Source organism: Halalkalibaculum sp. DA3122, assembly GCF_043951865.1.
Classification (GTDB): Bacteria; Bacteroidota; Rhodothermia; order Balneolales; family Balneolaceae; genus JAMQKA01.
In genome coordinates, this window is sequence record NZ_JBINJF010000026.1 from 1 (window position 1) to 57671 (window position 57671).

48 protein-coding genes and 1 tRNA gene (1 of these 49 running past the window's edge) are annotated in these 57671 nt (G+C 48.0%); 22 read left to right on the plus strand and 27 right to left on the minus strand.

The window, feature by feature from the left end:
• Positions 1-264: 264 nt before the first annotated feature.
• From ACG2F4_RS14770 to ACG2F4_RS14785, 4 genes are all read right to left on the minus strand, one after another.
• A complete protein-coding gene (locus tag ACG2F4_RS14770) occupies positions 265-1512 on the minus strand; it encodes an MFS transporter (protein WP_395261654.1) in 1248 nt (415 codons plus the stop codon).
• A 26-nt stretch (positions 1513-1538) separates the two neighbouring features.
• On the minus strand, positions 1539-2324 hold the full coding sequence (locus tag ACG2F4_RS14775) for a nucleoside phosphorylase (RefSeq protein WP_395261655.1): 786 nt from the start codon (positions 2322-2324) through the stop codon (positions 1539-1541).
• On the minus strand, positions 2317-2946 hold the full coding sequence (locus ACG2F4_RS14780; protein ID WP_395261656.1) for a class I SAM-dependent methyltransferase: 630 nt from the start codon (positions 2944-2946) through the stop codon (positions 2317-2319). The genes ACG2F4_RS14775 and ACG2F4_RS14780 overlap by 8 nt, the downstream gene beginning before the upstream one ends.
• Before the next feature lie 125 nt (positions 2947-3071).
• Positions 3072-3743, minus strand: a complete 672-nt coding sequence (locus ACG2F4_RS14785) for an ArsR/SmtB family transcription factor (protein ID WP_395261657.1) — start codon at positions 3741-3743, stop codon at positions 3072-3074.
• A gap of 141 nt (positions 3744-3884) precedes the next feature.
• Between ACG2F4_RS14785 and ACG2F4_RS14790 the strand changes: the two genes are divergently transcribed.
• Together ACG2F4_RS14790 and ACG2F4_RS14795 are read left to right on the plus strand one after the other, a co-directional pair.
• Entirely contained in the window at positions 3885-4223 is a 339-nt protein-coding gene (locus tag ACG2F4_RS14790; protein WP_395261658.1) for a hypothetical protein, read from the plus strand.
• A 496-nt stretch (positions 4224-4719) separates the two neighbouring features.
• Positions 4720-5547, plus strand: coding sequence for a sterol desaturase family protein (locus tag ACG2F4_RS14795; protein WP_395261659.1), 828 nt, complete (start codon positions 4720-4722; stop codon positions 5545-5547).
• Between the two features lie 102 nt (positions 5548-5649).
• On the opposite strand, the gene ACG2F4_RS14800 is transcribed toward ACG2F4_RS14795, so the two are convergent.
• Positions 5650-6552 (minus strand): LysR family transcriptional regulator, encoded by a 903-nt coding sequence (locus ACG2F4_RS14800; RefSeq protein WP_395261660.1) that lies wholly within the window; start codon positions 6550-6552, stop codon positions 5650-5652.
• Positions 6553-6736: 184 nt separating this feature from the next.
• Here ACG2F4_RS14800 and ACG2F4_RS14805 point away from each other — a divergent pair, with 184 nt between their 5' ends.
• The 3 genes from ACG2F4_RS14805 (at position 6737) to ACG2F4_RS14815 (ending at position 11128) form a co-directional block, all read left to right on the plus strand.
• Positions 6737-7039, plus strand: coding sequence for a hypothetical protein (locus tag ACG2F4_RS14805; RefSeq protein ID WP_395261661.1), 303 nt, complete (start codon positions 6737-6739; stop codon positions 7037-7039).
• A gap of 264 nt (positions 7040-7303) precedes the next feature.
• The gene (locus ACG2F4_RS14810; protein ID WP_395261662.1) at positions 7304-8746 is read left to right on the plus strand and encodes a proton-conducting transporter membrane subunit; all 1443 of its coding nucleotides are present in this window, start codon (positions 7304-7306) and stop codon (positions 8744-8746) included.
• Positions 8747-11128 (plus strand): DUF2309 domain-containing protein, encoded by a 2382-nt coding sequence (locus tag ACG2F4_RS14815; protein WP_395261663.1) that lies wholly within the window; start codon positions 8747-8749, stop codon positions 11126-11128.
• A gap of 48 nt (positions 11129-11176) precedes the next feature.
• On the opposite strand, the gene ACG2F4_RS14820 is transcribed toward ACG2F4_RS14815, so the two are convergent.
• Complete coding sequence (locus ACG2F4_RS14820) at positions 11177-11356, minus strand: hypothetical protein (RefSeq protein WP_395261664.1); 180 nt, start codon at positions 11354-11356, stop codon at positions 11177-11179.
• Between the two features lie 192 nt (positions 11357-11548).
• Entirely contained in the window at positions 11549-12625 is a 1077-nt protein-coding gene (locus tag ACG2F4_RS14825; RefSeq protein ID WP_395261665.1) for a calcium/sodium antiporter, read from the minus strand.
• Positions 12626-12837: 212 nt separating this feature from the next.
• Between ACG2F4_RS14825 and ACG2F4_RS14830 the strand changes: the two genes are divergently transcribed.
• Positions 12838-13890, plus strand: coding sequence for a CNNM domain-containing protein (locus ACG2F4_RS14830; RefSeq protein WP_395261666.1), 1053 nt, complete (start codon positions 12838-12840; stop codon positions 13888-13890).
• 245 nt (positions 13891-14135) lie between these two features.
• Here ACG2F4_RS14830 and ACG2F4_RS14835 read toward each other — a convergent pair whose 3' ends face one another.
• Entirely contained in the window at positions 14136-14615 is a 480-nt protein-coding gene (locus ACG2F4_RS14835; RefSeq protein ID WP_395261667.1) for a hypothetical protein, read from the minus strand.
• Positions 14616-16599: 1984 nt separating this feature from the next.
• Between ACG2F4_RS14835 and ACG2F4_RS14840 the strand changes: the two genes are divergently transcribed.
• The 3 genes from ACG2F4_RS14840 to ACG2F4_RS14850 all read left to right on the plus strand — a co-directional run bounded on the left by ACG2F4_RS14840 (position 16600) and on the right by ACG2F4_RS14850 (position 21682).
• Entirely contained in the window at positions 16600-20397 is a 3798-nt protein-coding gene (locus ACG2F4_RS14840) for a PAS domain S-box protein (RefSeq protein WP_395261668.1), read from the plus strand.
• A 637-nt stretch (positions 20398-21034) separates the two neighbouring features.
• A complete protein-coding gene (locus tag ACG2F4_RS14845; RefSeq protein ID WP_395261669.1) occupies positions 21035-21301 on the plus strand; it encodes a hypothetical protein in 267 nt (88 codons plus the stop codon).
• Positions 21302-21310: 9 nt separating this feature from the next.
• Entirely contained in the window at positions 21311-21682 is a 372-nt protein-coding gene (locus ACG2F4_RS14850) for a hypothetical protein (protein WP_395261670.1), read from the plus strand.
• 164 nt (positions 21683-21846) lie between these two features.
• Here ACG2F4_RS14850 and ACG2F4_RS14855 read toward each other — a convergent pair.
• A tRNA-Arg gene (locus tag ACG2F4_RS14855) sits at positions 21847-21920 on the minus strand.
• A gap of 320 nt (positions 21921-22240) precedes the next feature.
• Complete coding sequence (locus ACG2F4_RS14860) at positions 22241-22381, minus strand: hypothetical protein (protein WP_395261671.1); 141 nt, start codon at positions 22379-22381, stop codon at positions 22241-22243.
• A 286-nt stretch (positions 22382-22667) separates the two neighbouring features.
• Between ACG2F4_RS14860 and ACG2F4_RS14865 the strand changes: the two genes are divergently transcribed.
• The 6 genes from ACG2F4_RS14865 (at position 22668) to ACG2F4_RS14890 (ending at position 30189) form a co-directional block, all read left to right on the plus strand.
• Entirely contained in the window at positions 22668-23906 is a 1239-nt protein-coding gene (locus ACG2F4_RS14865; protein ID WP_395261672.1) for a TolC family protein, read from the plus strand.
• 4 nt (positions 23907-23910) lie between these two features.
• Entirely contained in the window at positions 23911-24207 is a 297-nt protein-coding gene (locus ACG2F4_RS14870) for a hypothetical protein (protein WP_395261673.1), read from the plus strand.
• 44 nt (positions 24208-24251) lie between these two features.
• Positions 24252-25907: an efflux RND transporter periplasmic adaptor subunit gene (locus ACG2F4_RS14875; RefSeq protein ID WP_395261674.1), complete on the plus strand. Its 1656-nt coding sequence runs from the start codon at positions 24252-24254 to the stop codon at positions 25905-25907.
• Between the two features lie 38 nt (positions 25908-25945).
• Entirely contained in the window at positions 25946-29044 is a 3099-nt protein-coding gene (locus ACG2F4_RS14880; protein WP_395261675.1) for an efflux RND transporter permease subunit, read from the plus strand.
• 15 nt (positions 29045-29059) lie between these two features.
• Positions 29060-29416, plus strand: a complete 357-nt coding sequence (locus ACG2F4_RS14885) for a DUF3147 family protein (RefSeq protein ID WP_395261676.1) — start codon at positions 29060-29062, stop codon at positions 29414-29416.
• A gap of 110 nt (positions 29417-29526) precedes the next feature.
• Complete coding sequence (locus tag ACG2F4_RS14890) at positions 29527-30189, plus strand: DUF6064 family protein (protein ID WP_395261677.1); 663 nt, start codon at positions 29527-29529, stop codon at positions 30187-30189.
• Between the two features lie 344 nt (positions 30190-30533).
• On the opposite strand, the gene ACG2F4_RS14895 is transcribed toward ACG2F4_RS14890, so the two are convergent.
• From ACG2F4_RS14895 to ACG2F4_RS14905, 3 genes are all read right to left on the minus strand, one after another.
• On the minus strand, positions 30534-30938 hold the full coding sequence (locus ACG2F4_RS14895; RefSeq protein ID WP_395261678.1) for a helix-turn-helix transcriptional regulator: 405 nt from the start codon (positions 30936-30938) through the stop codon (positions 30534-30536).
• 167 nt (positions 30939-31105) lie between these two features.
• Positions 31106-32839 carry a histidine kinase dimerization/phosphoacceptor domain -containing protein gene (locus ACG2F4_RS14900; protein ID WP_395261679.1) on the minus strand — a complete coding sequence of 578 codons (1734 nt, stop codon included), beginning with the start codon at positions 32837-32839 and terminating at the stop codon, positions 31106-31108.
• A gap of 221 nt (positions 32840-33060) precedes the next feature.
• Complete coding sequence (locus ACG2F4_RS14905) at positions 33061-34017, minus strand: ROK family protein (protein ID WP_395261705.1); 957 nt, start codon at positions 34015-34017, stop codon at positions 33061-33063.
• A 294-nt stretch (positions 34018-34311) separates the two neighbouring features.
• Here ACG2F4_RS14905 and ACG2F4_RS14910 point away from each other — a divergent pair, with 294 nt between their 5' ends.
• Complete coding sequence (locus ACG2F4_RS14910; protein WP_395261680.1) at positions 34312-34704, plus strand: hypothetical protein; 393 nt, start codon at positions 34312-34314, stop codon at positions 34702-34704.
• A 3-nt stretch (positions 34705-34707) separates the two neighbouring features.
• Here the strand turns inward: ACG2F4_RS14910 and ACG2F4_RS14915 are convergent, their stop codons facing one another.
• Genes ACG2F4_RS14915 through acsA form a run of 7 tightly spaced genes read right to left on the minus strand, consistent with a single transcriptional unit; the run spans position 34708 to position 42016 of the window.
• Positions 34708-35754, minus strand: a complete 1047-nt coding sequence (locus ACG2F4_RS14915; RefSeq protein ID WP_395261681.1) for a hypothetical protein — start codon at positions 35752-35754, stop codon at positions 34708-34710.
• Positions 35755-35763: 9 nt separating this feature from the next.
• Positions 35764-36768 (minus strand): ribose-phosphate diphosphokinase, encoded by a 1005-nt coding sequence (locus tag ACG2F4_RS14920; protein ID WP_395261682.1) that lies wholly within the window; start codon positions 36766-36768, stop codon positions 35764-35766.
• A gap of 18 nt (positions 36769-36786) precedes the next feature.
• Positions 36787-37035, minus strand: coding sequence for an acyl carrier protein (locus tag ACG2F4_RS14925; protein WP_395261683.1), 249 nt, complete (start codon positions 37033-37035; stop codon positions 36787-36789).
• Complete coding sequence (locus ACG2F4_RS14930) at positions 37032-38252, minus strand: dihydrolipoamide acetyltransferase family protein (protein WP_395261684.1); 1221 nt, start codon at positions 38250-38252, stop codon at positions 37032-37034. Before ACG2F4_RS14930 ends, ACG2F4_RS14925 begins: the two co-directional genes overlap by 4 nt.
• Positions 38245-39243, minus strand: coding sequence for an alpha-ketoacid dehydrogenase subunit beta (locus ACG2F4_RS14935; RefSeq protein ID WP_395261685.1), 999 nt, complete (start codon positions 39241-39243; stop codon positions 38245-38247). The genes ACG2F4_RS14930 and ACG2F4_RS14935 overlap by 8 nt, the downstream gene beginning before the upstream one ends.
• A 13-nt stretch (positions 39244-39256) precedes the next feature.
• Entirely contained in the window at positions 39257-40261 is a 1005-nt protein-coding gene (pdhA, locus tag ACG2F4_RS14940) for a pyruvate dehydrogenase (acetyl-transferring) E1 component subunit alpha (protein WP_395261686.1), read from the minus strand.
• Between the two features lie 21 nt (positions 40262-40282).
• Complete coding sequence (gene acsA / locus ACG2F4_RS14945; protein WP_395261687.1) at positions 40283-42016, minus strand: acetate--CoA ligase; 1734 nt, start codon at positions 42014-42016, stop codon at positions 40283-40285.
• 241 nt (positions 42017-42257) lie between these two features.
• Here acsA and ACG2F4_RS14950 point away from each other — a divergent pair, with 241 nt between their 5' ends.
• From ACG2F4_RS14950 to ACG2F4_RS14970, 5 genes are all read left to right on the plus strand, one after another.
• Positions 42258-42926 carry a dienelactone hydrolase family protein gene (locus ACG2F4_RS14950; protein ID WP_395261688.1) on the plus strand — a complete coding sequence of 223 codons (669 nt, stop codon included), beginning with the start codon at positions 42258-42260 and terminating at the stop codon, positions 42924-42926.
• A 13-nt stretch (positions 42927-42939) separates the two neighbouring features.
• A complete protein-coding gene (locus ACG2F4_RS14955; protein ID WP_395261689.1) occupies positions 42940-43434 on the plus strand; it encodes a BCAM0308 family protein in 495 nt (164 codons plus the stop codon).
• Between the two features lie 88 nt (positions 43435-43522).
• Positions 43523-44095: a hypothetical protein gene (locus ACG2F4_RS14960; RefSeq protein WP_395261690.1), complete on the plus strand. Its 573-nt coding sequence runs from the start codon at positions 43523-43525 to the stop codon at positions 44093-44095.
• Between the two features lie 12 nt (positions 44096-44107).
• Positions 44108-45217: a DUF3419 family protein gene (locus ACG2F4_RS14965; protein WP_395261706.1), complete on the plus strand. Its 1110-nt coding sequence runs from the start codon at positions 44108-44110 to the stop codon at positions 45215-45217.
• A complete protein-coding gene (locus tag ACG2F4_RS14970) occupies positions 45207-46334 on the plus strand; it encodes a hypothetical protein (RefSeq protein WP_395261691.1) in 1128 nt (375 codons plus the stop codon). The genes ACG2F4_RS14965 and ACG2F4_RS14970 overlap by 11 nt, the downstream gene beginning before the upstream one ends.
• Before the next feature lie 37 nt (positions 46335-46371).
• Here the strand turns inward: ACG2F4_RS14970 and ACG2F4_RS14975 are convergent, their stop codons facing one another.
• The 4 genes from ACG2F4_RS14975 to ACG2F4_RS14990 form a co-directional block, all read right to left on the minus strand.
• Positions 46372-47175 (minus strand): universal stress protein, encoded by an 804-nt coding sequence (locus ACG2F4_RS14975; RefSeq protein ID WP_395261692.1) that lies wholly within the window; start codon positions 47173-47175, stop codon positions 46372-46374.
• A complete protein-coding gene (locus tag ACG2F4_RS14980; protein ID WP_395261693.1) occupies positions 47172-49640 on the minus strand; it encodes a Lon protease family protein in 2469 nt (822 codons plus the stop codon). The genes ACG2F4_RS14975 and ACG2F4_RS14980 overlap by 4 nt, the downstream gene beginning before the upstream one ends.
• Positions 49641-49676: 36 nt before the next feature.
• A complete protein-coding gene (gene polX, locus ACG2F4_RS14985) occupies positions 49677-51437 on the minus strand; it encodes a DNA polymerase/3'-5' exonuclease PolX (protein WP_395261694.1) in 1761 nt (586 codons plus the stop codon).
• A gap of 247 nt (positions 51438-51684) precedes the next feature.
• The gene (locus tag ACG2F4_RS14990; protein WP_395261695.1) at positions 51685-52026 is read right to left on the minus strand and encodes a hypothetical protein; all 342 of its coding nucleotides are present in this window, start codon (positions 52024-52026) and stop codon (positions 51685-51687) included.
• A gap of 395 nt (positions 52027-52421) precedes the next feature.
• Between ACG2F4_RS14990 and ACG2F4_RS14995 the strand changes: the two genes are divergently transcribed.
• Positions 52422-53276: a hypothetical protein gene (locus ACG2F4_RS14995; protein WP_395261696.1), complete on the plus strand. Its 855-nt coding sequence runs from the start codon at positions 52422-52424 to the stop codon at positions 53274-53276.
• A gap of 279 nt (positions 53277-53555) precedes the next feature.
• Here the strand turns inward: ACG2F4_RS14995 and ACG2F4_RS15000 are convergent, their stop codons facing one another.
• The 3 genes in view from ACG2F4_RS15000 to ACG2F4_RS15010 are tightly spaced (at most 4 nt apart) and all read right to left on the minus strand, a layout consistent with a single transcriptional unit that may run on beyond the window.
• Positions 53556-54743, minus strand: a complete 1188-nt coding sequence (locus ACG2F4_RS15000) for an efflux RND transporter periplasmic adaptor subunit (RefSeq protein ID WP_395261697.1) — start codon at positions 54741-54743, stop codon at positions 53556-53558.
• 4 nt (positions 54744-54747) lie between these two features.
• Positions 54748-57153, minus strand: coding sequence for an ABC transporter permease (locus ACG2F4_RS15005; RefSeq protein WP_395261698.1), 2406 nt, complete (start codon positions 57151-57153; stop codon positions 54748-54750).
• A protein-coding gene (locus ACG2F4_RS15010) for an ABC transporter ATP-binding protein (RefSeq protein ID WP_395261699.1) crosses the window boundary here: on the minus strand, positions 57116-57671 show its 3' portion. 179 nt of this gene lie beyond the right edge of the window; 556 of the gene's 735 nt are visible here — the last part of the coding sequence; the start codon falls outside the window, past its right edge; it ends in the stop codon at positions 57116-57118. The genes ACG2F4_RS15005 and ACG2F4_RS15010 overlap by 38 nt, the downstream gene beginning before the upstream one ends.

Consider the following 57671-nt stretch of genomic DNA (forward strand, 5'->3'; position numbering starts at 1 on the left):
TGAGAATTAACATCCCTAAGATATTGAATATCAAGCGTTTGCATGGCCTTTCTTAGTTTAAAATTGTTAAAATCCTAACCCCTAAACGCGTTATGATAAATAACATACTGACTTAAAATCAAGTAGGTACAAAATCGGTTTACTTTTAAGAGTAAAAAATGCATTAGGGCGTTTGACGTCTTTTAAGATTTACGGAAGTTAATCCCCCATTAAAAATATTGACCATAGCGTTGGTCAAATATTAAGACCTAACTTTGTTCAAAACTACAATTTCGATTCTTGTGTGTAACGTTTCTCTCTCATTCGCAACTGGATGACCCAGGCCGAGGCAAATGTGAGCGCTCCGATAGCAAACACCGCCGTATAAATCCCGAACCAGTCGGCAAGAACACCTGTAAGCAGGGCACCGATGGCATAACCCAAATCCCGCCACAGCCGAAATATGCCAATGCTTTGCGCCCGCTGCCCCGGGTGGGTGTTATCGGCCACGGCGGCCAGGAAGGTCGGATACACGATGGCGGTACCGAGCCCAAGCGTAAAGGAGAGCAGGATAAACTGAAGGTAGCTGACGGCCCACCCCATCAGCACGAGGGTCACCCCTTGCAGCAGCATACCCCAGAACAGCATCTTCTTTTTTGACAGGTGATCGGCCATTTTACCCGTAGCAAGTTGTCCGACACCCCATACGGCCGGGTAAATGCCGGTAATCACGCCAATAAGCCCCAGCGAAAAATCCAGATCAGCCAGTAGAATCGGCAGCAGGCCCCATACCAGCCCGTCATTCAAGTTGTTGACAAGCCCGGCCTGGGTGACCGACCCCAGGTTGGGGTGCTTCCACGAGGTTTCGGCAAACAGGCGTTTGAGCCTGGGAACAGTCGAGGTTTCGGATTCGGCCCGGACGTGGTGGATGGTGTCTTTGATCAGCAGCCAGCTCCCCAGCAGTCCCAGCCCGGCCAGACCGATACCGATATAAAACGGGTAGGGACGCAGGCCGTATTCGGAGGCAACCCAGCCAGTGGCGAAGGCTACGAGGGCTACCGAGGCGTAACCGGCCGACTCGTTCAAACCCATTGCCAGGCCGCGATTACGCTCGCCTACCAGGTCGATTTTCATGACCACGGTACTCGACCAGGCCAGCCCCTGGTTAATGCCCAGCAGGACGTTGGCGGCAATAATCCAGCTCCAGCTCCCCGCATACATCAGCATAAAGGGGACCGGCAGGGCAAACAGCCAGCCGGTAATCAGCAGCTTTCGGCGGCCGATACGGTCGGCTAGTGCACCGGCATAAAAGTTGGAAAGGGCTTTGACCACACCGAAAACAACAATAAAAGAGAGTATGGCTGTCTTGGCCGCCATACCAAAATCCACTTCGGCAATTTCGGGCAGGATGGTCCGCTCCAGGCCGACCATGCCGCCAACAAACCCGTTGATGATGACGAGCAGCGTGAACTGTTTCCAGTTTTCTTTCAGGCCGAGGCTCACCTTGCTGCTATGTTTACTGCCTGTCTTCATATGTGTCGTTTGCTTTGGGAAACGTATTACCTGTTAATATTCTCGATGACTTTTTCTACCAGGTTTAATGAGGCGATACTCCCGTTTTCGAGACCCTTTTCAAAGTCTCCGGTCTCCCGGGCCATAGTGTTGGTCAGATGGGCAAAGCAAACTACCTGTTGCTGCCGATATTCAGCAAAGGCATAAAGCGCAGCCGCCTCCATTTCTACGGCGTTTACCTGTTGTCGCTCAGCGTATTCAATGGCAGATGCGGTTTCCCGGTAGGGCGCATCCGTTGTCCAGCTTTTCCCAATCCCCACCGACAATTCAGGGTGGGACCGGAGCGGCTTCATATTTTCCAGCAACTCACGGTTTAGCAGCGCCGGTTTCCCAGGCGGCAGGTAATGGCAGCTTGTGCCCTCATCCCGCAGGGCCTCCTCAATCAGGATAAACTGCTTGCCGTCCGGTGGCGGTGTGATCGTCCCGGCCGAGGTGATGCTAACCAGTAGCTCGCACCCGCTGGCGAACATCTGCTCGGCCACCAGCACTGCAAACGAAGCACCGACCGCCTGCCCGATAATGCCAACCGTCCGGCCACCCAGCTCGAATTCATGCATCGTCGTGTGATACCCCGCCCAGCAGCGGTTGACCGAAGCTCTGCCGCTTCTGTTAAGATACGTTACGATATCCCCGTCGGGGTCCAGCAGGCAGATATCCGGGATCTCGCATTCCGGCAACGATTTCTGTCGCCGGGCCTCCCGCAACAGGTTTTCCGGTTTGAAGACCGATTCTTCCTCGTAATCCTGTTTGTCGAAAAGTAGGTTCTTACTCATTGTGTTTGCTTGCTTTGATTACGACAAAACTTCCTTCTCCATATCCCGGTTTGGGTTGCTCCACCTGTTCGGGTTCCGGGCTAAAAAGCGTCTGCCGGAACTCGATGTCGGAAAAGCCCGCCTTCCTGAGGTGGGCTGCTGTCTGGTCGGGGGTGTGAAAGGTGGCCCGGCTGTAGATAATCCCGGATTCCTTTGTATTTCGATAATGCCGGGCAATGGCCCCGTTTTTGTCCAGCATGCCGATCACCAGACGCCCGCCGGGCTTCAGGACGCGATGGGCCTCCCGGCAGGCGGCCTCCAGATTATCCAGGAAACAATCGATGGTGACCATCGTGGCAAAGTCGAACGACTCATCGGCAAAGGGGAGCTCCTCGGCTCGGGCTATCTGCACCTGGATGCCTTTCTTTCGGGCCAGATCCGCCATGTTGGGAGCCGGCTCGATTCCAGTAGTGATCCCCAGCTCGTCGGCAAACCGCCCGGTGCCGGTGCCGATATCCAGCCCCTTGCCCTCCCGGGGGATGAAGGTTTTCAGGGCTTCCAGCTCCGACCGGTAGAGCACGGAGTGCTCCTCAAACCAGGCGTCATATTCTTCAGCAATGTCGTTAAAGGGATTCTTAGTCATGTTCCTATTATTTAGCGTTTCATCTTGTCCTGGGCGCTAATGGGTTGTGCTGATAATGCAATCAATGCGAAAACGAGCGCTATGGTTAGTGATCTCATAATCGTAAAGAGTTGTAATTCACCTTTCTACTCATGGTTCGAATATTCAATCGGAAGCTCTTCAAGCATCCATTCGGGATATCCTTCATCGAGTCGTTTGGCCTGAAATCCCTTCTCCCGGAGCAGCTCGACCGCATCGTCGGCAAACACGCAGAACGGTCCCCGGCAATAGGCCACGATTTCCTGGTCATCCGGCAGCTCATCCAACTTTTCCGAGAGCTCCTCAACCGGGATATTCACCGCCCCGGCAATGTGTCCCTCCTCAAATTCATGCTTCGGGCGCACGTCGATAACCGTAATGTCCCCGCCCCTCATCTTTTCGGCCAACTCCTCGCTCGACAGCGTTTCCAGGGATTGGCGTGACTCCCGGAACTGGCGCAGCACCCGCTCAACTTCGGCTACCCGTTCGATGCCCAGGTCCCGGAGCGCCTTCCACGCCTTATATACGCTTTCCCCGGCCAGCCCGTAGTACACGTGATTGCCCTCGCGCTGTGTGCTGACCAGCTGCGCCTGTTTGAGCACCTGCAGGTGCTGGGAGGCATTCGCCCCGGAGATGGCGGTTTCTTCGGCAATCTCTGCTACCGAAAACCGCCCCTGGGCCAGCAGTTCCAGGATTTCCAGCCGGTGGGAGTTCGACATCGCCTTTACAATGTTGGCCAGTTGCTGATAGACTTTGTTTTTGAAGATCCGTTTTTCCATGTCGCTCTGTTGGTTTTCCTGAATGATGCATCGTCAATATAGTAAGCAATAAACAACTATTCAATAAATCAATTGATTAGTTGTTTAAAATATGTTATCATGCAAATGAGTTGAAATTTTGATCACTAACACGCTATCGATATGAGCAGCCGGCCACCTATCGCTTGTGACTTTTCAGCAATTGATGATAATGAGATTGAAGAACACCGCGAGAACGGCCGGGCGGTCTTCGAGGCGATCAGCGAGATTCGGGAGACCCCGAACGGATATTCGTTTAAGCTTCCAGCCGATACCGATATTATTTCACGGGCTGGTGCTTTCATAGCCCGGGAACGACTGTGCTGCCCGTTCTTCGAATTTACGTTAACAATTCCACCGGATCATAATCCGGTGTGGCTGAAACTCACCGGACGGCAGGGCGTGAAGCCCTATATAAAGGAAACGCTACTGCCCAAGCTGGATGCCTCAGTTGCAGGTTAATCTGAACAGGGCTTCTTTTAACAAGATAATTCTATGCTTGACAATGCTTTAGCGGATAAATTGGGTGAACGAAATACAAGGTTTTATGGGTTTTTGCCAATTATGTGCATATGGTGCGGCGGGCAGGAACCATCGCTACCCTGAAAGACGGTAACAACCGGTAATCCTTGCATCTGGTGTTCATTTTTTGAATGAGCAAAAAATGAACCGGCAACACTCACCATAAAATCCCAGATGTTGTTCTTGAGGGAGCTTCATTCAGGCTTCTGCTTATCAACGTTGGCAGACGTTGCTGGCACCAGTAGCAGGGATTTTCTGGACTTGGGGCTGCCGGTGAGACTGGGTTTTATCCCTCCGGCCTATGGATTTATGAGCCGCCCGGGCAAACGCAGCGAAGGCGCGGGTTAGTTATTGGTTATTTGGTTAAACCAATAACTAATTCCTAACAACTGATAACGAATAACGAATTACTGGTAACCAATAACCAACCAACGCTATGCAATCATTACTCGCAGCGCTGCAACAATCACAAGTGATCGCCATGCTGGCAGGACTGCTCCTGCTGTTTTTGTGGGAGAGCCTGCACCCGTTTTACGAGCATTTTCGTGGATCTTTTAAAGACCGGGGCAAACACGCGGTGCGCAACCTGGTTATGGGGGCACTCAATTCGGCTCTGATAGCCGTCGTTTTTGTGGGACTCTGGTTTGCCGCCTCGGTCTGGGCCGACGACTACCGGTTCGGGATGATGCACTGGCTGCAGGATGGGCTCGGCCTGCCGGGATGGGTTCATGCCGCGGGTGCGGTGCTCCTCTTTGACGCATGGAGTTACGCCTGGCACCGCATGAACCACGAGATACCGTTCTTCTGGCGCTTCCACCGGGTCCACCACTCCGATCCCAACATGGACGTGACCACCGCCAACCGCTTTCACATCGGGGAGATCTTCTTCTCCTCGCTGTTTCGCATTCCCCTGATCGCCCTGTTCGGCATCTACCTGTGGGAGCTGGTACTGTACGAGACGCTGATGTTTGCCGTGGTGCAGTTCCACCACTCCAATATTAATATTCCGGCGAAGGTGGATCGCGCCCTGCGGGCCGTCATCGTTTCTCCCAACATGCACCGCGTACACCACTCCCGCTGGCAGCCGGAGACCGATTCCAACTACAGCTCCCTGTTTTCGTTCTGGGACCGGCTGGCCCGCACCTTCCGGCTGAATCCCAATCCAAAAAACATTCGACTAGGGCTGGATGAGTTTGACCGGGAGGAGGACCAGACCGTGGGAGGCATGTTGAAGACGCCTGGGGATAAAAAGAAAAGGGAGTAGCTGCGCAAGACCTGTCACGTTTTGGGAACCTGCCAGGTCAGCCTAAACGGGAAAAGAGAGTTTACCTGAATTCCCTTGCAGAAGTTATTCAGTTGTATCGATTCATGGAGTATATTGCTGAATGTCCTTTTCCTGCAGGAAAGAGAGAAAGTTTTGGGTTACAGGGGTCAGCTTTTTCTTCTTGTTGTATAACACATGCCACCGTGTCAAAATTGGGAAATCGTCGATACTTAATATGCTAATCTGGTTCAGGGAGAGTTCATTCCCCATACTGAGCCTGGATATCACGGAGATTCCTATCCCTGCCATTATCGCTTGCTTCACCGCCTCGTTGGTACCCAGCTCCATCGCGGGCTTCACATTGATGCCTTTGTCTCTAAGATACTGTTCCATTACCATGCGTGTACCCGAACCGAGTTCCCGGTAGATGAATGTCTGCTTGGCCAGCTCCTCGAGGGCGATGTGTTCCCGATAGGCAAGAGGATGATCGGGGGGAGCGGCCATCACGAGTGGATTGTCAAAGAAGGGTTTCGCCTCAATAGATTCATCTTCAGGAAGCTGGGTGAGGACAGCCAGATCAAACTCATTTTGAGAAAGGTGATGAAGTACCTCATTACGGTTGGTCACCTTCAGCTTGATCTCCACCAGCGGATAACGGCGTTGAAATTCCCCCAGTAAATAGGGAACAAAATACTTGGCTGTGGAAGCTGCGGATATGGAAAGTGTGCCCTTCAGCCCACCCTGAAACTGCGATACAGCCGAATCAAATGATTCCAGTTCCTGGGTAATACTCTTGTAAACTTCGTAAAGCCGTTCTCCCGCATTGGTCAGATAAAGCCTGCGTCCCACTATTTCAATAAGCGGTATGCCCACAGATTCCTGCAGTTGTTTAATCTGTATAGATACGGCTGGTTGCGACATGTGTAACTGCCGGGCTGCTTCCGTCATACTTTTATGACGAGCAACCATCCCAAATATTTGCAGCTGATGCAGAGTGAAATTCATTGCATAAATTATAGTTAATGCTAATTATCAATATTATTAATTTTAATTAATATAAAAAAGAATTTATTGTTGGGTGGTTTGAAAAGCATCATTCCCTTTTAGTGAAGAGATTCGGAATGTAGTTGCCGGATAAAGGGAAGAAAGCAAAATAGTAATCCCAAAAAATCACCCAAACATATCAGACATGAAAACGGAAGTTAATAACCTGACAGGCTATGAACTTGTAAACGGAATGTTCACTGCCGAGGAAGCCCGAGAGGTATTGATGAGTTTAATCAGCAGCAAACTCAGATTTCACAGCAAAAAAAACCTGCATTCATACGAGAGGTCCGGCGTGGAAGATCCCAAATCAGAAGAACGCATTAACGAGCTGCAGCAGCTTCGCAAACAGATACTGGCCGAGCTTGAAAAAGCAAACGAAGAGGGATTGATGGCAGAGCTGCAGGCAAATGTACAACTCAAGTTCCGGGAACCGGTGAGTAAATGAAGTTTCATTCTTCCAGATCCGGTATTTAAACGGAAAATTTTTTGCATTCAGAGCTTGTCATTGACCTGGATATTAGCAGGAAAAATGTGGCAGGATCCTGTTTTCCCGTACCGCGGATGTTCGAAAGACAGAAAGCAAAGAGTACATAAATAAATATTTATATAAACCATATAATATATTAATTATGCTTAATCATAAGTCTTTAATAGCTTCTGCGGTGGAAAAATTCAAAGGCACTTACTTTTTATTAATCATCAATCTCATATGAAATCCACCGCACCCGAAAGCTTAACAGAAAAAAATAGATCTTTTTCCGACGCCTTTATTAAAGTAATATGGACCCTGTTCCTGGTCTTCCTGGTTATTACCGCTATTACACTGTTTCGCCCTGTTGAGTGGCGTATTGAGGGCATCATTGTTTTTGATCAGCTAAGCCTGCTTATGAGCACGGTTTTGACCCTGTTTTGCGGTATCGTACTAAGCTATTCGAGCCGCTATCTTGCGGGCCACGCCAAGCTTTCCCGGTTCTTCATAAACTGCGTGCTGTTTACGATGGCCGGTTTCCTTATGGTGACTGCGGATCATATTCTGCTGTTTACGGCAGGTTGGCTGGGCATGGGGTTGTGCATGGCCGAACTAATTGGCGGATACACTCATGTTCTGGAAGGAGCAGCTTCCCGTAAAAACGCCCGCAAGTACTTTTTACTGAGTACATCCCTGCTGGCCGGGGGATTCGGTTTGCTTGCAGTACAGGCTAACACGTGGAGTATATCTGCCATAATCAATGCAATCGGAGACGAATCGACCAGTCATTTGACGGTATATATCGCTGTACTGCTGTTAATTGTGGCAGCGTTTATACAGTCGGCCTTGTTCCCCTTTCAGCGATGGTTAATGTCGTCGATGACGGCGCCCACCCCGGCTTCGGCCCTTATGCACGCCGGGTTTGTAAACGCCGGGGCCATTTTGCTTACGCGTACCGCTCCCCTGCTGTTCATCACAGATCTGCTCTGGGTGCTGGTACTGGCCGGGGGTATCGGTGCTTTGGTGGGTAAATTCAGCAAGTTTGTACAGGCCAATATCAAGCAGAAACTGGCCTGTTCCACCACTGCACAGATGGGATTCATGTTGCTGCAGTGTGGTCTCGGTTTTTTTTCGGCGGCCATTACCCATCTCATTTTGCACGGATTTTACAAAGCATACCTTTTTCTCTCGTCGGGGAGCAGCGTAAGCCAGGAAACACCCTATGCCACAGAAGAACAGCATTGGAGTGGCTGGCAGCTCCCGGTAACCATTGTGAGCGGGCTCGCAGGCGGCGTGCTATTTGCCTATACAACAGGTAAGGGATTACAGCTGAACAGCGGCTTATTTCTGACGCTCGTCATCGTACTCACGGTGATCCACGGTACGCAGGACCTGCTGAAGCAAACCGGCCTGTCTGCAGGTGCCAAACTCTTGATGCTCCCCATTGTCATAGTACCAGCTCTTTTGGGATACGCCTTAATCTTTAATGGTATTTCAAGCTTGTTGAGCGGAATGCCGATGGCGGAAATCCCGCTGCCCATCGCCTCGGATCAGGTAATCATTGGAATCCTTTACCTCGCTACATTTATCACCATCGAATTAAAGTTGTACAGAAAATCCAGACGACTGTACGTGCACCTGCTAAATATCTCCCAACCCAAATCCAACACCATACTTCAGTAGATGAACGAACAATCCATTACATCCCTCATACAGGAACTCTCGGAGCAACTTGTGCAAAACTGGCCCCTGTATTCCTTTGTGACCTCTAATCCCTTAAGCGGCCTTGAAGACCTGCATTTTGAGGAAGCGATATCCAATATTCGGGACCATATTTCGATTAATGGATATCCCTCCGCTTCGGTTTTTAAGCAGGCCTGGAAACGAAATCAGATTAAGCCCGAATTAATTGAAGAACATCTTCTGCAAAAGGACATCACCCTTACCGCGGGAGAATCGCTGGAAAGAATGAAGGTGCTTGAAGCCCAACATTCAAACGAGCGGATACTCGATGAGATAGACCGTCACTTGATAAAATGGCTTGCGGTGTTTATGGATCAAGGGTCAACGGAATGGAGTATGCCCGATCGTCAACAGGGATTTTACAGGGCGTGGCGTAATATCGCATATCTCGACGTTTCTCTGCCAAACAGGGGACAGATCAGCATGCTGCCTGAAACCCCTGTGGCAACACTCCAGCACCTTCTCAAAGAATACAATACCGATGCCTGGAAGTGCATATTCAAACATCACCTGCTGGCGTTACCGGGGTGGACCGGTTATATAGCGTACCGTTCCGGCAACGAAAATGACTGGCAGAATGTGAGCCCGGTTTCCCTGATCGACTACCTTGCCGTTCGCCTGTCCATTTGCTTTCTGTTTCAGAAGGATATGATGCCGGATGATGAAGTACGCGATGACCAACTGCTAAAAGAAGAGGATAACCTCAAGGCGGCCTGGCTCAAAGCGATGGAACACACCTACCAGGAGCAGCTGTTTGAAAAGGTCAGCTCACAGCATCTCAATGGGCAGTCCCAGCACAACCAATCGCCTGATGCCCAGCTTGTATTTTGCATCGATACCCGCTCCGAACGCATCCGACGTGCGGTGGAACAGGCGGGGCCTTACCAAACCTTCGGGTATGCCGGCTTTTTTGGGATCCCGATGGATTACAAACACCCCGAAAAAAATATCACGAATAAATCTTGTCCGCCGATTTTGGAATCGGCATTTGTGGCTACTGAAACGACGACCACGGAGTCAAAAGAGAAACTTGAAAGATTCAACTTTTATAATAATCTCAAAAAGACACTACAAAGATTTCGATTTACCCTTAAAAATAATGTACCGGCCTCATTTGGATATGTCGAATCTGCAGGATTGTTCTACGGCACGGCCCTGCTGTTTAAGACACTTGCACCGGACCTGGTACATCGATTTTTTGAACGCATTTCGGCGCATACCGGTCACCCGGAATGGTTCAGCGATGTCTCCTTGTCGTACAAATCACCGGAGAACTCCGTTGCCGAGCCGAACCTTTCAACCGCAGAAAAGGCGGAAATTGCCCAGTCTGCATTTAGTGCCATGGGGTGGCAAGAATTTGCTCCGCTGGTAGTCTGGGCAGGCCACGGCAGCGATACTGCAAACAACCCATTTGGCTCCAGCCTGGACTGCGGGGCTTGTGCCGGCAACAAGGGGCGCCACAATGCACGTGTGATGGCCCAAATCTGCAATGACCCCGGCGTACGCAAACTACTGGCAGAAGAGCATGGCATACACATACCCGATGGAACGTGGTTCCTGGCGGCAGAACACAACACCACAACGAATGCTATTGAACTGTTTGATCAGCAAGTGCCTGAGCATGTTCGGGCACAAATTACCGATTTGAAAAAAAACCTGTCCACGGCTCAAGATTACGCAAATATGGAACAGTTTAATATGATTTCGGCAGATCCCCAGGATGTCAAAAGAGAAGCGGGTCGCCGAGCGGCAGACTGGGCGGAAACCAGGCCGGAATGGGGACTGGCCGGCAATGCCTCATTTATCATTGGTCCACGCGAGATGACCTCCAACCTCAATCTTGAAGCCCGCAGCTTCCTACACTCTTATAACTGGAGAAAGGATACGGATGGCGAGCAGCTGGCTGGCATTTTACAAGGCCCCATGGTCGTGACCCAGTGGATCAACAACCACTACTATTTTTCCACGGTGGATAATGACCATTTTGGTGGTGGCAGTAAAGTGACCCAAAATGTGACAGGAAAATATGGCGTGGTACAGGGAAATGGCGGAGATCTCAGGCCTGGATTACCGCAAGAGTCGTTGCAGGTGGATGACTTCCAGCTGCAACATTTTCCGCTCCGCCTAACAGTGCTTGTCCATGCACCCAAAGAATGGGTAGAATCCATTCTTCGTGAGCATCGCAACTCGCTGGGTAACCTGGTAGAGCATGAGTGGATATACCTCACTGTCATCGACCCGAAAGCAGGTAATACCATTTCTTATATCGGGCAAGAAAAGCAGGAGGTGGCCGCGAAAGATGAAGTCACTGTGCCCGGATAATCTGTTCCTGGCAATCTGAATCCTTAGGATAGTGATAGTGAAGAAGCCCTAAAAGAAAAGACCCACTCCGGCCGCAGGCGCGGGAGCCGTTGAGATGCGACCTGTCGCCTCTGTACTGGATCTTGTTTTGGCTTCCTTGTCCCATTCAAGTCCGGGAAGCGGGTGCATTTTTGTCGCCCGCATCTTGCCAGACCCGAAAATATTCCTGCTGGGATTTGGTGCTTTCACCGGTTTATGCGACGTCCTTGGGATTCATAATTCTTTGTTCTTCATTCTCAATTTCCGGCCGGTGATTTTTCATTTTGTTTATACAATAAAGAACACTCCTTGCCTGGAACAAGCGTTCATGATTTCTTCATAGAAGCACTGATTTTTTGTTACCCTCCTCGAACCAGGTTATATATAAAATAATCGGCATTACTACCCTGTGTTATCTTTTCCGCTAACCTCCCGTATAGCTATCACGAGCAGGGTGACCGAAGATATCGGGATTACAAAACAGAGCATGGCAGTACTAAACGTCGGCAAGATCTCGTGTTGGGTCGCAGCCAGCACCAGGTACAAGGTATAGGCCACGTAGTACCCTGCTAATAAAGCTCCCTCCCACCTGTTGATTACTCCACCTGTGAAAAAGACGGGAAGACAGGCAAAAGCAACGGCAATCATGACCGGGATATCAAAACGGAAGATCCCTTCGGACACTTCGATACCGGCAGGTGCAAATATACCTGCAAGGCCCAGCACGCCGACAATGTTGAATATGTTGCTTCCCACAACATTGCCAACGGCTATATCTCGTTCGCCTCGAACAGCTGCAATCAAAGAGGTTACCACTTCGGGCAGTGAGGTACCAGCGGCAACTATGGTCAGGCCGATGACCACTTCGCTGACTCCCAAGTACTGGGCAAACGATATGGCGCCATTGACAAGCCAGCGCGAGCCGATTACCAAAAGGATGAGACCCCCTCCCACATAGAACACATCACGAACCCAGTTTACGTTGGCATTATCTCCGTCAGTACTTCTTTTATCAGTAGCTAAATTCGTCTTGTAGGCTTTTCGGCCCTGGTAAATTAAAAAAGCGATGTACAGGCAAAGTCCTGCCAGCAGCAGTCCGCCGTCTACTTGACCAATATTTCGATCCAAAGCAGCCAGCAGAATCACGACCGACAGGGCAATCATCAGGGGAACATCCAGCCGAATCAATTGCTGCGAAACACGCAAGGGCACGATCATTGCCGAAAGGCCCAGGATAAAGAGCACGTTGAAGATATTACTTCCAACCACATTCCCGAGCGCAATGTCGCCTTGTCCCGACAGCGCGGATTTTATACTGACGGCAAGTTCTGGAGAGCTGGTACCGAATGCCACTACCGTTAAGCCAATTATCAGGGGGGAAATACCCACGACGGCAGCCATTCGGGAGGCCCCGCGCACTAACATTTCTGCACCGATGATTAGGAAAGCCAAACCGGCAAGAAAAAGAATGACAATCATTTAAGATCTATTGTTAATATCTCCAGGTGATCATCCCAAATACTTTTTTGGTCGGCCCGGGAAAAGTTTTGATGACAGTGGTACAAAATACACTCATGGAATGGAAGATGGCAAGACAACTATTTAATCCACGAAAACCAGTTACGATAATATCCATTGACCATAATTGTTAACACCACAAACGGCAATCAGGAAATTACATAACATATTGTATGGAATTATTTTTGCGGTTATCAGGCGGTGTTATCCTTCTGCTATTAAATGCATTTTATGTTGCTGCTGAATTTGCGCTAACCCGTCTGAGGCAATACGACCGTAGCGAGCTGGGTGACAACAGCGGCCTGAAGCGTGCCTGGGAAATGACCAGGACGCTGGAAATATACCTTACTTCTTGTCAAATCGGGATTACCACAACCAGTATTTTGCTGGGTGTTATTGCCGAGCCTGCGGTAACGGAATTAATTGAGCTGCTGATGCCGGCCATAACGATCGGTCCCGTTTCATCACATACAATCTCCATCATACTGTCCGTCTCTATCATAAATCTCGTTCACACCATCTGGGGTGAACAGGCTCCGACCTACCTGGGGGTGGAGCGTGCGAAAACAGTAGCCCGATATTCTGCATATCCTCTCTACTGGTGGACATACGCCATTTACCCGCTGCTGATATTCGGCGACCGCGTTACCAAGGCCACTCTCAAGCTATTTGGCATTGAAATGGAACGAACCTGGATTAAGGAGGAATCCTCTCCTGGTTCGGGTGATATCCGCTCTGAAATGATCAATCTTCTTAAAACAGGGGGTGTTTCCAGCGACCGCAGAGAGGAGGTAATAAACGCCTTAAATATTGATAATTTGACAGTAAAAGACATTATGATTCCGCGGGATGAAATTATAAGCCTGAGTACAGAAAATTCATTTCAGGAAAACCTGGATATTATGCGCGGTCATATGCACGCTCGCTATCCCCTTGTTGGCGAAACTGTTGATGACTTTAAAGGTATTTTATACACCCCGCAGATAGCGGCCAACAGTAAGGAGTTAATCGCAAACGATAAGGAACTCGACGATTTTGACTGGCCAAAGATGATTGTTTCACAGGATATGGCGGTCAGTGAATTGATAGACCATTTCCAGCAAGAGCATCATGAGCTGGCACTGGTAAAAGCAGATAATCAAATTACAGGTCTTGTAACCCTGACCGATGCTATGGAAACGATTATCGGCAGTGCCGAAGATCCACTGGACTTAATGGAGAACTGACGCTTTCAGCAGCTGTTGGAAGCGATAATACTAGAATGGGGTGTTCATTTTTTGGTCGTACAAAATGAACAAGGAAAGAATAATGAAGAAGTCCCAACAGGAAATAAACTGATTCTCATAATAGAGGTATTTCCCTTGGCTTGATCCAAAAGAAACACTTCTTGCTTTGGAGAAAGCTTTTCTGCCTTTTTGAGAAGCCCCAGATGATCAATCTCAGGTAGGTTTTCGGACAGCCTCAAAGCCTTCTATGAACTTACTTGATTCTCATGAACTGTTTCAGCGATGGCAATTCCCGCAAATAGAATGATAAGATCTTTAATTAAATATTGCCCCTCTGGGCTTGGGACAAAAGGGATCTGTACAAAGCATACGTCAGGGTGTATGAAAAAGGCTAAAATTGTCCCTGGTATTCTGATAAATTGCAAAATAATGGAATACTTAACCCATGGCTTAAAAATCAAAGTAATACCAATAGCGACTTCCCACCAGCCTAACATAGGAAGAACGGTTTCTGGTGGAAAAAAATAAATTGTATGGGCCAGAAGCGAAGTTGCTGTCTTTGCTCCAAAAGGTTTGAGAAGTCCAAACCATATAAAGATTAATCCCAAAGAAAGGCGATGTGCATCATGCCCATATTTAAAAGTACTGACTATTTTTTTGCTGATGTTATTAATTCGGTTCATCTGGTATTTTTTTAAAATTTGGGTAAGACTTTGTTTATTCAATAATAATCGCCTGGTTAACAGAGTGCCAGATACGTTTCCAGATTTCGAAAATAAGCAAGCTTTAAACCACTTGATCCGGGAAACCCGTCAGTTGCAGAAAATCCTCAGATGCCTTTTCTCTCAAGTGAATATGCATCCAAAAACAAAAAAATATCACATATCAGTGTGAATCATCGGGTTGAAGAGAAATCCGACCGGAAGGATTCGACCCTCATCTTCAGACCAAAGCCATAAACAGCAGGCAAATATAAAACGAGTGCCCGATTTTAGTATTAACGCAGCCCAAATGCAGAACTGCCTGAAGACATTGAAAACGACTCATACAGCTATTTATCTCCTGATCGTTATCCTGCATCCACTTATATTTTTCAAACTGAATATTCTTTACTCTAACCGGTGCAACCTTGACGATCTCCATAGATCTGCTTAAGACTACTGAATTGATGGAAATCCGGTTATAGAAAGCCATGACAAGCTGCACATCCTTTCGGATAAAAAGGATATGGCTGAAATCAGGCAGCTTCTTAAATAAAAGGAGTATCAAGCGCCATAAGTATGATAGAAATTAGAGTACGCATTCTTTCTCCGAGTTCCTATATTTATAAAGTATGCATGCCTTTATAAAAATATTTCTGCTGGTTTTTGCCATTCATTCTCCCCTTAATGCAATGGGAGAACTCCCTTCGAGATACCTGGATAATCGATCCGAAATACAACCCGGGGAAACGGATCATACCCCGTTTGAGTATCCTTCTGCTCAACCTGATTTCTATGCGATTCATCCACAGGCAGAAGGTTCGGTTCAAATAACAAACAGAGTTCCTCAATCACAATCTTCTACCGAGCGAGAATATAATCTGTTTAGAGGCTCTGCTCCCGAACCGGTAACAGAACAATGGGTAACATGCTGTATCAGGGATGGAAGCTTAATTGAAACAGGGCTCACGCCAGGCAAGCTTCTATATCCCTTCCATTTCTTTTTGTAATTCCACTGGCTGAACATTCAACCATTATTAGGCCAGAATTATACCCATATGCTCATTTTGGGTATGGTATATCAATTACAAAAAATATCACCATGGATATCGATTTAACTTCAGTTATTATCAGTATTATTGCCTTGTTGATTTTTGCAATTCCCATTGCTATTGATCAATGGAAGAAGAAATCAAAGGGTGAAAAATAAGTGGCACCTCTAATAAGTAGTAGCCTCAAAAACAGGGGCTACTACTTTTTCTTTCGTTACATTAAAGGCAACTTTGCAACTTGTTTATCGATCTGATCCGTTATTTTCAGGTAAAATAGTTACAGCTGCGGTATAATAAGTACCTGTTGAGAGGAAATAAGTAGGTATTTGGTGTACATTTTGATACCCATGTGTTTGAACAGTGTTGAGAAAAGAGGTGCTTTCACTCTATAGGTATGGTTTTGAGGCATTAATGGCTGAATAAATGCAGTACCTTCTGTAGCACCAGCTTGTAATTTATCGGAAGATAGGCAGGAGGGGAAATAGAATGTGCCCGCCAAAAATGACGGGCACCATTATTTAAAAGCACGCCCGGGAGTATGTGAACGCTTAACCTTTTGGCCAGGACAAACTGATATATGACCTTATGATTCATAGAGGTTTATTTTAAGAGGTCATGTTACCTCATCTGTACCAACACATAGGAAAGCTGTGAAAGTGTTTCATTAAAAATAGTTGTCTTCTGACCTGTAATTTTACATCTGATCTATCTGTGCGTGAAAGATTAATAAATTACCAATATTCCCTTATCCTCTTATTATTGTGTTGTAGCTCGGAACAATCCACCACCTTTGCCTATATATATGCTAACGAGCTATCCTTTTATTTCAGGCACAATCACCTATATCATTTATTAATTTTTTTTAATATTCTAAACTAGTTAGGGATCTGCGAAAAATTAAGGTGTTCCTCATTTAAAAACATGAAGGGCTGGGGAAAATTATTGAGGTGTCAGATATGGTAACACCACTTTTTACAGAGAATTCCAGCCCTATGTGGATTGTAGCAAACGATTCAATGAGCATTTTAGATGTCAATAGTGCTGCGATTGAAATCTATGGATATGGGAAAGAGGAATTCTTAACAAAAACGATTGGTGACCTCCAACCTAAGGCCAATTTGGTTTCTGAATTTGAGGAACAGGCCTTGCCCTCCAAGCAATTTGAACGCATTGGAACCATTAATCATGTGGACAAGTGGGGGAATACCTATCCGGTAGAACTATTCAGCTGTCCAATGGAGTATGGAGGGGAAAAGGCCCAGCTAATAAAAGCAGTTCCATTAGAGACTGGTCTTGAAAACATTCGCCTGATTGACAAGACGGAACAGGAGCTAAATTATCACTTGGCCAACAGCCCGTTGGCTTATATCATTTGGGATAAAAGGTTTCAGCTCCAAGAATTCTCTCCAAAAATTACCCAGTGGCTTGGATTTACGGAAGATGATCTTCGAGGTGAAACGTCTATAGAGCTGGCTTTTGAACATGTCGTAGATTGTGATTTTAGCAAGGTAAAACAAAAGATTGATGCACTGCTTTCAGGGGCCGAAAAAAGCAATGAAATGCAAGTTGGCGTCACGAGCAAGGACAATGAGACAAAATACCTGCATTTCTATAACTCGGCCCTATCAAATGATGACGGGGAGTTGGTGTCGGTGCTATCTCTTGTTGAAAATGAAACGGCTTACATCGAAAATGAAAAAATCAAGCTGCGCCAACGAGAGCTCATCCAACATACTTCTGATTTTGTAGGATTGGTAGATACAGAGGGTAATATTCAATATATGAACCCGTCAGGACGAAAGCTTCTCGGTCTGGTAAAAGACCAAGATATCATTGGCACCAACCTTGAAAAATTCCATCCTGAAATCACTAATCAGTATCTCCAAGAGGAAGTCTTCCCAAAAGCTGCGGAAGAAGGCGTATGGAGAGGGGAGCTTACCTTTCAAACCGTCGACGGGAAAGATATTCCAACCTCAACGGTAATGACGGCCCATACAGATGCTTCGGGAAATGTCGAGTATTTTTCTACCATTTGCCGTGATATCAGTGAAGAAAAACAAACGATTGCGACGCTTGAAAAAGAGCAGCAAAAGTTGGCGTTGGCAATGCATGCAGGTGATGTGGGTTTCTGGCACTACTATCCTCAGAAAAAGCAGCTGGATATCAGCCACCAGTGGCTACAAAAAAAATTGGGATATAGTAAATCAACATTACAAGATCCGGAAATTTGGTTTGACATTATTCACGAAGATGACCTTTCAAGAATTCTCGAGAAATTTAACTTAATAACAACCGGGGAGGCTGAAATATTTGAAGAAGACCTCAGACTAAAAAAGCAGGACGGAACATATTTATGGATTCGTAGTCGGGCAAAAGTTATTAAACGAAATCGTAATGATAAGGTTGAGGAAATTAGTGGTCTTCACATAGACATTAACAACCAGAAACAAACAGAACTTAACCTGCGAAGAGAACGAGACCTCCAGAACCTTTTAAGTGATATCAGATATAATATAGACCACTTTGAAAAAATTGAAGAGGCCTTAGAAGAAAGTCTTAAAAACATCTGTGACTTTATAAGGTGGCCATTTGCTCATATTTACGTCTTTGATGACGAGAAAGAACAGCTGGAAAGCGCCAGCGTTTGGTATTCCGATACATCTGGTATTAACCCTTTTATAGAAGCATCCCTCAAAACGACCTTTAAACCTGGTGAAGGTCTTGTAGGAAAGGTGCATGCTGAAGACAGCCCTTATTGGGTCAAACAAATTCAAAAATTTCCTGCCTATAAAAGAAAAGATTCTGTAACAGGAATATATAAATCCTGCATGAGCATCCCTGTCAAAGGAGAGCCATCGGCTGTTATCGAGTTTTATCACAAGGATTCAATAGAAAGGGAACAGCAGACTTTGAACCAGTTATCTATTGTTGCCAAACAGCTTGGGCATCTTTTGGAGCGCAGGAAGTCTCAACAGGAAATAGCCGAACGAGAACGTAAGTTTCGATACCTGGCCGAAAATGCTACTGACAAAGTGGCCATTTTTGATGAAGAGGCTAACTGCATTTATGCCTCTCCTTCTACGGAGTTGCTTTTAGGTTATACGCCGGAAGAATATATGAAAAAAGATATCATTGGCTTGGTCCACCCTGATGATCGGCCAGATATCATAAAAAACCTTTCGGAGTTAATGGAAGGTAATGGTAAGAAACGTATTACCTACCGGCTGCAGCACAAGGACGGACATTACATTTGGATGGAAAACAGCATGAAACCCATTTATGATGAAGAAGGGAACCTGTTGGAAATACGGTCGGCTGCCCGAGATGTTTCTGATCGTATTGCGTATGAACAACAACTGGAAAAAGAAAAAGAATTTACCGAAAAAGCCTTAAACAGCCTGCCTGGATTGTTTTATGTACTGGACGAAGCCGGCAACTACGTGCGCTTAAATAAAGGATTTGAAGAAGAGCTGGGCTATTCCAAAGAAGAGGTAAAACAAATGAGCCCGCTGGATTTTCATTATGAGGAAGATCACCACCGGATTTCGGAAGCCATAAAACAAGCATTTACGGAAGGCACAGTAAATGTTGTAGCGAAGGTTAAGAAAAAAGAGAGAGGCGACGCATGGTATTACTTAACGGGAGCCCATTTTCAGCAAGACGGCGAAAACTATATACTCGGTGCGGGGATCAATATCTCTCAACGCATACAAGCAGAGCAACAACTTGAACATCAAAGCGCTTTGCTCTCAAACCTATTCCAAAATGCCCCGGTGGGTATTGCGATGATAGATGGTGAGAATAACGTTCTTGATGTTAATAGAAGCTTTGAAGATATATTTGGGTATTCTGCAGAACAGGCAAAAGGAAAGAATATTGATGATCTAATTACACCAGAAGAGTACCAAATAGAGCAAAAGGAACTTTTTCGTGAACAACGAAAAGGTGGCCAAGACTCCTTCCAATATGAATCTGTCCGACTTAACAGTGAAGGTGGGGAAGTCCCAGTTTTAATTGGCTTGGTCCCTATAGTGGTTAGCGATACCTCTACAATTAGTTACCTCATTTATGTAGACATTACCGAAAGGAAGTCGTACCTGGATAAGGTACGGCAATCGCTTAACGAAAAGCGGATCCTGTTGCAAGAGATTCACCACCGCGTCAAAAACAACTTGGCAGTCGTATCCAGCTATTTGCAGTTACAGAAGTTTAAATCCGATGACGAGCAGTTACAGAAAATACTGTCGGATAGTGAGATGCGAATTCAAACAATGGCCCTTATTCATGAGCAGTTGTATCAAACCGAATCTCTATCAGAAATAAATGTAGAAAACTATATTAGAGAACTTGTAGATTCAATTAAAGATATTCACGACCCAGAAGGCCGGATTGAGTTCATTATAAGTTGTGATGAAATCACCTTAAACATAAATCAGGCGGTTCCTTGCGCCATGATCGTGAATGAGCTCATTAATAATTCCTTTGAACACGCGTTTAAGGAGACCGAACAAGGAGAAATTGAGATTAGTTTAACTGAGAATAATGATAAAATTGAAATGTCCATTAAAGACAATGGTTGTGGGCTTCCAACCGGATTTAATCCCGATAACACCTCTACGTTAGGCTACACCATTATCAATACATTGGTGCAACAACTCGAAGCAGAAATAGATATTGAGAACAACCTGGGTGCAAGTATCTCTATTGCTTTTGATAAAGCAGATGTTAGGGGTTCTAGTAGTGCATTAGTTTGATAGAACTAAAGAGAATTTTATAAAATGAAATTCCGGTATTCAAAATTTAAAAAAAGGCAGTAAACCTGCCTTTTTGATTGAATGGTTATACTGATCTCAAAAGTTTGGTTGTTACTTTCCGAATAAGGCCACTAAATCGAACTAATCCCCCCACCAAACTGATCAATTACAAGCCGTAGCTCATGCAGGAAAAGATCTAACAGTCGCTCCTTTTCCTGCGGTGATAATTTTCTTCCTTCCTCGCTGTTGGGATTGGAGTACGCGGGTACAAACAAGGGTGGTTTTTATTGCATTTCATCAAATGCTTAAAATCAATTTTAGATTAAAGTTCCATATAGTACTACTAGTATCCCCGATTCGAGTAAAATGATATATAGCTTTAGGAAAATAAATGAATTGCGGGATAGTCTTTTTTATTTAAAAATAGATGGATAAAATCCTCTATAATTTAATATGGTTGTAAGAGATCAACGCCATAAAAGTTCTAATCTACCACAGGCTAATAGTTTCCCTGAGAGTCAGGAAGCCTACAAGAGCAATAAAACTTGTATTTAAAGAGTTATATAATGCATATTGTGGGAAATCCCACTATGGTATATATTTATCCCTGATATCTAATGGCAAAAGGTAATTTGTTATGAATACAACCGAAAAGAAAAAGGAGTACGATGCCAAGCTCGACTCCAAAAAACGATTAACTATTCGAGGAGCCCGTACAGAATATTATCATGTCACTGAATTTGAAGATGGCTCTGTTAAGCTAAGTCCCCGAGAGTTGATCCATCCTGATGAGATTTCCAAGCGTACGTTGGAGATGATGGATAAGGCGATGAAGAACCTCAAGGAAGGTAAAGTTTCAGAGCCAGTGGATTTGGAAGAACTCGAAAAGCTACTTGAGGAGTAATCCCATTACATGTTTGAAATATTGATGGGCGTTCCGGAAATGAAAGAATTTTGGGACAATTTAAAGGCCCGAAAAAAGAAGAATGAGTTAAGAGGAGATGAAAAAGAGTTATTTAAAAAGTTTGGTAAAGCCATACAGTTTTTAGCGGCCGATCCCCGGCACCGGGGACTGCAGACCCATGAAATAGAGGATTTGACCCGCCGATATGGCAAAAAAGTGTTTCAGTCATATCTCGGACAAGGAAAGCATGCGTACCGTATGTTCTGGGTATATGGTCCCAATCGAAAGCAAATAACGATTATTGGGCTGGAACCACATCCAGAGGATGCTAAAAGTGGGGCTTATGATCGTATTAAGCTTTCGGATGTGCCAAATCGTTAGTACCGGCTATAATAGATTTACAAGACAGACAATACGTATAGCTGGCATTCCATGTACCATCATTTGTTACATCAGGATGGAGAAAAAATGATCTTCTCTGTGTTTTTCCCGTTAGGATAAAATAAAATGTGCCCGCCAAAAATGACGGGCACTTTGTTTAAAAGTACGCCCGAGAGGACTCGAACCCCTAACCTTTTGGTCCGAAGCCAAACGCTCTATCAAACTGAGTTATGGGCGCTTACAGTATGTGTCAGGTCAGCTGTAAAATTCCTGCAAGTATGTCTGACTGGCCTGTTCCGAAGACACGCTAATATATGACTTATGATGTATATAGGTTGGTTTTGGGATGTCATGTTACATCATATGTAACAACTGCAACAAAAGCTTGGGGAAAAGACTTCATGAATGTGAAAAATTGATACTCTATGATTTTAAAGGTGAAATTTACAGTTTTGATATTGCCTGCCTTTTTACCTACTCTTTAATGTGCTTATAAGTAATAAACATATCGTTACTATTACGGGCCTGCTGCTAGTGGCAGCGACCTGTTTCTGCGTTCTATTCGGGCAGGGAACTCATCTCCATGTTCTCAGTATTCATATTGGCGATCATCTCGACGTTCACGCCCAAGTGCATGCCCATGAAAGTGAAAATCCTGACGATCAGCCATTTAAAAAGGGGACTGATCAAGATGATCACAAGCACCAGGTTAGTACTTCCTCTGATATCATTGGCACGTTGACGAGTCCTACCCAGGTTAATCCTGATATAGCAAACAATCTCGTAGCTTTGTTAGAGGTTGAATTTGTGGCTACCCGGTTAGAGCTTGATGACACTCCGACACTTTTTGATCTGCCACCGCCAAGGCCGGTACCGAACCATTATCACCTCTCCTCTTTTTCCCGTCGCGGCCCTCCTATAGCTTAATTTTCCCTTTTCGGGACTTCCTTTCCTAATCGTATCACATAATTACAATTCAACCATCATGACAAGGTATATCCGGTGGACGCTATTGCTGGTATTATTTCCGGCGTTGGTCCATGCACAACCAACCTCTATTACGCTTGATGAAGCCGTCGAGCTTTTCAAACAGAACAGCCTTCAGCAGGAACTGGCCAGATATGACCAGTTGCGCAAGCAGGGAGAAGCGATCCGGGACAAGGCGTATTCCAATCCCGAGGTCAGCATTAACCGGGAGCAGCTCAATGCTGGTACAGTCGATTACGAGGAAACGACCTACATGCTTTCCCAGCCTATTGAACTGCTTGGGCAGCCCTTTCTGCGCAGTCGTAGTGCTTCCAAATCACAAAAGGCGGCCGAACTGCAATTTGAATACGACCGGCTACAGCTAATCCGGCAGGTAAAATCGCTGTACGTCGAATACTGGCAGCTGTCGGAGAAACTGGGAATCTATAATCGGGCGCTGGACATTATACGCAAAGCCCGTTCGGCAGCTAAGGCGCGACAGGCTGAGGGCACATTTTCCGGCTTACAGGTGCAACGGTTTAACGTGGAGCTCAGCCGGTACCGGAAACAACGCGACCAGGTTCATCTGAACCGTAAGCAAACGGGCAATCGGTTGGCTACCTATTTGTTTTCTGGACAAGAGTTGGATACCCAATTCCAGCTATCAGATAGCCTGACGGTCGATCCTATCAATATGCAAGAGCAGGCACTAATCCAATATGCCCTTGCCAATCGGGCCGACCTGGCAGCTTTGGAACAGATGGTCGATGCTTCCGAGCTGCAGTACAGGGTTGAAAAACGGGATCGCCTGCCCGACCTGAACGTTAACTTCGGGTATAAAAATCAGTCGGATGGTGCCGAGGGCTTTGTCATCGGCGGATCCATCAAGCTCCCCATCTTGAACCAAAACCGGGGCAATGTAACGATTACCCAAGCTCAAACTCGTTCGCGCAAGACCGAACTGAGCTTGAAGCAGCAGGCGGTTCGCAACCAGGTTTCAACGGCTTACGAGCGAGTCGAGCTCGTGTTGGAGCAGTGGACCTCGATGCAAGAGGATGCGCTGGATGTATCAATGCTGGAAGCCGCACGGGCGGCCTATCAACAGGGCCGGTATTCGCTGGTTGAACTCCTCGATGCCACCCAAGCCTACGTCGATGGCCAGACGATGATCTACGAAACCATAGCCGATTATAACAAAGCACTTTTTAATCTGAACGTACAATCCGCAGGACGAATTTCTAACTCTCAAAACAACTAATACCATGAAACGCTTACTTCTTATTCTATCAATCGCAGCAGGATTAACGATAACAGGATGTGGCTCGGATGATTCCGGGCACACCCACGGTGAAGATGGTGACCACACCCATGAAGCTCCTGCTCAACAATCAACTACAAATGACAGTGACGCTGTCCATATTGGAGGTGGTGACCATTCAGCAGACCATGATTCCACTCATACCCATAATGAAGAGGACGATCACAGTCATGGAGAGGATGGGGATCATACCCATGAAGAGGATACCCATTCCCATGGAGATGAAGAACACGGTCATTAATTCCTACCCATCCAATAAACTTGTCACGAACAAAATTTGATGCAATGAAACAACTTATAACGTTAATCATGATGAGTACGTCCCTGGTGATGACGGGGTGCGGAGGTGCCGGTGACGAAGGCCATACGCATGGTGAAGAAGGCGATCATACTCATGAGCAGCCCATACAACAAGCCCAGGAAGATCATGGTCATTCCCATGATGGAGAATCAGATCACGGGCAAGAGGGAGAAGAACCTCAACTTGAGGGTGCCGGTGCAATTACGCAATGGACGGATAAAACCGAACTGTTCATGGAATACCCTGCATTAATTGTCGGGCAGGAAGCTACCTTCGCCGTTCATCTGACCCGATTGTCGGATTTTAAACCCATTTCTAAATCAGAAGTGGAATTCGTTTTTAGCTCAGAACGAGGCAACGAAGGGTCCCTCACCGAAACGGAAGTGCAAACTCCTGGAATTTATGGTCCTGATGTCGTCTTTGATCGAGCAGGACGGTACGATCTTACGATCATCATTCAGGGAATGGTGAATGATACGTTGCAGGTCAAGGGAATCCCGGTGTATAATTCAGCTGATCAGGTGCCTCACGGGCACGCCGAGGAAGATCCTTACCTAATTACCTTCCTAAAAGAACAGCAGTGGGATATCCCTTTTGCTACCCAAAAGGTGCAACAGCGAACGCTTACACAAACCATAGATGCCACCGGGGAAATTATGGCCGCGCAGAATAGCCAGGTTGTCGTTTCCGCTCCATTTTCGGGTATTATTTTGTCCAGTCAAAACGGCAACCTGCCGGTCGTAGGTCAGCAACTGTCAAAAGGAACGTCTATGGCAGTATTGAATCCCGCTATCCAATCGGGCGCCGGTGATAATTACGCCCAGCAGTTTATTAATGCTCAGTCTGAGCTCGAGCTGGCCAAAGCCAACCTGGAGCGGTCCAAGCGTTTGTATGAAAAAGAGGCCATCCCACAGACGGAGCTACAGAAGGCTCGTATCGAGTACCGACAGGCATTGACGCACTATCAGACCATCAATGAGGTAATCCAGGTAGATACCACGACTATCGAAGGGTACGGAGAATCAGCCGAATCCTACCGGTTTGCACTCAAAGCTCCTATAAATGGCACGATAGTCGAATCTTTCGTCACGCCGGGCATTCAGGTTGAAGCCGGACAGCCATTGTACCGCATAGCGGATGCCTCCAGGGTCTGGCTAAAAGCCAACGTTCCGGCTGCTCATCAGAGCCGCATTGCCAACGCCGGAGAGGCCGCCTTTCGGGTGCAGGGCGATGACCGCCTGTATGAAGTTAGTGAGCTGGATGGACGGCTAATCAGCCGGGCCAACAGCATCGATCCACAGACCCGAACCCTGCCGTTGATTTATGAGCTCGATAACACAAAAAATGGGTTGCCATTGGGGATGTTCTCTACGGTACATATTAACACGGATACCAAAGAGAATGTGCTGGCGATTCCCCGATCCGCTTTAATTGAAGAAGAAGGAAACTACAACGTCTATGTACATGTCTCCGGAGAATCCTTCCGGAAGCAGCGGGTCACGACTGGTATTGAACACCGAGGTTGGGTAGAGATCACCTCCGGCCTGCAAGGTGGAGAGCATGTGGTGACCGAAAATGCTTACCAGGTGAAACTGGCTTCGCTTTCGTCCGAGGCACCTTCTCACGGGCATACCCACTAAATACGCTCTGAATTTCAAATTAGTTAAATCGTACTGATATGTTAGATGCAATTATTAAAGGGTCACTGAGGCACCGGCTGGTTGTCGTGGTGACCTCCATCGTGTTATTTGTTGCCGGTGCGTACGTGGTCATCAACATGCCCGTGGATGTGTTTCCCGACCTGACGGCACCTACCGTTACAGTGATGACCGAAGCGCACGGTATGCCCCCCGAGGAAGTCGAACAGCTTGTTACGCTGCCAATCGAAACCGCTACCAATGGTGCCAGCGGCGTGCGACGGGTGCGCTCGGCTACCTCCAAAGGATTCTCCATCGTCTGGGTGGAATTCGAATGGGGTACTGATATCTACCAGGCCCGCCAAATCGTTAACGAAAAACTCTCGATGGTGAGCAGTCAACTGCCCGAAGAAGTACCTCCGCCGGTGATGGCTCCTATCACCTCCATTATGGGAGAAATTATGTTGGTGAGTGTAGAAAGTGACCGGCATTCGGAGCTGGAGATACGCACGGCTGCCGACTGGGAGATCCGGCGGCGCCTGCTGGCGATTCCCGGAGTAGCCCAGGTAGTGCCTATTGGCGGGGGAGTTAAACAATACCAGGTCCGCGTGGATCCCGATCGGTTGAAAGCCTACGATGTAACACTGGACCAGGTGATGGAGGCTACCGAATCCTCCAACGAAAACTTTTCGGGCGGCTTCTTCCAGGAGTACAGTCAACAGTACACCATTCGTGGAATTGGACGGGCTAACTCAATAGAGGATATCAAGCAATCGGTGGTGACTGAACGCAATAACCAGCCTATTACCATTGGCGATGTTGCCAATGTAACTATTGATGCCGCTCAGAAAATCGGCGACGCTTCTGTCAAAGGTGATCAGGCCGTGATTATTTCCATCAAAAAACAGCCGGATACCAATACTCTTGAGCTGACAGAACGGGTCGATGAAACGCTGGCGCAGATTGAGCAAAACCTGCCCGAAGGATTTACGATCAACAGCCACATTTTTCGTCAGGCCGACTTTATCGATCTTGCCATTGACAACGTGATTGAAGCCTTACGAGATGGTGCCATTTTGGTAGTCATTATTCTACTGCTTTTCCTGGCTAATTTCCGGACGACGATGATCTCTCTCACGGCTATACCGCTGGCACTTATTACTTCGGTGTTCGTACTGGAGTTTTTCGATATCACCATCAACACCATGACCCTGGGCGGGATGGCTATTGCCATCGGTGTGATCGTGGATGATGCGATCATCGATGTGGAAAATGTCTTCAGGCGGCTTCGGGAGAACGCCAGGCTACCGGAGTCGGAGCAAAAGTCAGCGATGCAGGTGGTGTTTGAAGGATCCAAGGAAATACGGACCTCCATCATCAACGCCACGCTGATTATCATGATCGTCTTTATTCCGCTCTTCTTTTTGAGTGGTCTGCAAGGACGCATGCTCCAGCCGCTGGGACTTTCCTACATCGTATCCATCGGGGCCTCTCTGGTTATTGCGATGACCGTAACGCCCGTGTTGTGTTACTACCTGCTGCCGGGACAAGCGGCGAAAGGCAAGTTGGAAGAAAGCTGGTTTACCAAGAAGCTTAAATCGGGTTACGACCGGATATTGGATAGCCTCCTAAGCTACAAGAAAAGTGTGCTGACCGGCACGCTGGTTCTGTTCTTGGGAACTTTGGTTATGGTACCGTATCTGGGAAGCTCCTTTTTGCCCGAGTTTAATGAGGGTACGCTGGTGATCAGTGCGGTCACTATTCCGGGCACCGGGCTGGATGAATCTAATGAAATAGGTCAACGGATAGAGAAGATATTGTTGGACCACCCGGTGGTTACCAGTACAGCTCGCAGAACGGGTCGAGCGGAAATGTCCGAACACGCCCAGGGCGTCAACGCCTCGGAGATCAATGCCGATCTGGATATCCCGGAAGGTACGACCAAGGAGCAGGTTTTGGAGGAGCTACGGTCTGATTTAAGCGGCGTTTCTGGAACCAATATCACAATTGGTCAGCCCCTCGGCCACCGGATTGACCACATGCTTTCAGGAACCCGGGCCAATATTGCTGTGAAGATTTTCGGTCCCGACCTGTATCGCCTGCGAACGCTGGCAGAAGAGGTTCGAGGCCAGATGGAGGACGTCCAAGGCGTTGTGGATCTCTCAGTCGAACAGCAACTAAACGTCCCACAAATCCAGATCCGTCCCGACCGCCGGGCACTGGCACGTTATGGCATGAATATCGGTGACCTTTCGGAGAAGGTAGACGTGGCTTTTGCTGGAGAAACCGTTTCCCAGATTATTGAAGGCGACCGGTTGTTTGACCTGGTGGTGCGCTACGATGAGGAACACCGGGGGAGTATCCAGGCTGTAAAGAATGCAGAACTGACGCTTAAGGATGGGACGGTGGTTCCGCTTTCGGAGTTGGCCAGCATCAAGTCGCGCAGTGGTCCCAATACCATCAGTCGCGAAAACGTGCAGCGTAAAATTGTCATTTCGGCCAATGTGGCGGGGCGTGATTTGCGTGGTACGGTGAATGCGATCAGTGATAATATTTCTGAGAACGTCAGCTTTCCACAGGGCTATTTTGTGGAATACGGTGGGCAGTTTGAGAGTCAGGCGCAGGCGACCCGCACCATTTCGCTGCTGAGTATCGTCGCCATCCTGCTTATTTACTTGTTGCTATATCTTGAGTTTAGTTCCTTAAAAACAGCACTGCTGGTGATGGTAAACCTGCCCTTTGCCCTGATCGGCGGTATCTTTATCGTATGGTTCACCAGCGGCATTGTATCCATTGCCTCCCTGGTTGGATTTATTACCTTGTTTGGCATTGCTACCCGAAATGGAATACTGATCGTCTCCCACTACCAGTACCTGCGATGGGAGGAAGACAAGTCCTTTATGGATGCGATCCGACAAGGCGCGATGGAACGGCTCAACCCGATCCTGATAACGGCCCTCACTGCTGGGCTGGCCCTCATTCCGCTGGCACTGGCCGCCGGTGAACCCGGAAATGAAATACAGTCGCCCATGGCACAGGTTATTTTGGGTGGACTCATTAGCTCCACTTTGCTTAATATGATTGTGATTCCGGCCTTGCTGGCACAGTTTGAGAGCAGTGAAGCGAAAATTACAAGCTAAAAAAATACCAAGACTATGAAATTCCTTATTCTAAAATATGCGGTAACGGCCTTTATCATAGTCCTGGTCTCGGAAGTAGCCAAGAGAACCGACCGGTTGGGAGCGCTCTTGGCTTCGCTTCCATTTGTTACCATCATGGTGATGATCTGGCTCTATATCGAAGGTCAGGGATATGAAAAGATAAGCAATCACGCCTTCTATACGTTTTGGTACGTCATTCCCACCCTGCCGATGTTTTTAGCCATGCCGGTGCTGTTAAAAAATGGCATTAACTTTTGGTGGTCGCTCATAATTTGTGTGGGGATTACTATTATCTGCTTTGTTATCACATCCTTGGTAGCAAGTAAGTTTGGCGTAACGTTAATTCCTTAGAATACTGTCGTAATATATTTACCTACAATCATTTATAGGTATCTCTGCTTCTGTTTCGGTGGATCTAATTTCATTATTCTGGAAGAAGACAAACGTAATCTGTAGATCCAATGATGGAATTGCCTTTTTCAAACGAACAATTTCTTGAGGTTTTCAAAACCTACAATACCTCTATTTGGCCAGCACAGATTGTAGCTTATTTATTGGGTGGATTGGCTATATATTTATCTTACCGACCCGCCGCAAGAAATGACAGGACAATAAGTCTAATATTAGCCGGATTTTGGCTTTGGATGGGCGCGATTTATCATCTCACCTTTTTCACCTCCATCAATACCGCTGCCTACGGTTTTGGGGTAATTTTTCTCATCCAGGGTTTGCTGTTTCTTGGCGTGGGGGTCTGGAAAGACTGGTTGAAGTTTCGCTTGAAATTGGATGGATATGGTATAACAGGAGCAGTTCTGATTATCTATGCCATGCTCATTTATCCTATAGTTGGAGCTCAATTGGGCCATGGGTATCCTTATGCTCCAATGTTTGGAGTAGCGCCTTGCCCAGCCACCATTTTTACGTTTGGCATGTTGCTGTGGACTGTAAAAAAAGTACCGTGGTGGATTTTAGTAATTCCTGGACTCTGGTCTGTTATTGGTTTTACAGCAGCAATCAATCTTGGTATTCTGGAAGATATGGGGCTGTTGGTGGCCGGGATTTTGGGAATTCTGTTACTGATGACAAAAACCGACAGGAGAGAGAACACAATCCTTACTAAATAATACTAGCGTGTAGTACTATTTGTATTGTAGCACCAGCATGAGAAATTGATTAGGCGGAAATAAATTTTAAAATGCAAACCACGCCCGGGAGTATTTGAACGCTTAACCTTCTGGCCAGGACAAACTGATATATGACCTTATGACTCATAGAGGTTTATTTTAAGAGGTCATGTTACCTCATCTGTACCAACACATAGGAAAGCTGTGAAAGTGTTTCATTAAAATAGGTGTCTTCTGACCTGTAATTTTACATCTGATCTATCTGTGCGTGAAACTGGCTATGATTTTTGTAATACTTTTTGTGCTACTGTAGGGGAACATTGAAAATAGGGTTCCTGAATTATTCAATTATAAGGAGTGCCTACCCAAATAACTCGACCCAGGATTTCAAATTCCTGTGTTTCATCAGGATTAATTTCTATTGGATCGTATTTTTTATTAATCGTTGTCAGATGTAGCCGGTTATTAGGTAAAGGTTGTAAAATGTTTAATTGCACTAAATTGCCTAATCGTACTGCAAAAATACCATCACCTGTGGGGCTATTTTCATTTTGATTTACAAGCACAATGCTGCCCGGTTTAATTTCAGGATTCATGGAGTCGCAATTTACTTGTAAGGCAAATAAATGATCTGATTGGGTGTGTAGTATCTTGTTTAAGAAAATATTACACATAGGGAGAGTGCGTGAAGGGTTTTCCCAGTTGTCGACCGGTAGTTCTCCTTCAGATTTCAATTCTTTAGATTTCATTTTATAAAAAGGCAAATGGGTGAAATCTATTTGATCTGTTTTTTTACTGGCGTCTTTACTTTGGTCTCACTCTCCTGCAAAAAATTAGATTTAAGAACAAACAAATATATTCCTGATAATTTCCCCTGTTTTTATGCATGAACTCATAATACTCAAACCTTTGGTATTCAGACGTTATAAAATTTACTTCCAACAATACCCTTCTGTTTCTTCAATTCGAAGCTGAGAGTAATACATATCTTATCATCGATGTGGGTTTCAATTTTTGCACTCAATTTCTTCAGAAATGCGGAAATGATCTCCTGGTCTTTTATTTTTTCTGAATATTGACTCAGCTCCTCACTGTAAGGGAAATATATTTCGGTAATTAAATGGCCGTTTTTTGAGTTTGCATTAACAGATATCGTATCGGATTGATCTCCCCGTTTGCCATGGATTTCAAATAACAATTCATTAAGTAACAATCCGTATGTAAGGGCTTGATTAATATTTATCTTTACGCATCCCGTATTTTTGTTTTCTATGGTGAGTTCTGATCTCTCTGCTACGTATTCTGTAATACCCGATAGCAACTCATTGGAAGGTACCAAACCCAGCTCATCGGATTTATATGCCTGTTCTTGAACAATTGCTATAATTTTAATTCTACGAATGGACCGTTGCAGGTATGTACGCGTAAGGGGGTGTTCGATGTTCATCAATTCTAATTCAGAAAAAGCGCTGATCAACGCCAGGTTATTTTTTACCCTGTGATGAACTTCTGAAAAAAGAATCTTTTTTTGCTCAGATACCAGTTTATTCTTATCCGCAAGCGTGTTGCCTATACGGTGTAGTTTATTGTGGTTTCGAACTACTATAATCGACAGGAAAACGATAAGGAAAAAAGAGCCAATACTTACCCAGAGGGTTCTCGTTATTTCAAGTGCAAAATCATCTTCCGGTAAAACCGATACAATATTGATACTTCTGGTTTCAGATATTTGATACGGTTTTAAAATCCCCCACCACTTTTCACCGTCAGCAGTAAAGTTGAATGCCTCATGATTTTCATCTTCTCTTAGAACTTTAAGTAATTCCTGGCTATTTAACTGTTCCGGTGATACCTGCAATTTTGAACTTAATTGGGCCACGGAGAGGTCGGGGCTCAATTTATGTAGTGCTATGACCCTACTGTTATCGGAGGTTAATAAAAAAATGTTTTGATTCCTGGTTAGTTCAAGGTCATCAACAAAGACATTTAAATCACTTAACGTTAAATCAAATGCAATAATTTTAAATTTGGTATCTGGCGTATCGCTTTTAAATAATTGGGAAGCGGTAATCCCAATTTCTGGACCGGTCGTGTATTCATAGGGGTTAGTCCAGAATATTTCTTCTCCACTTTTTTTTGCGCCTTTGTACCACGGTCGTTCTCTTGTATCAATTGCAAGACTATCTTCCCATTCCTCTATTGCAGTAAGTGAATCCCCTAATTCCCATCGTTTCCATTTTTCAATGAAACCCCATTGATCAACAAACACTTTTCTGGTCAGCCATTGATCGTCTACCGTATCCGGTATCACATTAAACTCATAGCCCCGGGAATCGGCAAGCCCCACTGATGAAATGGGCTCATAGTTTTCGATGAGAGAAATGTTGTGAAGTATTGTCTTATCCCTTGGCAAATCCTTCCAAAAACCTGAATCATACTGTTGATCTACAGCATTAATTAAGTTATAAATACGGTCAAAAAAGTTGTCAAGTTCACTTTCTGTCTGGTTGACCGACTTCGTAATAAGCTGGTCTGCAAATCTCTGTTTAGCTAGGGAAATTTCATAAATGACATACCCCATTAATAATACTGAAATTATAATAACGCCATATGCAAAGTATTTTGCGTGTGTAGTCAGTAATGCCTGCAACGTAAATAGCTTTAATATAAAAATCCGTGTAATGCCCTAGGTATAAAAACCTATTTTTATGTTAAAGGCAAGATCTTCAAAGGAGAGAAACCTGTTTAAATATGTAAAGAGAATAACTCCACTGCGATTCTAAACTCAACTTTCACCAAGAAATTTATGTAAGCATAAATGTTAAACTACAATAGGAGAAGATAGCGTCAGATAGTAAGGCTATCATGTTTTCAGATCTCATGAATCACCAATGATGCTGCCCCTATAACTCCGGAATCGCCGTGGAGCTGGGCGGGTACAATGGCCAGGGATTCAATTGCTGCCTTCAGGGCTCGTTCATGTACTCTTTTTTCTACCATCGAAAGTAGGCCGGGAAGGTGCTCGGGCACGCCGCCACCCACGATTATACGCTCTGGATTCAGGATATTTGTCAGTCCCGCCAACCCCGCACCCAGGGCATCCGCCACCCGGTTGACAAGCTGACGGGCCCGTTCATCATTTTTATGATATGCCTCAATAACATGTTTGGCTTTGATGTTTTGGATCTCACCACCGGCCTGCTCCAGGATCAGGCTCCCCGATTCTGGATCCTTCTGGATCGCTTCGGCTGCATCCCGGGCCAGTGCCCAGCTGCCGGCCAGTGCTTCCAGGCAGCCCCTGTTTCCACAATGGCAGGCCGGTCCATGCATATCTACCGTCATATGACCTATTTCACCCGCTGTATTACTGGCCCCTTCCAGCATCTTCCCATTACTGACAATTCCGCCCCCGATACCGGTACCGATAAAAATGCAGACCAGGTGATCGCAATTTTTTCCCGCCCCATACAGCCATTCTCCCCAGGTAATGGCGCGGACATCATTAAGCACGATAACGGGAAGCTGTAACTTATTTTGAAGATCCGATTTGATGGGGGCATTCTCCCAATTTAAGTTGGGGGCATATTTAACGAGACCTTTCCCCTTGTCAATTTGGCCCGCAACTCCAATTCCCACTCCCACAGGTGGCGCCCCCTTGTGGTTGTTGATTAATGTTTCTACTAAAGAGATGATTTGCTTTTTAACGGCGGCATACCCGTGAGGGACATCGGTTTCAATGAGCATCCTTTCATGAATTTGTCCCTTCTCATCTACCAGGGCCGCTTCAATTTTTGTTCCTCCCACGTCAATCCCTATCGCACATTTCATTTTATTCAATTTGATCCTTGTTCTAATGCTTTCCGGAAATATTATCCATATATCTTACGATATAAAACAAATATAAACAGTTACTTAGCTATATTTTCACATCTTCCCTTTTAAACTATTTTATTCAATTTTTTTGCCAATTTAATAGGGGAAAGTATGTGAAAGTCATTACCGATGCATTATTCAAACAATGAGTGTAGGTGAAAATTCCACATCGACAGCAAGCTATTGCTTACATCAATGCTATAGTCGCTGGTTGTATTTTGGAAAACATGCAAAACGACAAACAAACCCATGAAGAAATCACTGCACATTCTCTATGATGAATACCGATCCAAAGAGATCATGCGGTTTTTGGATATTCTTCGCATTCGAAAGTGCAGCTACTATGCGAGCGATTTACTACAGGTAGAAGACGATAAGGCTAAAATAGTTGAAAATTCAGTGCAGCGTACCATCGAGATTTTCAAAACCCTGAACTTGCCGATTGGGGATCATTTCTACAGGATCTACCGCGGCAACCCCGACTATATCTATAAAGATTGGAAGCTGTCCGAATTAGCCTGTATCTATATGATGATGAATGGTGATCCCACAGATCTCAGCAACTTGGCCCGGCAGCAAACCAATCTTATCGATCAAATGCTGCAGTATATGCACCCCTACCAAATAGCTCATAAAGAGTAACTGTTACCATTGGATAAGAACCATATATTCTTCAGCTAGCTTTAAATAATTTTTTGCTCTTTCCCTCCATTTGGGATCTCCCTGGTACTGTTCTTCCCTGAGGTGGCGAACAGACAACAGCGCCCGGATAATTGCTCTATAGCTTTTATAAAAGCTGATTAGTTTTGCTGGAGATGCATCTTCAGCGTGTTTTGCATAATGCCTGATGAAATATTCCCCGACCCAGGGTGCTCCAAACCGGTCACATTCCAATCCCAGGAAGGCCAGGTCATCAAGCACATCCAGCGTTCGCAACTGCTTGCTGAACTCCAGGCAGTCGATGACAGCCGGGGGATCCAGGCAGATATGATCCGGTTTCAAATCGCCATGCCCTTCAATAATTCGTCCTTCAGCAATTCGTTTTTTGAACAGATCAACATGCTCATCAATAAATGCCATCTGTTTATCATACGCTCGATTTATCATCGGGTGATTTATATTAAATTCCGGAGACAGTAGCTCGGCCCGGGACTCTTCCAGCGTTGATTTCATCTGTTCCAGCTGTTCTTTTGGCAATACATGGAGCGGTTGGGCATCCAAATAAAAATTCGTGAGCAGTTCCGCCGCCGGTTGTAGTTGAACTTCGGATATCTTTGTACCGATTTTTATCCTCTGTTCCAGCATTGTTTTTTTTGGAAGCCGCTTCATTTTAACCAGCCAGTCAACGGCCCGTTCTCCTTCTCCCAGCACAAGATTTCCCTCCTTATCTACAGAAAGTGGAGTAACCCCCAAGTAGATATCCTCGGCCAGCCGTTTGTTAAGTCTGATCTCCTCCAGGCAATTGTGATGTCGAGCCGGCGGAGTCAGTAATTTCAAGTGATCGTAGCGAAACGGGATTTTTAGTTTATAAACGAACTGGTCGGTCAGGAACACCCAGGACATATGCGTTTTGACTGCTTTGACATCGGCGGTGGGATGAGGATAGTTTTTCTTCTCTTTCAGGAAGCGGACTTTTTCCTCCAGGGAAATATCATCTGATGCAATACCCGTTTCTCGGTCCGATACAGCCATAATTCAGGATTATTTATCAATGGGATCCATCAGCTCAATGAGCGATCCGCCGTTATATAACCGTAAAATTGCCTCTCCCAGCAGGGGAGCGATATCCAGTACGTTGACTTTTTGTTTGATTAATTCCCCGGGGAGCCTGAACGGGGGAATGGAGTTCGTGATAACGATTTCCTGCAGTGCCTTTTCACGAAGTACTTCCGCAGCTTTTCCCAGGAAGGCGCCGTGAGTGGCCGCGGCATATACCTTCCGAGCATTCATCTCTACGCACGCTTTGGCAGCCCGGGCCAGTGTCGTCCCGCTGCTGATCAGATCATCAATTATAATTACGGTTTTTCCCTCGACCTGTCCTACCACCGTTTCTCCACTCACAACCCCTTTGCTGCGTATTTTTTCGAGGAACACAAGCGGGATGGACCGTCCGGTGGCCCGCTCCATCCGCTGCCGAAACTGCTCGGCGCGCTTCACGCCACCGGCATCCGGAGACATTACGGCTATTTTTTCCTGGCCAAGTGCCCTGGCAAAATATTCGGCAAATAGTTCCTGGGCTTCCAGGTGCTCCGTACGACAACGAAACCCATTCTGATAGGCCTGAAGGTTGTGTACATCCATGGTAAGGATTCTGTAAGTGTTTACCGCCTCAAACAACGCCCCGATGTACCGGGTGGTGACCGGGTCCCGCGGTTTCGTTTTCCGGTCTTTGCGCATGTAACAAAGGTAGGGGGTAATTGACGTCACCTGTCGGGCCCCGGCATCCCACAGGGAGCCGATAAAAAACAACAGTCGGCACAGCTTGTCATTGACGCTCTGCTGGTCATCGGCATATAACGACTGTACCACATACACATCACCGTTTCGCACGTTTTCAAGTGAGCGAATTTTGTGTTCTCCATCCTCGAAATCGCGCTCTTCGTGTTTGCTTAAGGGAATCTTCAACGTTTTGGATATTCCCTCTCCCAGCTCCCGGGATGTATTAAGAGCGAATAACTTGAGGTCACTTTTGCCCGCTTTTGCCATATAGTGAATGATAGCCTATTACTTATTGACCGATTCCGTTAAGAATTGACGGATCCTGTTCAAGCTCCTGAGCGTACTGTATTCTTCTTCCGGGATATCCACCTTTAGCTCCTCGCTGAGCGCCACCATCATGTTGTAAAAATCCATTGAGTCGATATCCAGGGCACGGCCTAAATCCTCATCGGGCTCCAGCGCCTCGAGGTCTGCTTCCGGGGCTACCCGGTGAAGGTGCTTTTTAATAATGGCAATGATATCGGGTGCACTCATAATGTATCCGGATGCTGAAGGTGATCGTTTAGTGTTTCCAGGAAACGGGAGCCGGTGTGTCCGTCGGTAGCGCGGTGGTCGCCCGCCAGCACGGTGGAAAGTACGGGCCGAATGCCAATCGATCCATCGACCGCACGGGGGCGTTCCGTAATCTTTCCAAACCCGACCAGGGCCACCTGCGGGGGATAAATAACACCATATACTTTTTCAGCGCCCCGTTCGCCCAGGCTGGTAATGGTGATGGTGGCACTGCTTAGCTCCCGGCTGCGGAGGTGTCCCTCTCGGGCACGCATTACCATATCGACAAACTCAGTCCGAATTTCATCCAGGGATTTCAAATCCGCGTTCAGGATCGCCGGGATAACCAGTCCGCCCTGCCGCAGCGAGATGGCAAATCCCACGTGAATACCCTCCTCGATATGCATCGCTTCATCGGTCCAAAAGCCGTTGAGTTCGGGTACCTCCGTGAGGCTATTAGCTACCGCTTTTATAAGCAACACCGGTGGCAGCAGACGCTCATTGACCGGCCGTTTCTTGTTCTGTTCCTCCAGCCACTCAAGCGGAGCCTTCATATCTATTTCTGTCTCCAGGTAGTAGTGCGGGATCTCCCGGTTGGACCGGCTCATAGCTGTGGCAATCGACTGGCGCATGTTTTTCTGTGTTTCCATAGTGGATATCTTTTCCGCCATCTCCACCTCTTTTTCAAACGTTTCATCAGCCGTCGCTTGTTGAGCAAATGCTTCTACATCTTTCCGATGGATGGTTCCGCCAACTCCCGATCCCTCCACTTTGCTGATATCGACATCCAGATCCTCGGCTACGCGCCGCGCCAGTGGGGACGCCTTAATCCGGTGCAATGAGACTTCTTTTTCTTTCGATTTCGGTTTCCCGGCAGGGATTTTCTGCTCTCCATTTCCTGTCACTTTCTCCTTCTTCTCTTCTGGAGCTTCCGTCAATTCCACTTTCTCCTTCTTCGTTTCTCCCTTGCCATCGATAACTGCCATCACCGATCCCACCGGCACCACATCACCTTCTTTGGCCACCAGTTCCGTGATGACGCCGTCTTCGAAAACCTCGATGTCGATCAGTCCCTTTTCCGTATCTATCTCCCCGATGATGTCGCCTTTTTTAACGGAATCGCCGGGTTCTACCAGCCATTTGACTAGCTTGGCCTCAATCATCTGGGAGCCCAGGCTCGGCATGATGAATTTACCCATGGAGACCTCCCATTTTTTTGACCGTATCTACGATATTTTGAGGTTGGGGGAGTGAAGCCTGCTCCAGATGCTTGGCATACGGCGCGGGCACTTCTTCTCCACATACGCGTTCCACCGGGCAGTCGAGGTCGTAGAAACAATGCTCCATAATCCGTGCGCTCAGTTCCGCCGAAATACCGCCACTTTTCCATCCTTCATCTACGATAACGACACGGTTTGTTTTTGCCACGGAGGAAAGAATCATTTCATCATCAAGGGGGCGCAGCACGCGCAGGTCCACCACTTCGGCCTCAATGCCCTCTTCGGCCAGCATCTCGGCAGCTTCCAGGGATTTATGCAGCCCAATGCCATAGGTGAGGATCGAGACGTCACGGCCCTGGCGACGCACTTTAGCTGACCTTATGTCAACAGCAGATCCATTGCCCGACCATGCTTCTTCATAATTATACAGGGTTGAGTTTTCAAATATCAGCACCGGGTCGGGATCTTCGAGGGCCGGCCACAGCATGCCGCGCGCATCCTCAATTGTAGCTGGGACCAGGATCTTTAGTCCCGGGATATGGGCGTACCATCCCTCCATGCTTCGCGAGTGCTGGGCGGCCAGCTGCTTGCCCCCGCCCGTGGCCATGCGAATTACAATGGGTACATTAAATTGTCCACCGGACATATACTGCAGGATGGCTGCCGTGTTAATAATCTGATCGGCGGCCAGCAGGCTGAAATTAATGGTCATAATTTCTACAATCGGCCGCATGCCGGCCACCGCGGCCCCGATACCACACCCGGTAAATCCTGACTCCGAAAGCGGCGTGTCGATAATGCGATCTTCTCCAAACTCCTTCAGCATCCCCTCGCTGACGTTGAAGCAGCCGCCGTAGCGACCCACATCTTCACCCATCAGGAATACGCGCTCATCTTTTTGCAGGGCCTCACGCATCGCTTCTCGTACTGCCTGGCGGTACGTCATCGTTTGTTGTGTTGTAGTTTTCATGGTTTCTTCCTTGTTAATCACTGTAAACATACCGGGCCAGGTCTTCGACCGCTTCTTCCGTGCCATTTTCAGCAAATTGGACCGCGGCCTCCACTTCATCCGCAACCTTGTCCTGCAATTTTTTTAGCTCTTCTTCGGAAAGGATGCCTTCAGCTTTCAGTGTTTCTGTAAATGTGGTTATGGGATCCCGCTTTTTCCATTCCTTGACTTCTTCTTTGGTTCTATACCGTTCGGGGTCAAACATGGAGTGGGCCCGGTAGCGGTAGGTCTGGCACTCCAGGAAAAACGGCTTTTGCCGCTCCCTGACGTATGTGATGGCTTTCTCGCTGGCCTGCATCACGGAAAGTACGTCCATGCCGTCAACACGTTCGGCCTTCAGATCATAAGATTCCGCCTTTCTGACGAGGTTGGTCTCCGCCTCGGCAAGCTCGAACGGCATTCCCATGGAATAAAGGTTGTTCTCGCAGACGAACAGGACCGGCAGCTCCCAAAGGGAGGCCAGGTTCAGCGATTCGTGGAACTCCCCTTCATCAACAGCGCCTTCTCCAAAGAAGCAGCAGGCGATGGCGTTGTTTTTTTGCCTTTTATAGGCAAAAGCCACACCTATCGCCATCGGCAGCCCATTGGCCACAATTGCGGATCCACCAAAAAAGCTGGTCGCCTTGTCATACAGGTGCATCGATCCGCCCCGGCCGCCGCTGCACCCCTCGGCTTTGCCGAACATCTCCGCCATGATGCTGTCCATCGAGACCCCGCGGATAAGGGCATGCCCATGCTCCCGGTATGTCGCAACAATACTGTCTTTAGGCTGCAGATTTTCGATGACGCCCACGGCCACCGCTTCCTCACCGTCGTACAGGTGCAGGAATCCCCGGATCTTTTCCTGTGTATAGAGCTCATAGGCTTTCTCTTCCATCGCCCGGATTCGCTTCATCTGGTGAAGAAGGTGTATCTTTTTTTCATTTCCAATAGTTGTGGACGTGGCGCTTTTCGGGGCCGCCTTCTTTTTTATTGGCATCTGTTTCTCCTGTTACCGTGATTATTTTTCAACCTTTTCTCTTTCCTGGTCCCTGAGCAGCCGGCGCATGATTTTTCCGCTTCGGGTTTTTGGCAGTTCACCGGTGAACTCGATCTCTTTCGGGGCCACGGCCGGTCCCAGTCGTTCCCGCGCAAAGCCCTTTATCTCCAGGTTGAGCTCTTCGGTCGCTTCAAAATTACTCTTCAGGGTGACGAACGCTTTCACCAGTTCGCCCATCATCGGGTCCGGCTTGCCGATCACTGCCGCCTCTGCCACGGCCGGGTGCTCCATCAATATATTTTCCACCTCGAATGGGCCCACCATGTGCCCGGCCGTCTTGATGATGTCGTCGGCGCGACCCACAAACCAGAAGTAGCCATCCTCGTCGCGGCTGGCCAGGTCACCGGTGAGATACCAACTGTTGGCAAAGCATTTCACATATCGCTCATGCTCATCCAGGTACCCCCGGAACATTGAGGGCCACCCCGCTTTCAGGGCCAGGTGACCGGAATCACCAGGCGTGTTTATCAGGGCAGGTTCAGCTTCTTTATTGTCGGGTGTGATAATGGCAGCTTTGATCCCCGGCAGCGGCTTGCCCATCGATCCCGGCCTAACCGGCATGGAAGGATAGTTGGCGATCATAATGCCCCCGGTTTCGGTCTGCCACCAGTTGTCGAGAATCGGCATGCCCAGTGTTTTCTGTGCCCAACGCACCGCTTCAGGATTCAGGGGCTCCCCCACGCTGAGAATCAGTCGCAGTGCACGCAAATCGTACTCTTTGCGCACATCAATATCCATCCGCATGAGCCGCCGGATGGCCGTGGGAGCGGTGTACCAGACAGTGACCTTCTGTTCTTCGAGAATGCTATACCAGAGCCTCGCATCAAATTCGGCCTCCACCACAATGTTGGTGATGCCGTGCATCAGGGGCGCCAGGATGCCATACGAGGTGCCCGTTACCCACCCGGGATCGGCGGTGCACCAAAACCGGTCGTCGGGGTGAAAATCCAGCACATACTTGCCGGTGATGTAGTGCGTCAGGGCGGCCTGGTGTACATGTACGACGCCTTTGGGCATGCCGGTGGTACCGCTCGTAAAGTGCAGCAGCGCCTGATCCTCGGGGGCTGTGGCAACAACTTTAAAGCTGCTTTTGGCCCGACCCATCAGTTTTGGCAACGAGCGGATGTGGTCGTTCTGCTCTTTTTCCACATCGGTCAACAGCACATATTTGAGATGCGCCAGACGATCCATCAACCCGGCTACTTTCTTCCGGTACAGCATCTCCGTGGTAACCAAAACCTTGGCTTTTCCCTTGCTTAGTCGCTGGTAGATCGGTTCAGGACCGTAGATGGAAAATAGCGGGCAATATACGCTGCCATTTTTGAGGGTGCCCAGCGCCGTGATATACAGTTCCGGTATGCGGCCCGTCAGCGTGCATACCACATCTCCCTTCTGAATGCCCAATTTTACCAGCACATTGGCAAAACGGTCGGTCTCCTGCTTCAGTTCATTATATGTAAACTCCCGGCTTGTCCCGTTTTCGGCGATCCAGCGCAACGCCACCTTTGCTCCCTTTTTCCCCACAGCATGCCGGTCCACCGCTTCATGGGCTATATTTAAGCCTTCCCGGCCGGGGAATCCCGACAACTCGTCAAGAACCTGTTCCCACCTAAAGGATTTATACTCCTGCTCGTAATTAGCCATATTGGGGGAAACAGGCTGAACTGGGGGTTCTATGATCTCTTTCTCGGGCATTGGATTCTCTCATTTTTTTCATTTGATAAAAGTATATCCAATCCGGGGGGACAGGCGACAGAGGGAATCCATGCTTTAGCTTGTAGATGGATTTCCTACATCAAAGGGATGGTAAAGTCAGATCAGTTTGCTAACCGTAATAGTCGACCCTACAAGCGTATCCGTCAATTTCCTATAGCAAGAGATCCAAAGAATAACCAGTATTAAATATAGCTGGTGAAATAATTCATTCAACCGGATCATGAAAATAGAACTGGATATACCCGCTGATGACGTAATGCTGAAAGGCGATATCGTGGTGCCGGATAATTCAAAGGGCTCAGTAATCTTTTCTCATGGCAGTGGAAGTAGCCGGCTAAGTCCACGCAATCGTTTTGTAGCTTACACCCTTGAAACCCAAGGATTTGCCACGTTGCTTTTTGACCTGCTGACAGAGAAGGAAGATCTAAACTACCAAACACGGTTCGATATTGATCTTCTAACCCAGCGACTTGTCAAGGCAACAGAATGGCTCAAAAGTCAACAAGATTACAAGCAGCTGAATGCAGGATATTTTGGAGCCAGCACTGGGGCCGCTTCGGCACTGAGGGCTGCCGCAGTATTGGGGCCTGAGGTTGTGAAGGCCGTTGTTTCCCGCGGTGGACGCCCGGATTTGGCCGAACGGGTATTGGAATCAGTCAAAAGCCCCATATTGCTGTTGGCAGGTGAGTTGGACACCCCGGTGATCAAACTCAATCAGCAGGCGTTCAAAAAGATGCGTCGCATCAAGAAGCTTACAATTATTCCCGGCGCCTCGCATCTTTTTGAAGAACCGGGAACGCTTGAAGAGGTTACGCGTCATGCAAATGAGTGGTTTTTGAAATATCTCTATCGCTATCAAAAAGAAATCGAAAAATATTTTATAAAGTAAGGAGAAAATCAGAATGGAACGCAAGAAAAAAGGACACATCTTTAAGCAGGATCGTGCCCGAATATTCAAAGATGAACGATCCGATGTGTATCGGGAGAAGAAAAAATACAAGGAACCTACAAAATGTCCGACCTGTGGAGCCTCATTCATTGAAGGACGATGGAGATGGGAAGAGGTTTCTGAACAGGCATATAAAGAGCTGTGTCCGGCATGCAGGCGAATTCGGGACCATTATCTTGCTGGAACTGTGGAAATAAGCGGATCCTTCTTTGAGGAGCATCGCAAGGAGATTATGCACATGATAAAAAACCTGGAACGGACAGAGAGCCAGGAACATCCGCTGGAACGTATTATGGAGATAGATACAGACAACGGCAGCACCCTTATTTCGACCACGGGCATACACCTGCCCCGGCGAATTGGTGATGCATTAAACCAGGCCTACCGGGGAGAACTGGAGATCTCCTACGATGCTGAAACCTATATCCGTGTAAGCTGGAACCGGTAAATGACGTGGACAGCCAAAAGCGAGCTGTTGCCCACTGGAGCTGGAAATTCCAATACAAAAAGTTCTGAACTCATCATGGAGAAAGGAAATGAAAACTACAGCACTACTGCTTGTACTATTTGTCGGAGGGCTTCCGGATACCGTTTTAGCACAGATAAAAGGGGTACACGAAGGCGATCATATCAGGATCACCGCTCCAGCTGTTTCGGATAGCATCATTACAGGCCAGGTGGATAGCATTACGCAAGACAGGATTCTGGTTACAGGAGTATACTCACCAAATTCCTGGACGGAAATTCCCATCAATGCTATTGAACAGCTTGAAATACGCAAGGAAGTTCGGAAAACAGGTCGCGGTGCACTGGTCGGTGGGGGCATAGGTGCCTTTACCATCGGAATCATTACCCTGGCTTCTAATGAATCTTGTGATCCTGATGATCAATGGTGCACCATTGAATTTTCGGATGGTGAAGCATTTCTGATGGGTGCAGCCGCTGGTTCCCTGGCAGGAGTGGTAATCGGGGCAATTATTGGCTCTGCCTCTAAAGGTGAAAAATGGGAAAGAATACCGGTAGAAATAACCAGCACTCCCTTAAGCGTACGTATGTTTGATCGAAATAACAGGCATGCTCTGGGGATCAAACTTACATGGTCATTTTAGACCGGTTCAGAAATATTCAAACGAAAGTTTCTATACGATTTTGGAGTTTCCCAGGACGATCCCCAAAGCGAGATTCGAGCGCTGAAACCGGTTCCGGGCGATCGAATTCTGTGCATCGCCAGCGCGGGTGAAGTACCGCTTGAATTGCTGGTTAACACTCATGAGTCAATTAAAATCGATGCCGTGGATATTGCGGAATCACAGCTGTTTCTCTCCAATCTCAAGCTAAAGGCGGCCGCAATTTTAAAAACCGAAGAGGCAGCCCGTTTCCTGGGATACCTGCCTTCAGATACAGCGAACAGAACAGAGTTATTTAATTTGATCAAACCGGAGTTGCCTGCCTCGGAAGTGAAATACTGGAGGAATCAGAAACGGATATTCGAGCAAGGCCCTATTCATCTCGGCAGGTATGAAACCTACATCGCCCGTTTTGCCCCGTTGGGACGATGGCTGTTGGGGGGCTACCACAAAATGTTGGGATTATTTGAGACGAGAAGTATCGAGGAGCAGAAAGCGTATTTCGATCAGAAGCTACGGACCGGCCTGCTGAAAAATCTTTTCAAACTGATGTTTCATCGTCGTCTTTATCGCAAAGGGGGCATCGCCGAGCAAGGCTTAATTCATATGGGGGATCAGAACATCGGGCTGCGGTTTTATGCCAAGTTCAGAGGTTTCTGCACCAACACCCCGGTTCGCCAAAACTGGATGCTGCAACTTGTGCTATTCAACCGGGTACTGTTTGAAGAAGCCCTGCCCTCCTATCTCACGCCAGAAGGCCGGGAACGTTTACAAAACGAGCGGGACCGCCTTCAGTTCATCAAAATTTCATATACAGATATTCTGGATACGGCGGACCGCGGCCGATACAACAAATTTGCACTTTCAAACGTCAGCGACTGGCTGACGGAGGAGGACTTCATGACGCTGATGGAGGTCATTTCCCAAAAAGCCGGTGAGGATGCCCGCGGATTGATCCGTTATATCCATTCGTCCGGCATCGTTCCTGCACAATTGCCTGGCAACATTCAGCTCAATTATGCATCGGGAGAGCGGCTGTTGGAACAGGATCGATTCCCCTTCTACAACCTAGTCCCATTTACAATTACCGGTGATGAAAATTAAACAAATTGACAATAAATCGATCGATTCTTCCCGCTATGAATTACGAGTACTGGGACAGGAATGGAACGAGAGACTGCTCCGTTTAACAAGCCAATCACCGGTAAAAGCCGGGAGATTTCAGATCCATTTTGACCGCTCTCCGGATATCTTCGCGATTCCCAGACTAACCTCCTATAACTACCGCTGCCTGGGACTTTTCAGGAATGATGAACTCTTGGGATATGTGTTCGCATCGTACCAAAAACGGTATATCAACCAACGTGTTACCGATGTGATTTACCTGGGAAACATGCATGTGTTCCAACATGGGCTGGGTCGGGAGTTCCTGAAATTATTGTCAGATCGCCTGTCCGGGATAATCTCAAAAAACAGGCAGATCAAATTCATTTATGCATACATTATGGATCGAAATATTCCTGCAATGAAGTTGTCTGAGCACGGATTTTTTTCTCCAAGAGTTGTCGGTCAAATTTCGATGGTCAATATTTTACTGCTGTTCCCAAAACAGTTAAGCCGTACATACACCGTCAGGAGAGCTCAGCCAGCGGACATCAATGCCATTGTAGAGCTGCTCAAAGAAGAGCATACAAACAAATTCCTCGCTCCAGAAATGAACGGGGATCTCTTTCTGCAAAATCTTACTCAAAGGCCCCTATTCGGCATTGAAAATTATTTCCTTGCTCTATTGGGAAATGAAATAGTGGGAGTTTGTTCAGCATGGGATATGACTGCCCTCAAAAAGAACCGGATTCTGAAATATGGTCTCAGGATGGAACTCAGCCGCATGCTTTACAACCTGGCCGCATCGATTGCCGGAGCAGCCCGCTTGCCGAATACGGGAGAAGCCCTTCGCGATATTACTATTGCAGAGTACGCCGTAATGGATCGGGATCCCGCAATTATGGAAGCCCTATTGCGATACGTTTATAACACGTTCCGGCAGGACGGATATCACTCAATGATATTTGGAGGGGGTGCCAATGAGCCGTTGTTGGGAGCAACAAAACCATTCATTGCAAGAGAGGTCCGATCGAACGTCGTACTAGGGACCCTGCACAAGACGCATCCGGAAATCAAAAACACAGGACTAATCTATGCGGATGCCATACAGATTTGATAACCTGCATAATCACATATACTACTATAAATACCTTCTACAGCAAAAGCACCGAATTCGTCAATGCTTCCAGGTAATCACCGGGGTTCTGAGTCAGGTTGTCGCGCGAGATGATCAGCAGTTCATTGCGGTAGTATTTCAGCTCTTCGGGAGAAAGGTCGTGGTGGCGTTCACTGATCTTTTTCACGGTCTCAAATGAGACCGAAAGCGGGGTGTTGCTTTTCATATCGTCCAGGTTCAGATCGAGTTCGGCCGGCCAGAACAGGTAGGCCCTCCGGTTCATGATATCTGCCAGGGAGACTGTCCAGTCTATAACCGGGCCGCTGCGGTCAGGCGTGCTGCAGATCCCGATAAATGACTGCGGCCAGTTGCTGCCGGCATTCCAGACCAATACCGGCACGGGACTTTGTTCAGCCAGCTCTCTTGCCGAGCGGCTCAGTTTGTAGGGATGCCTCACCGGATGTTCAGCCCACCGTACCACAACCAGGTCTACCCGGGCAGCGGCATCCAGTTGCTCTTTATTGACCACGCCCCGAACCTCGTGGTAGCTATAACGGATATTCATCAGCCGCCCGATATCAGTGAGGGTGGTTTGCAGCAGCCGTTTCAACGCTTTTGACTGAATGGTAATATGCTGTTCGGAAAATGGAATAATCTCTCCGGTATAGCTGCTTATTTGCTGGGTAAAGCTGTGTTTGCTGGCTTCAAACCACTCAATATCCTCAACATAAAGGGCCAAAAGCTCAGCATCTGCTTTATGAGCCAGCTCAGCCGCTATTTTCATAAGTGTTGTGGTTCCAGTCGAGGAGTCCAGAGCGATCAATATTTTGGTCAGGTTCATGAGTTGCTCTCCTCTTTCTGTTTTAAGCCGTTACCCGGCATAGCATATTGCTGGCGGATGGCGGCATATCGGTCCAGTTTTTCCTCAACCAGTTGATTAATGCTTCCTTTGGGGAACCGGCCTTCAATATTTCTCCGGCCCATCTCCAGGTCGGTCAGCAGCTCCATTCCTGCATCGATGGTTTCGACGGGATAAATATGGAATCGACCCTTTTCAACTGCCTGCACTACGTCATGCTTCAGCATCAGGTTTTTGACATTGGCCCGGGGTATCAGGACCCCCTGCTCGCCGGTCAGGCCGCGCTCGTTGCAGAGATCGAAGAAACCCTCAATTTTTTCGTTTACGCCGCCGATAGGCTGAATCTCGCCATGCTGGTTGACCGATCCCGTGACGGCAATTGACTGTTTAAGCGGTATTTCGCCGATGGCCGAAAGCAGGGCATACAATTCGGTGGATGAAGCGCTGTCTCCCTCTACCCCGCCGTACGACTGCTCAAACACGAGGCTGGCATTGAGCGAAAGCGGCTTTTCGGAGGCGTACCGGGCGCCCAGGAATGATGAAAGAATGAGCACCCCCTTGGAGTGAATGGGACCGCTCATCTCGACCTCCCGCTCAATATTTATGACCTGCCCGCGGCCCAGCTGAACGCGGGCGGTTATCCTTGTGGGATGACCAAACATGCTGTTCCCCAGCATTACCACCGACAGGCCGTTGACCTGTCCCACCTTGCTGCCTTCGGTATCGATAAAAATATTCTTGCGGATCATCTCTTCACGGATACGGTCGCGCAATCGTCCAGATCGATAGATCTGTTGCTCAATGGCTTGTTGTACCGCATCGCGACCGATGACCTTTTTGCCATCCTGGCCGGCCCAGAAATCGGCCTCTCGCAACAGGTCAATCACTTTTTGGATGTGCGTGCTGACTTTCTCGTTGTCGCTCACCATCCGCGAGGCGTGCTCAATCATGCGCGATACAGCGCCGCGATCCATCGGACTCAGATTATATTTGCGGAGCAATCCCGCAATAAGCCGGGCATAGAGGTGCTGGTTATCGCTATTCCAGTCGATCTCGTCTTCAAAATCCACCTCCACCTTGAAGAGATTCATAAAGTCAGGATCATAGGCACAGAGCAGGTAATAGAGGAAACGACTGCCGATCAGCACCACCTTCACATCCAGGTCTATTGCGGCGGGTTGCAGGGTAACGGTACTGAACAGCCCATACATATCGCCCGGAGACTCCACTTTTAACTGGTTGCTTTGCAGTGCGCGCTTCAACCCCTCCCAGGCAAAGGGCTGGGTAAGCAGACGCAGCGCATCCACCAGCAGATATCCGCCATTTGCACGATGCAGGGCCCCGGGACGGATAAAGGTAAAGTCGGTTGTGAGAGTCCCCATCTCCGAAACATGCTCAATCCGGCCAATCAGGTTATTATACGTGGGATTATCCTCGTAAATGACAGGCGCACCCCTGGCCGTGGCATTGTCGATCATCACGTTCACGCCATACCGCCAGAGTACGGGATGCTCGCTGGAGGGGATGTTCGTCTCCTGCTTCCCGGTCATCGCCTGGATAAATGGATTTGTACCGCCGGGGTTGATGATCCCTTCCACATGTTCCACAATATCATCCTGAACATGCTTCAGGTATTCCAGGACTTTCGGTTGACCACTGAATTCGGCTTCTATCTCCTCGAGCAACCCACGCACCGAGAACTGTGTGAATTCCTTGTTCAATTTTTCGCGCATCGCCCGAAATTTACGCTGCCGTTCGGGGACCTGCCGCAGCACTTTTTGAAGTTCTTTCTGGAAGATCTGGATCTGTTCTTCAATCGCCTTGCGCTCCTCCCCGGTAAGCTGCTGCATCTCTTCCCGGGTCATCAGCCGGTTGTCTTTGGTGGGTGCGAACGAATATCCCACGGGCGTTGTGATGAGGGTCAGCCCCTGCGATACAGCTCGCTGCTGAAGCTCAGAAAAGGCGGTCTGCTCCTCCTCTTTGAGCTGCTCTTCAATAGTCTGCCGGCGATTCTGGTATTCCTCACTCTCAAATGCGCTGGTAAGTACATTCGGGAGATCATCCGCAAGACTTTCCATCATCGTGCGAAGCCGCGCTGCTTTACCCGCCGGCAGCTGCAGTGCAATGGGCTGGTGCTCATCCCCGAAGTTACAGACGTAGCTCCAGTCGGCCGGCACCTCCTGGTTTTCCGCTTCGCTCTTGATGAGTAGTTCCAGCAGATTGCGTTTGTCCGTCTCTTCCGCTCCCAGCGCGTAGATATTGTAGCCGTCCCGATGCATCCGAATCCCGAAGTTTGCCGATGCCAGCGCACGGTCCTGCCCGATCATCTGCTGTTCCAGCGGCTCGAGCTCATCGGTGGTCGAAAACGTAAAATCCTCCGGGTTGCAGTTTCGATACAGCTTGTCTATTGAAAGTTCATTACTGGTTAGCATAGATTTGTTATTCATAATGCGCCTCTTTGTTTATTTTCCAGTCGTTGTTGCTCAGCTGCTTTTGACACCGAGCGCTTCACGTTTAGCGGTCACGAATTTTTCTACCCCGTTCCACTCTCTCGTGTTTATGATGTGCTCTCTCTGGCACCAACCGCGGCGGGCTGTTGTCACCCCCTGGCTCATGTATTTGAAATTGGCCAAGTCGTGGGCATCCGTCCCTATTACGAGCATTACTCCCTTTTCAATAGCCATTTTGGCCCATTCTCCGCTGATGTCCATCCGCTGGGGCTGGGCGTTGATCTCCAAAGCCGTGCCGGTTTCAACGGCCTTGGCAATCACTTTTTCGATATCCAGCGGGTAGGCCTTTCGCTTTCCAATCAGGCGGCCTGACGGGTGACCGATGGCGTTCACGAACGGGCTCTCGCAGGCGGCCAGGATACGATCGGTATTGTCGCGGGTAAAATGGCTGTGAATGGAAGCTGCCACCCAGTCCATCTGCTCAAGCAGGCTTTCTTCCAAGTCAAGCTTTCCGTCCGGCAGGATGTCCACTTCCACTCCCTTTTTAATAAAGTGCCCGCCCATCTTTTGATTGATCTGGTCAATCTCTTCGAACTGTTCCAGGAACCGCTGTTCATTGAGTCCCCCGGCTATGCGCGATGACTTGGAGTGATCGGTGAGCACCATGTAGCTGTAGCTCATTTCATCCCGCGCATATCGAGCCATCTCCTCTATGGTTTGGAGGCCATCAGACCACTTGGAATGGGTGTGGAATTCCCCCTTTATATCATCCACAGTTACTAACGTTGGCAGCTTATTTTGAGCCGATTGTTCAATTTCCCCGGTGTTTTCTCTCAGTTCCGGCGGTATCCAGGTCAGCCCCAGTTTTTTGTAGATACTTTCCTCGGTCTTGCCGGCGATCCTCGTTTTTTTACCGGTGGATTCATAGAGTCCGTACTCGTTTATTTTCAGATCCCGATCTTTGGCGATGGTCCGCAGGTGCACATTATGCTCCTTCGATCCGGTAAAATAGAGCAGCGCAGCGCCCCACTCCTCGTCATCAATAATGCGCATGTCCACCTGCCGATGCGCCTGATCTATGACTACGCTTACTTTCGTATCTCCTTTGACAATCACTTTGCGCACGCCCTCCATCTCCGCAAAAAAATCAATAATACGTTCTCTTTTCTGGGGCTCGGCGGATACCAGCAGGTCAATATCTCCAATCGTTTCCCGCCCTCGCCTGATGCTGCCTGCCACCTGTACCTTTATCACTCCGGGCTGAGCTGACAACTGTTCGACCAGCCAATCCGCAATCTCGATGGCATCCGCCAGCAATATTCGCTGGTCAGCCTTTTCCTGCTCGTTCAATCCTTCAAGAATATTCTGAACCGATTTTTCCCTGAATCCCTCCAGCGCTTCCACGCGGCCATCCTCCAGGGCCTTAACCAGTTCCGCCCGCGTTGTGATATTCAGCTCTTTCCAGATCGTTTTCAGGGTTTGCGGTCCGAGGCCCTTGACGTCCAATAGTTCGATAAAATCCGGGGGAATTTCTTTTTTTAGCTTCTCATATTTTTTGATCTTGCCGGTTTTTACATACTCCCGGATCTTCTCCGCGATGCTTTCCCCGATGCCCGTAATTTCCTCCAGCTGATCATCGGTCATATAGTTTCGGATATCCTCTTGCAAGTGCTCAAGTACCGTTGCGGCCTTCTGGTAGGCGGTTACACGAAAGCGGTGTTCCTCTCCCTTGAACCGGTATATAGCTGACAATTCGGAAAATATTTCTGCCAGTTCTTTATTGATCTTATACATGAGTTACAGCCTCCCTGCCTCCATTCCGGGAAAGTGATCTGAACACGATACATTCATGAACGTTATTCATGTCGATCGCTCCAACCAGTTGATTACAATCCCTTCATCAGCGTTTCAGTTAAAACTTAATATTCAGTCGCCACACATTAAGGTTACTGAAATACTACAGAAAGAGTGTCTATTGATTGTCTGAATAATCACAGTTTTTAGTGTAGGAATAGTGCTATATGGGCTGTAAGAAAAACCCCTAACGGGGTATTTTAACCCGAACTTGATCTGTTTCAACCGATGTCCTGTTTGTTTCTATTTCTCCCCTCCATCTGGCATAAACGGCATCCAAAAACAATTGCTCCTGTTGCCTGAACAGCTTAAGCATCTCTTTTCGGTCAGCCCCCTTGATCAAATTACTTATCGCAATAGCTGACGCCTCATCGGCTTCCGGGAACCATTCATACAGGAATCCCTCTGCGGCAAATATAAATTCCGGATGTTCCAGGCCGGCTGCCGGTGCCGGGAGCTGGGTACTGTTTATGTTATCATTCCATTGAGTGGCGGATGCGTTGATCGGCAGCCCAATTCCAATAACCAACAAGAGTACTGTTATGTAAGATATTATTCTCACGCTCCACCTCTTGTACTACGAATCTTTCGTTCAAAATTTAGCAGCACATTTTCATACTTGATGACTACACAGATCTTACCCTTTAAGAATACCATCTGTTAACATCTATGGATGTAATATTGTGTCAGCAGTAATTGTAGTGATTGAGATTATTGCATTGTAAGGGAAAACAGGATGGACATTCCATTTCGATTTAAGAAGGTTATGCAAGTCTAAGTTTATCCCCTTCACTATCCTTGTACTGTTTCCCCTTACCTAAAAGCATATGTTTTACTGTCATTCAATGACCAAGTAGAGAGGGATATTTAAATTGATCTAGTTCTTATTGCGATAAACAGCAGTAACATCAGGAGGATGATCTCATGAACAAACTAATATTATCAGGTTTGATGCTTGGATTGCTGGGAAGCTTCAGTTATGCCCAGTCGCCCTGGCTGAGTGATTCAGAAACGAATAAAATTTTGGTGGAATGGGACAAGATGATATTCAGTCATGAGAGGGAATTCAATTGGAGGGAAGTGATATCAGGAAGTACCGTATTCTTTATTACGGGGGAATTGGGAATTACAGAAAATGCCAGTGTTATGGTAGAGCTTCCATTCTCATATTATGGTTATATGGAGGAATTTAATGTTCCGTTGTCTGAATATGAGCGTACAATTATCGGGAATATCTATATCGGTGGAAAATTGCACATCGAAAGGTCCCAAGACCCCGATCATCACATGTTTGTTGAGTTGGGAGTCAGGTTACCCACTACTCCTGAACCTGGAATGGGAGAAGGTTATGCCCATTCTAACGGCCTGCAATCTGAATTGAGTGATCGATTTGAAGCATTTGCTTATTATAATGACTGGTCCATACCGTTAATAGGCAATTATGTGCGTACTATCCGGGATCCTGTTGCTATTAAATTCAGGCTGGGAACGATTTGGGTTGAGCGCAAAAAATCGGAGAATATGCTTTTTCTTCTTTATGGTCTAACCGGACTGTATCGCACATCAGCTATTGAGGGGTACCTGGGCATTAATGGCAGAAGCCCCTATTATGGAAATAATCCAATTTTTTTTGACGACGGAATCTCTCAACTTCGAGCCGGTGTGGGGCGCCCATTCAATGAAGTTGTACCCAGCATTTACATACGAAAAACGCTGGGAGAAAATTACAATCAGATAGTTGACTGGGGATATGGGATAAATATTGAATACCGGTGGTAAGATATACGGGCAGTAAAACCATTTTCTTTGGATCAAAAAGCCTCTCCAAACTGCAGGTAAAATGGGTTCCAGGGCCGGCGTTTTCCAGTTTGAATTGCGGGACCACTACCCCGCCGAAAAGAAATCCGGTTTCTGGAGATAAGCCAATTGCCGGCAGAAGCAACACGCGATTTCGGTAAGTCGTGTCGTCAGCAGCGATAGTGTCCTGGACAATCGCTGCAGCAGGATCGAACAACAAACACCAAAAAACAGGGAGACCGAACGTTTCATTTTAATCGATCAATTTCTGATTTCCACTCTTACCCCATCCTCAATACGCTCATCGGGATGGGTCAGCACGATTTCGCCGGCCCTCAATCCGTTAACGATTTGCGTATTTAATCCACTTTGACGACCCGCTTCCACCGTGCGAAATCGGGCCGCTCCCCCCTCGACGGAAAACAGTCCCCATTCCTCACCGGTCCGGAACAGGGATGAGGAAGGGACCTGCAGCACGTCGTCGCCCTGCCAGATAATAAATTCCGCCACCACGCGGTAGCCGTCGCCCAGCGCCTGCCACTGCTGCCGGGGCGAAAGGATATCCAGGATTACCGGTACCCGCTGCTCTTCCACGCCCAGTGCCGATATACGGGTATACCCGGAGGGTTCCACTACGCGAACAATACCGTCCAAAATCATTTCATCGCCCCATCGCTTGATGCGCACCGGCATTCCCGTGCGCACCTGCACCGCATCGGTTGACAGCAAATCGACCTTTATTTCCAGGGAGGATGGATCGCCGACCTCCAGGATCGGAGTCCCGGCCTGTACCGTCCCCTCACTTTCCTGGTAAATTTTCAAGAGCCGGCCGTTGACAGGGGATTGAATGGCGACCTGCTCCCGCCCGCCTGAAGCCTGGAACGAACGCAGCGCCGACTCGGCCGCCTGCATCTCGTGCTCGGCGATATTCAGTGAAAACTCGGCCGAGGCTTTCTGCGCGGCTGCGCGCCGGGCGGCCAGCTTGGCATTATCGAGTCCCTGCCGGCTGCCTATGCCTTGATCAAAAACTTTTTGCAGCCGCTCCAGTTCAACGTCAGCCATTCGTTGCTCTTCGGTGGCAAGATTGAGATTCTCCTTCGCCAGCTTTAGTCGTGATTTGGCTGCTTCCAGCTGCGCCTGGGCCATTTCGTGCTGTCGGGCGCTGATCAAATCGGGGACGGGCTGGATCTGGAACAGCTCCTGGTTGGCGGTTACGGTATCTCCCACTTCGTACTGAATGCGCAGGAAATATCCCGTTACGGGGGCCGAAATAGTATAGCGGTCAGCTACCCGGGTTTTGCCTTCATCTTCAATGGTTACCTCAAGCGGAGCCACCCGGACCTGTTCCACATTAACCGGTACCGGAGAAGGTAGAAATCCCCATACCACAAACAGTACTATGACAATGGCTAAAATCGATATGAGTATTTGTTTTTTTGTGATTTTCATTGCTCTATTCTCTTGTTTTTAAGACGCCTATCAGATCCAGCTTGTGCAATTTTCGGCGGACCATCCAGCCCGATAACAGGGCTGAAATAATGACGACCAGTGCCGCCAGGGCGTAGGTTGCGCGTGTAATATTCATGGGAATACGGTACAGTTCTGTTTGCAGTGACCATACGATGAAATAGGTTAATCCCCAGCCGATGAGAAATCCGATCGGGATGGCCAGCAGTACCACAATGGTCAGTTCGCCGAGCAGGATGTATGAGATCTCCCCGCGGGTTAGCCCGAGCACGCGCAGGCTGGCCAGTTCCCGGCTGCGTTCGGAAAGCGATATCCGCGCGTTGTTATAGACCACGCTGAACGCGGTGGCCCCGGCAAACAGGGAGATAAACAGGGCAATTATCAGCCAGGTTTGGGCCGTGGCTTCATAAAAGCGCTCAATCATCCGCTGTTTGGATATAATCTCTCCCACAAGGGGGCTCTCTTTCAGCGTGGCGGTGATTTCATCCTCAAACCTGCGGTCGATGGACAGGTAGCTGCCGGAGACTACATTTTTTTCGGGCAGCAGGCTGTTCAGCTTTTCAATATTCATGTAGCAGGTCAATCCAAAAAACTGATTGACAAACCCGGTTACCGGTATCTGCGCGATACGCCCGCTGCCATCCATAAACTCAACGGTGGCCGTATCTCCGGCATCTATCTTCAAAATTTCTCCGAGCTTCCGGTTGATCAGCAGTCCTTCCTGCGGTATAGTAACAGGCTTCTGTTCGGTATCCAGTATTTGCCGCAATTTCATATTGGTGGAGTGCCCCTCAATGGCTGTGAGATATCTGCGGTGTTCCGATATCACCCGAACCGGAACCGCGCGGTACCCCTCGCTGTAATACACGCCGGGCGTTCGCTGTATCTCCATGACGGCGTGGTCGGATACCTCTTCAATGAATGACACCCCGAGATCAAACAGGTTGGCCTGGCGGAACTCGACCTCCACGGAGTATTTCACCGAATCGTTGCTCATGCGGCCCAACATCACCAGGGCAGCCGCAAACGCCACGCCTGCAATCCCAAAAGTCACTTTTACTCGCTGCCGACCCATTTGCCGCAAAATCATTTTAGTAGGTTGATCCAGCAGGGCCGAAGCGCCCATCTTTTCCAGCAGACTCCGGTGATATACTTTGGGCTGCTCCGGGCGCATCGCCTCGGCGGGCGGCAGCGTAACCGCTTCGCGTACGGAAAAGAACACCCCGCTATAGGCCGCCAGCATACTGATCAGGGAGGCCGCAATGATATCCCAGGCACTCATCTCAAAATCGAGATAGGGAAACCGGTAGTAATTGGCATAGAGGTTGGAGAGGCGGTGGCCGAGATCGTACCCCAGCAGTATGCCCCCCGCCAGCCCGATCGCCACGATCACCGATACCATCAGCGAATAGTGAAGGCCGATCTCCGTATTTCGGTACCCAAATGCTTTGAGGATACCGATCTGCTCTCGCTGGGTTCGTATCAGCCGGCCGATCACCACATTAAGCAGGAAGGCGGCCACCAGGATAAAGATGGTGGGGATGATAGTGGCAATCTGCCTGAGCTGGTTGAACTCCTCGGTAATAAAAAAGTGGGAGCTCTGGTCTTCCCGGCTGATGGCCCCGAGTCCGCCATACGGCTTCAGCATGAGATCGAGCTGGGTGATAACATCCTTCTCATTGGTACCACGGGTTACCGAGAGTACCGCATTGTTGAACGCGCCGTCCATGTCGTAGGCGGCCTCCAGCGGAGCGCGCCGCATCCAGATGATGGCAAACCGCTGCAGGTCGCCCGACGCATTGCCGGGCTGTCCCTGGAAGATAAACTCCGGCGACAACCCGATTCCGACAATCGTAAGCTCTTTCTTCTTCCCGTTTATGACGGCCGCAAGCTTGTCTCCCGCACTGAATTCGTGCTCTGTCGCAAACCCTTCGCCCAGCACAATCTCGTCTTCCACATAGGGATTCGGCAGCCGCCCCTCGCGCAGGTAGAGTCGATTCAACAGGGGCTCGCGCTCATCGGGCAGTGAGGTGATCATGCCGATGACGGCCTCGTTAAACCCGGGAACTGCCAGGTTTACGCCCGACTGGATCCGGGTCTCCACGCGGTTAACGCCCTCAATTTCCCGGATGCGGCTGGTCAGCGAGTTGGGGGCCCGTTTTAGTGAGGCAAACACATTCGAAAAGTAATAGTCCTGGTAATAGGACTCTTGGGATTGGCGAAGCGAATCCAGCGTACTCAGGAAGGTGATATAGGTGGCCGCCCCGCAGATAATCATCAGGGCGATAACAAACACCATGCCCCACATGTTTGAGATATCCCGCAGCAGTTTTCGACTCATTGCACGCATGGCGTTACCACTCCATCTCGTCCGGAGATACTTTTTGCTCATTTTCCCTGATGCCGGCAATTTTACCGTCATGCAGGCTGATGATCCGGTCGGCCATACCCCCGATTACGACATTGTGGGTGATCAGTATGGTAGCCGTTCCCAGGCTTTCGTACACTTTCTGCAGCGCCTTCAGCACTACGATGCCTGTCTTCGAGTCGAGCGCGCCGGTCGGCTCGTCGCAAAGCAACACATCCGGATTTTTGGCTACAGCCCGGGCAATGGCCACACGCTGCTGCTCGCCACCCGAAAGCTGGGCCGGGAAGTGATCCATCCGGTCCTGCAGGTCAACGAGCGCCAATGCTTCCTCAGGTTCCATGGGATGTTCGGCAATCTCGGTCACAATGGCTACGTTCTCGCGGGCGGTCAGGCTGGGGATGAGGTTATAAAACTGGAACACGAATCCCACATTCAAGCGCCTGTAGTTTGTAAGCTCACTTTCCGAGGCGTGGGTAAGATCCACATCACGATACTGCACGTGACCAGCCGTCGCCGTATCCAGCCCGCCCAGGATATTCACC

Coding starts and splice junctions, on each gene's coding strand:
- ACG2F4_RS14770 (WP_395261654.1), bottom strand. CDS start 1,512: ATGAAGACAGGCAGTAAACATAGCAGCAAGGTGAGCCTCGGCCTGAAA.
- ACG2F4_RS14775 (WP_395261655.1), bottom strand. CDS start 2,324: ATGAGTAAGAACCTACTTTTCGACAAACAGGATTACGAGGAAGAATCG.
- ACG2F4_RS14780 (WP_395261656.1), bottom strand. CDS start 2,946: ATGACTAAGAATCCCTTTAACGACATTGCTGAAGAATATGACGCCTGG.
- ACG2F4_RS14785 (WP_395261657.1), bottom strand. CDS start 3,743: ATGGAAAAACGGATCTTCAAAAACAAAGTCTATCAGCAACTGGCCAAC.
- ACG2F4_RS14790 (WP_395261658.1), top strand. CDS start 3,885: ATGAGCAGCCGGCCACCTATCGCTTGTGACTTTTCAGCAATTGATGAT.
- ACG2F4_RS14795 (WP_395261659.1), top strand. CDS start 4,720: ATGCAATCATTACTCGCAGCGCTGCAACAATCACAAGTGATCGCCATG.
- ACG2F4_RS14800 (WP_395261660.1), bottom strand. CDS start 6,552: ATGAATTTCACTCTGCATCAGCTGCAAATATTTGGGATGGTTGCTCGT.
- ACG2F4_RS14805 (WP_395261661.1), top strand. CDS start 6,737: ATGAAAACGGAAGTTAATAACCTGACAGGCTATGAACTTGTAAACGGA.
- ACG2F4_RS14810 (WP_395261662.1), top strand. CDS start 7,304: ATGAAATCCACCGCACCCGAAAGCTTAACAGAAAAAAATAGATCTTTT.
- ACG2F4_RS14815 (WP_395261663.1), top strand. CDS start 8,747: ATGAACGAACAATCCATTACATCCCTCATACAGGAACTCTCGGAGCAA.
- ACG2F4_RS14825 (WP_395261665.1), bottom strand. CDS start 12,625: ATGATTGTCATTCTTTTTCTTGCCGGTTTGGCTTTCCTAATCATCGGT.
- ACG2F4_RS14830 (WP_395261666.1), top strand. CDS start 12,838: ATGGAATTATTTTTGCGGTTATCAGGCGGTGTTATCCTTCTGCTATTA.
- ACG2F4_RS14840 (WP_395261668.1), top strand. CDS start 16,600: ATGGTAACACCACTTTTTACAGAGAATTCCAGCCCTATGTGGATTGTA.
- ACG2F4_RS14845 (WP_395261669.1), top strand. CDS start 21,035: ATGAATACAACCGAAAAGAAAAAGGAGTACGATGCCAAGCTCGACTCC.
- ACG2F4_RS14850 (WP_395261670.1), top strand. CDS start 21,311: ATGTTTGAAATATTGATGGGCGTTCCGGAAATGAAAGAATTTTGGGAC.
- ACG2F4_RS14865 (WP_395261672.1), top strand. CDS start 22,668: ATGACAAGGTATATCCGGTGGACGCTATTGCTGGTATTATTTCCGGCG.
- ACG2F4_RS14870 (WP_395261673.1), top strand. CDS start 23,911: ATGAAACGCTTACTTCTTATTCTATCAATCGCAGCAGGATTAACGATA.
- ACG2F4_RS14875 (WP_395261674.1), top strand. CDS start 24,252: ATGAAACAACTTATAACGTTAATCATGATGAGTACGTCCCTGGTGATG.
- ACG2F4_RS14880 (WP_395261675.1), top strand. CDS start 25,946: ATGTTAGATGCAATTATTAAAGGGTCACTGAGGCACCGGCTGGTTGTC.
- ACG2F4_RS14885 (WP_395261676.1), top strand. CDS start 29,060: ATGAAATTCCTTATTCTAAAATATGCGGTAACGGCCTTTATCATAGTC.
- ACG2F4_RS14890 (WP_395261677.1), top strand. CDS start 29,527: ATGATGGAATTGCCTTTTTCAAACGAACAATTTCTTGAGGTTTTCAAA.
- ACG2F4_RS14895 (WP_395261678.1), bottom strand. CDS start 30,938: ATGAAATCTAAAGAATTGAAATCTGAAGGAGAACTACCGGTCGACAAC.
- ACG2F4_RS14905 (WP_395261705.1), bottom strand. CDS start 34,017: ATGAAATGTGCGATAGGGATTGACGTGGGAGGAACAAAAATTGAAGCG.
- ACG2F4_RS14910 (WP_395261680.1), top strand. CDS start 34,312: ATGAAGAAATCACTGCACATTCTCTATGATGAATACCGATCCAAAGAG.
- ACG2F4_RS14915 (WP_395261681.1), bottom strand. CDS start 35,754: ATGGCTGTATCGGACCGAGAAACGGGTATTGCATCAGATGATATTTCC.
- ACG2F4_RS14920 (WP_395261682.1), bottom strand. CDS start 36,768: ATGGCAAAAGCGGGCAAAAGTGACCTCAAGTTATTCGCTCTTAATACA.
- ACG2F4_RS14925 (WP_395261683.1), bottom strand. CDS start 37,035: ATGAGTGCACCCGATATCATTGCCATTATTAAAAAGCACCTTCACCGG.
- ACG2F4_RS14930 (WP_395261684.1), bottom strand. CDS start 38,252: ATGGGTAAATTCATCATGCCGAGCCTGGGCTCCCAGATGATTGAGGCC.
- ACG2F4_RS14935 (WP_395261685.1), bottom strand. CDS start 39,243: ATGAAAACTACAACACAACAAACGATGACGTACCGCCAGGCAGTACGA.
- pdhA (WP_395261686.1), bottom strand. CDS start 40,261: ATGCCAATAAAAAAGAAGGCGGCCCCGAAAAGCGCCACGTCCACAACT.
- acsA (WP_395261687.1), bottom strand. CDS start 42,016: ATGCCCGAGAAAGAGATCATAGAACCCCCAGTTCAGCCTGTTTCCCCC.
- ACG2F4_RS14950 (WP_395261688.1), top strand. CDS start 42,258: ATGAAAATAGAACTGGATATACCCGCTGATGACGTAATGCTGAAAGGC.
- ACG2F4_RS14955 (WP_395261689.1), top strand. CDS start 42,940: ATGGAACGCAAGAAAAAAGGACACATCTTTAAGCAGGATCGTGCCCGA.
- ACG2F4_RS14960 (WP_395261690.1), top strand. CDS start 43,523: ATGAAAACTACAGCACTACTGCTTGTACTATTTGTCGGAGGGCTTCCG.
- ACG2F4_RS14970 (WP_395261691.1), top strand. CDS start 45,207: ATGAAAATTAAACAAATTGACAATAAATCGATCGATTCTTCCCGCTAT.
- ACG2F4_RS14975 (WP_395261692.1), bottom strand. CDS start 47,175: ATGAACCTGACCAAAATATTGATCGCTCTGGACTCCTCGACTGGAACC.
- ACG2F4_RS14980 (WP_395261693.1), bottom strand. CDS start 49,640: ATGAATAACAAATCTATGCTAACCAGTAATGAACTTTCAATAGACAAG.
- polX (WP_395261694.1), bottom strand. CDS start 51,437: ATGTATAAGATCAATAAAGAACTGGCAGAAATATTTTCCGAATTGTCA.
- ACG2F4_RS14995 (WP_395261696.1), top strand. CDS start 52,422: ATGAACAAACTAATATTATCAGGTTTGATGCTTGGATTGCTGGGAAGC.
- ACG2F4_RS15000 (WP_395261697.1), bottom strand. CDS start 54,743: ATGAAAATCACAAAAAAACAAATACTCATATCGATTTTAGCCATTGTC.
- ACG2F4_RS15005 (WP_395261698.1), bottom strand. CDS start 57,153: ATGAGCAAAAAGTATCTCCGGACGAGATGGAGTGGTAACGCCATGCGT.